Raw genomic sequence first — 50,634 nt, 5'->3', positions numbered from 1 at the left:
AAGAACTGTGGTATTTCTTAGGAACAATGGGGAACCAGATGGCAATTGCAGTTTTACCCACTTAATCGGAGATTCACCTTCAGGTTGTTTCACCTCCAACTTTACGGTTGGACTGTTGCAAGGCTTGCCGGTTATCCGGACTTTGGCAACCTTGGGCTGCTCAACCTGGACTGTCTTGCCTAACTTTTCGCTCCATAGCTGATGACGCTGCCAGTTCATGAACTTGTCGTAATTTACTCCATAATCCGCACAGAACTCACGAAGATCCTTGGTCTCACTGCATAACTGATAGAGGTCATATACCTCCTGGTAGTTTACTTTTTCTTTTGCCATAATCATTGTTGTTTAAGGGTTACGGCGCAAAGGTAGGTTTAGGGAACATGCGTGTCAAGGCGGAAAATAGAATGGTTACACTTATTATCACGCCTTTTTGGAAAAACTGTAGATGAATCTTTCAGAGTTTTCCCTCCATTTTATACTGACTTTGGTAAAAACATTACAGTGGGGAAAAATGTATTCATTAATGCCTGCTGTCATTTTCAAGACCACGGAGGAGTATCTTTAGGCGATGGTTGCCAGATTGGACATAATGTGGTATTTGCAACATTAAATCATGGATTAGCCCCAGAAGACCGCCAGACAACATATCCTGCCCCTATCACACTTGGAAAAAACGTATGGGTTGGATCCAACTCTACCATTCTACAAGGTGTTACCATAGGTGACAATGCGGTAATAGCAGCAGGTGCGGTAGTAACAAAAGATGTTCCCGAAAATACGATTGTGGGAGGTGTACCAGCCCGTATCATCCGAAAAATCTAATTCACCTATAAGCTATTCCCATAATTGCATAAGATTTGTTTCTCCCCAATACCAATGAGTATATCCGGCTATAACATTCTTATATCTGTACAAAGGGGTGTTGACTTCAGAACCATAAGCATCGTACAATTGTGCCACCGAATGCAAAACGTCAGAAGATGTTGTCATGGAAAAATGAAATTCATGCCCACGAAGCAACACACCTTTGTATTTCATTTCCCGATAGCCTAAATTAAGAGAAGGATGCTCTATCGTGCAGTCTATGGGTAAAATACCTGCCATATCATATATCTTACCTTTTTTGACGGTAAGCGTACGTGCCAGATACATCATTCCACCACATTCTGCAAATATTTTTCCTCCACGCTCTGCATAAGTCCGCAACTGCTGCATCATCTCTTTACGATGGTGTAAACGACGAACATATAATTCCGGATAGCCTCCAGGCAGATAAACCAGATCAGCAGCTGGAAGTTTATTATCTCTCAGGGGGCTAAAATATGTTATATGCCCCCATTTCGACAACTGCTTCAAATTTTCATGATACGTAAAACAAAAAGCCTCATCTCTGGCCACTGCAATTCTTATTTTCCGCTGAAAAACCTCATTTATACCTTCTTCCGATACATAAGGTAATGTATAAGGACATGGAAATACAGCCTGACATAAACTAATCAGCTTATCTATATCAACGTATTTTTCTATCAGGATGGATATTTTTTCTGCTACGTCATTCATCGAAGACTTGCTTGTAAGCGTAAGTCCCAAATGACGGGATGGAATATACAACTCATCAGCAAAAGGAATATAACCTAAAGCTTCAATGCCAGCATCTGTACATGCGTCCTTCAAAAAAGCATAATGCGAAGCCGATGAAACCTGATTAAATATAACTCCAGCAATCTTCACTTTTTGTGCAAAATGCTTGAATCCCCATAGCATCGGAGCAACAGAATAAGCTGCTGCCCGTGCATTTATAACCAATACAACAGGCAAATTCAGCAGATTTGCTATCTCGGCTGCACTTCCTTTATCGCGGCTATAACCATCAAACAAGCCCATAACTCCCTCTGTCACGCATACATCTGCATTTTCTGCATATAAATTATAGATGCGCTGCATGTGATGATGATGCATCATCCAAGTATCAAGATTTATCGAAAGTCGTCCAGATGCTATTGCGTGAAACTGTGTATCTATATAATCGGGACCGCATTTAAATGGCTGTACCTGTAAGCCACGTTTTTTCAGCGCACGCAACAGTCCCATCGTAAAAGTCGTTTTTCCACTACCTGAAGTAGCTGCTCCAATTAATAATTGTGGTTTCATCATGCTGCAAATGTAAAGGTTTTCTACATATCAGCGAAATATCATCCTGCATTCTTTTATAGAATATGCATTGTTTTTACTAACTTTACCGACTCAAACTCAAAGATAGAAAATATGAAATTAGGAAAATGGATTGGCGGCATCATGGGCTTTATGGCTATGGGACCGCTAGGTGCACTTGCAGGTTATGCAATCGGTTCACTGTTCGACAAAGCTGCATACGCTCCTGAAAATATGGATGCCGGCAATGAAACATATACCGGACAGAGAAATAGTTTTTTGTTCTCACTGCTTGTCATGGCTTCGTACATCATTCGCGCAGACGGAAAAATCATGCATAGCGAAATGGAATTTGTACGGCGGTTCCTGCGAACAAATTTTGGAGAAGACGCTGTAGCCGAAGGAGAGCAGATATTGCTTAACTTATTCGAACAGCGCAAACGTATGGAAGCAACCAATCCTTATGCTTTTCAGAATACCATCCGCGAATGCGGAGCACAGATTGCTGCCAACATGAGTTATGAAGAACGTTTGCAACTTCTGAGCTTCCTGGCACAAATTGCCCGCAGCGACGGAAATGTATGCGCCGCCGAAATAGATGCTTTAAAAGAAGTTGCACAGTCTATGCAATTGTCAGCCAAAGAGGTAGAGTCTATGCTGAACTTGTCTGGCAATTCTTTAGAGGAAGCTTACAAAGTTCTGGAAGTAGAACCTACGGCTACCGACGACGAGGTCCGTGCCGCCTATCGACGCCTTGCGCTGAAACACCATCCCGACCGTGTAGCAACATTGGGAGAAGACATTCGCAAGGCTGCCGAGGAAAAGTTCCAAAGCATCAACAATGCAAAGGAACGCATCTACAAGGCTAGAGGCATGAAATAATATGTGGAACAAACTCGGAGAGGTTGTCGGTTATTTCTGTTCGGTTTTCACGAATACCGATTCCGGCAGGCTCTCCGCCCACTATCCATGAACCAATGACAGGATATCGTCCGCTATAAGCCACAGGCTTTACATATTCCTGATATACATAAGCTCCCGTATTATAATCACCTTCTGTCTCTTTCAGAAGCGCATGTTCTTCCCATTGACGAATATCAACCACACTTACATTGTGCCCTTCGCGCGAGAAAACTGGTTTCTTACAAAATACTCCTTGCTGCGGACGTGACAAATAACAGGGTAATACATAAGGAGAATCAGGAAACAATTCATACAGTATACTTAAAATAGCCTTGTTCGACATCACCAGCTTCCAAATTGGTTCCAGCCACTCAACCTGAGCCAGACATCCATCCGGGCTTTCATCAATCATCCATTCCCAAGGATAAAGTTTAAAACATTTCTGAATACATTCACCGGAAGGATCATAAAAAAGACCATTTTGCAAATTCATGCTATTAATGTCAAGCACACGTGTAGAATATCCAGCTTCCATAGCAGTACTTGCCAGATATTGTAATGTTCCAGTATCTTCATGGTCATCAAGAGCTCCGACAAAGTGTATATTGCTTCCCGCAGGGAATATATCTTTCCACGATTGAACCAAACCTTCATGAATACCGTTATATTGGTCACATTCAGGAAAACATTCTTCTTTCCACTGCCACTGAATGACTGACGCTTCGAGCAGGGATGTAGGCGTATCTGCATTAAACTCCAAAATACGAGGAACACCTTTCTCGTCAAGCAGAAAATCGAAACGTCCATACAAGCTCAATTCATCCCGGTTCCAGGACTCACAGATGCGTTCACATACCTCAGCAGGTATCTGCAACATACGCTCCATAAAATCCGGCTTTTCTGAAATAATGTATTCAGCAGCCTCACAATACATACGATAGGCTTCTCTTGTCGCCTCTTCAAGTCGCTCTATTTCTGCGGGAGTAAAACGGTAATAAGCTTCCTCACGCCAATAATCACCATGAAAATCGAACCCAATAGCTTCAATTTTCTCCCTATAATCAGAGCGAGGGGTCATATTGAATCTTTCCATCTGCTCCTGATTTATCCGTGAATGCTATATGAGCGGCGGGTAGTACCAAATACATTCCCACTCGATTTCGATTTACTTGTACCCGATGGGCTGACTTTCACTCCCGAAGGAGGATTCACACGAGAGCCATTGGCATCGGTCCATGAACCAGACTTCGGATAATAATAATGAGTGGTACTCAAGCCATTAGTCAGAGAAGGCATAAGTGCCCAACGCATCAGCATCGCATTGTAAATCCAGCTATTTCCCTGACTATCTCGGTATTCTTCTTTATCTTTCGGGTTCTCAGGCAATTCTGTTTTCTGTGTACATGCCGCCAACGTCATCAGACACATGGCTGCTACCAGATAATGTCGTTTATTCATTCAACTTTATTTTTTGTGCAATAAATTCATTAGCTTTACAAAAATACGGAAAATCCAATATATAATGAGTTTATATCCAAAAACTTTGCCAATATAAGAAAAACTTTTTACTTTGCATAGAAATAGAAATACACAACAAAGGAATTATGAAAGGTATAGTTTTAGCAGGAGGTTCAGGTACCCGCCTTTACCCCATCACAAAAGGAGTTTCAAAGCAGCTGCTCCCTATTTTTGATAAGCCTATGATATATTATCCCATTTCGGTACTGATGCTTGCCGGAATCCGGGAAATACTTATTATATCTACTCCACATGATCTTCCGGGATTCCGTCGTCTATTAGGGGATGGAAGCGATTTCGGTGTTCATTTTGAATATGCAGAACAGCCCTCACCCGATGGTCTGGCGCAAGCATTCATTATTGGAGAAAAATTTATCGGTAACGATGCTGCCTGCCTGGTATTGGGTGACAATATCTTTCATGGAAATGGATTCACCGCTATGCTGAAAGAAGCTGTACGAACAGCTGAAGAAGAAGCCAAAGCAACAGTATTTGGTTATTGGGTAAGTGATCCGGAACGTTACGGTGTTGCTGAATTTGATGAGGCTGGAAATTGCCTTTCCATTGAAGAAAAGCCAGAACATCCGAAATCTAATTATGCCGTAACAGGACTTTATTTCTATCCGAACAAAGTAGTAAATGTGGCAAAAAATATAAAACCATCGGCACGTGGTGAGCTGGAAATTACAACAGTAAACCAACGCTTCCTTGCCGACGGAGAACTGAAAGTACAGACGTTAGGCCGCGGGTTTGCATGGCTTGACACAGGTACTCACGATTCACTAGCCGAAGCATCCACCTACATTGAAGTAATAGAGAAACGTCAAGGACTAAAAGTAGCATGTCTGGAAGGCATAGCTTTGCGTCATGGCTGGATCACCGCTGAGAAGATGCGTCAGCTGGCACAACCAATGCTAAAGAACCAATATGGTCAGTACCTGCTGAAAGTAATAGACGAATTGGGACTAAACGATTAAAAAACGATTATACGAAAGATGAACGTTATCAAAACAGCAATCGACGGGGTAGTCATCATTGAGCCCCGTCTGTTTAAGGACGACAGAGGATATTTTTTTGAATCTTTTTCCGAAAGAGATTTCAATGCGCAGGTACGTACCGTACGCTTTGTACAAGACAATGAGAGTAAATCAAGTTATGGTGTTTTACGCGGATTACACTTCCAAAAACCACCTTTTGCACAAAGCAAACTAGTCCGCGTTGTAAAAGGAGCTGTACTTGATGTTGCAGTTGACATCCGAAAAGGTTCTCCAACATTCGGACAGCATGTAGCAGTAGAACTGACAGAAGAAAACCACCGTCAATTTTTTATACCACGTGGTTTTGCACATGGATTCAGCGTGCTGACTGATGAAGTTATTTTCCAGTATAAATGCGATAATTTCTATGCACCTCAAAGTGAAGGAGCTATTGCCTGGGATGATCCTGCTCTTGGCATAGACTGGAAAATTCCTGCCGAGAAAGTAATTCTTTCAGAAAAAGACAAACACCATCCGCTATTGAAAGATGCAGATTGGCTGTTCTCTTACGGCAAAGAACTATACTAAAAACAACCTTAAAAAAAGTGGCATGCTTTCTAATACTATAGAGGAGGCATGCCACTTTAAAATTATCTTCCTTTTTTAATCGTCATCACGATCCATATCAATCAGATTAAATTTCAAGTCAAACTTCAAATCCCAAAAATTCGATAATCTTACTTCATATTCATAGCGGTCTTTTTCTATTTGCAAGATTTTCGCTTCTGGATAATTTGTTTTTACATATTTTACAATCTGTGCCGGAACTGCAGTTTCAGGCACCAAACCATGTTTACACTTCATCTCTTTCCAGTTACCCTGCTTGTCAAATTCCAATTTATCACCGTTAACGAACATGACATCATAAGTAACATCAAATATATCTTTATCCATTTTTGAGAAAGCCACATTACGGTCTGCAAAATGTTTTTTTACAAAACTCTGAGCCGCTTGAGGAAGCTGTTCAAAAGTGACAGGCTTATCATTGTCAGCCACTACAACCTGCATTGTAAACAAACACACCAAGAAAAATACTAACTTTTTCATAATCATAAGTTTTTAAAGAGTTATTATTTGTTTTCGTTTAATTTTCTATTGCAAAACTACCTACCGATTCTGAAAAGAATTGGGAATTTCCAAAATTTACTGTTATTTTTTCTTCAACGCCTGATTTTATCGATACACATTTACCTGAGATATCTAAATATTTGGATATTTCACTTATTTTGACGAACTTGCGAAACATAACACTTAACACAAATTTTATTAACTATGAGAACCAGCATTTATGCTCTTCTGCTTGCAGCCTTATTTACAAGTTGTACAGCTACGGAGAATCAGAAAAAACAAGACAAAACCGAGCCCGTTTCAACAACAGTTCGCCTGTTGGAAGGCGATATGCCAGATCCATCAGTAGTACGCGTAGGTAACACTTATTACATGGTACATTCGTCATTCATCTACACTCCGGGACTAGTGGTATACAGTTCAAAAAATCTCGCAGACTGGACTCCCTGCTCGGCAGCATTACCCGAATATACAGGTGACATTTGGGCTCCTGATATTTGTGTGTACGACAACCGTTTTTATATCTATTTCCCGACCCGCAATGAAAAAGGAGAAAAAACGAATATGGTTACATGGGCAGACAGCCCTGAAGGTCCATGGAGTAAACCTGTAGATCTGAAAGTAGGAGGAATAGATCCTGAGCATGTAGTGGATGAAAAAGGTAACCGATATCTATTACTCAGCGCAGGCGATTTACATCCATTAAGCGCCGACGGACTATCCATTACAGGTAAGCCTGAAATCATCTATAAAGGTTGGGAGATACCTGAAGAATGGGATATAGAAAGCTTCTCATTAGAAGGCCTGAATGTGAAAAAAATCAATGATTGGTATTATCTACTAGCGGCTGAAGGTGGAACTGCCGGACCTCCTACAGGACACATGGTAGTACAGGCACGTTCAAAAAGCGTACACGGTCCTTGGGAAAATGCGCCAGAGAATCCATTATTACGAGCTCAGTCACCACAAGAAACCTGGTGGAGTCAAGGACACGGATCAGTAGTTGATACTCCAGAAGGTAAATTGATGCTTTTTTTCCATGGATATGAGAAAGGATATCTTACGTTAGGAAGACAAACTTTAACACGTGAAGTTGTTATAGGTGATGACGGATGGCTACATCTCACAGACAAACCCGCTCCATTGCCGGAGCCTCAACGTCCGTCATTGCGTACAGCGAAAGATTTTATCTGGCAAGCAGCCGGAGAAAACTTCTCCGCACGCTTCCATATCACTCCAGAACTCATCACACTGAAAGCAAAAGGTAAAAGTCCCAAAGATGCCTCTCCCCTTCTTGCACGTGCAGGTGATCACCGGTATGAAATCGAAGCATGCCTTGAACTGAATAATGCAGAAGCTTCAGCCGGATTAGTCATCTACTACAATAAAGACATGCATTTTGGGTTAGGATTCCGTCCCGGTGAACTTCTTCGTTACCGCCGTGGAGCCGTACATACCAGCCTGCCCAAAACGGAAATAACCGTAAATGATGGAAAATGCCGCTTATGGGTACGCTTACGCAATTATGACAACATTATTTCCGGATGGTACAGCACCGACGGTAAGACATGGCACAAATATCCATGGGGATTTGACATGCAAGGCTACCATCACAATACATTGGGAGAATTCCTCTCTCTCCGTCCTGGCATATATGCAGGAGGTGAAGGTGAAGTGCATGTAACAGATTTTACCTATCGTACTTTATAACTTAATAAAAATAAAGGGAATACACTGGGTACGCAAACAAATAAATCGTAGAGCCATTTGCCGAAAAATCCAATTTCAAGAAGACGTGAATAATATGGAAATAATATAAACCGCACTTGGCAATACAGCTTTTTTGACATATCTTTGTGTTGAGAAATAAAAAAACCTATTCAGTAAAGTTTTATTTATGAGAAAAGTTGCTTTAATAACCGGTATTACCGGACAAGACGGTTCATACCTTGCCGAATTCCTTATAGAAAAAGGATATGAAGTGCACGGTATTTTACGCCGTTCTTCATCGTTCAATACGGGACGTATCGAACACCTTTACTTGGATGAATGGGTGCGCGATATGAAACAGTCACGTTTGGTGAACCTACATTGGGGAGATATGACAGACTCCAGTTCGCTTATCCGAATTATTGGTGATATTCATCCTACAGAAATCTACAATCTAGCAGCACAGAGCCATGTAAAAGTATCATTCGACGTACCAGAGTACACAGCCGAAGCCGATGCCATAGGCACGTTACGCTTATTGGAAGCTGTACGTATTTGCGGTTTGGAAAAAACCTGTCGCATCTATCAGGCTTCTACCTCAGAACTCTTTGGCAAAGTGCAGGAAGTTCCACAAAAGGAAACCACACCGTTCTATCCCCGTTCGCCTTATGGTGTAGCAAAGCAATATGGTTTCTGGATAACAAAGAACTACCGTGAAAGTTATAAAATGTTTGCTGTAAACGGTATCTTGTTCAATCATGAATCAGAACGACGTGGAGAAACTTTTGTTACACGAAAGATCACATTGGCTGCAGCACGCATTAAACAAGGATTTCAGGATAAGTTATATCTAGGTAATCTAGATGCACAACGCGACTGGGGTTATGCTAAGGATTATGTAGAATGCATGTGGCTTATTTTACAGCACAATACCCCTGAAGATTTTGTCATTGCTACAGGAGAAATGCATACCGTACGTGAATTCTGTACACTAGCTTTCCACTATTTAGGTATTGAACTTGAATGGCAAGGTAGTGGAGTAGACGAAAAAGGTATTGACCGTGAAACCGGACGAGTATTAGTTGAAGTAGATCCCAAATACTTCCGCCCATGTGAAGTAGAACAACTTTTAGGAGATCCAACGAAAGCCAAGACTCTTTTGGGATGGAATCCTACCAAAACGCCTTTTGCAGAATTAGTCCGTATCATGGTAGAGCATGATATGAAATTCGTAAAAAAATTGCATTATAAATCAATATAGCAGTGTCATTTCCTGCAAAAGACACTACTTTATTTTTACCGATAAATTCATTAAAAATGAATTTGGGGCGCGGACTTAGTGATTAAGTTCGCGTTCCTACTTTAAAAAAGAGAATCACAATGCTAGACAAATCTTCAAAAATATACGTGGCAGGACACCGAGGTCTGGTTGGATCTGCCATCTGGAATAATCTGATGCAACGCGGTTTTACCAATCTGGTAGGACGTACCCATAAAGAGCTTGATTTGTTGGATCCGATAGCAGTACGAGAGTTCTTTGACAAAGAACAGCCTGATGCCGTAGTATTAGCAGCTGCACATGTAGGAGGAATTATGGCCAACCTGCAATACCGCGCTGATTTCATTTACCGCAATTTACAGATTCAGCAGAATGTAATAGGTGAAAGTTTCCGTCACGGGGTAAAGAAATTATTGTTTTTAGGCAGTACATGCATCTACCCTCGTGAAGCGATGCAGCCAATGAAAGAAGAAGCTCTTCTTACTTCTCCGTTAGAATATACTAATGAGCCATACGCCATCGCCAAAATAGCCGGACTGAAAATGTGTGAAAGTTTCAATTTGCAGTATGGCACGAACTACATTGCTGTTATGCCAACCAACCTGTATGGTCCTAATGATAATTTTCATCTGGAAAACAGTCATGTATTGCCAGCAATGATCCGTAAAATCCATCTTGCTAAATGCTTGAATACGAATAACTGGGAAGCTGTACGAAAAGATATCAACCTGCGTCCGGTAGAAGGTGTAGACGGCAACTGCACAGACCAGGAAATTCTTGATAAACTGGCTAAATTCGGCATTACCCCTCAAGCCGTTACTTTATGGGGAACAGGCAAGCCATTACGCGAATTTTTATGGAGTGAGGAAATGGCAGACGCCAGCGTACATGTATTATTAAATGTCGATTTCAAAGATACCTATGCAGAAGGGGCAAAAGAAGTACGCAACTGCCACATCAACGTAGGTACAGGAAAAGAGCTGTCAATCCGTGAAGTTGCAGAAAAAATCATGAAAGAAATAGACTTTAAGGGCAAGCTGCAATGGGATTCATCAAAACCTGATGGCACAATGCGTAAGCTTACCAACGTTTCTAAACTTCATGCCTTAGGCTGGCATCACAAAGTAGAAATTGACGAAGGAATACATCGCCTTTACGAATGGTATCTGAAAGGTATTTGCATCAATCATCAAACGACATAATCCAATATGAAGAAACTTTTATCGCTTCCACCTAATCTGGTGGAATGTTTTCACGATATAGAGCATGCCAACCATCAAGAATGGTTCTGTACATCCGATCCGGTAGGTTCAAAGTTAGGTTCGGGTGGTGGAACTGCATGGTTATTACAAGCATGCAAAAACAGCGAAAGTGACACTACTCCACTCACAGAATGGCTTGCTCACGAAAAACGTATCCTGCTACACGCCGGCGGCCAAAGTCGGAGATTGCCCTCATATGCTCCTTCCGGTAAAATACTTACCCCAATCCCAGTTTTCCGCTGGGGACGTGGTCAAAAGCTTACACAAAACTTATTGTCACTTCAGCTTCCCCTGTATGAGCAAATCATGCAGAAAGCCCCGGAGAAATTGCATACACTTATTGCCAGCGGAGATGTATATATCCGTGCAGAACAAGCCTTACAAGAAATCCCCGATGCAGACGTTGTATGTTACGGACTGTGGGTAGATCCTGAACTGGCAAAGAATCACGGTGTATTTGTTTCATCACGCAATACTCCCGAAAAGCTGGACTTCATGCTTCAAAAGCCGAGTGTAGATGAATTAGGAGCATTGATGCAAAACTATCTGTTTCTGATGGATATTGGCATCTGGCTGCTAAGTGACCGGGCTGTAGAGTTAATGGTAAAACGTTCACTCAAAGAGGATGGATCAATCGGCTTCTACGATATGTATTCTGACTTCGGACCAGCTCTAGGCAGCCATCCTCGTATCAACGATCCCGAAATAAACAAACTTACAGTAGCAATCCTGCCATTGCCGGGTGGTGAATTTCATCACTATGGAACAAGCCGGGAGATGATTTCGTCTACACTGGCAATACAAAATTGCGTAATCGACCAGAGAGCAATTATGCACAAGAAAGTAAAGCCTCATCCGGCTATCTTCGTGCAAAATGCACTGACCGACTATACACTGACATCCGAAAACTCAGAGGTATGGATAGAAAACAGTTGCATAAGTAAAAACTGGACACTCCATAAGCGCAATATCATAACAGGAGTACCTGTCAATCAATGGCACATCAATATTCCTGAGGGAATCTGTATCGACGTCATACCGATGGGAGAAAGTAATTATGTGGCCCGTCCCTATGGATTTAATGACGCTTTCAAAGGCAGTCTGAAAGATGATTCAACCTTATATCAAGGAATACCGGTTCAGAAATGGTTATCAGACCGTGGTCTGACAGCTGATGAAATAGCATGTAACCATGATCTTCAGGCTGCACGCATATTCCCGATATGTACATCTGTCGACGAACTTGGAATTGTCATGCGTTGGATGACAGACGAGCCGAAGTTGAACGAGGGAAAAGATATCTGGATACACGCACAAAAAGTTTCAGCCGATGAGATTTCAGCTTATGCCAATCTGCGCCGTCTGACAGAGCAGCGTGAAGCTTTCCGTAAAAACAGCTGGACTGCCCTGGCTAAAAATTATGAACGCAGTGTATTCTATCAGCTCAATTTGCAAGAAGCAGCCGAAGAATATGCACATCATCAATTAGAATTACCCGCTCCCCTTCCCTCCTCTGCACCGTTAATGACCCGTATCAGCGATGCAATGTTCCGTGCACGAACATTACAACTGCGTGATTCAGACGGCCATTTGGTAGAAGAAATAGCACGGGAAGAAGAAAAAGCTTTCAGCCTGATGCGTGAAGGGCTTACTTCAACAGTCGACCATAAACAGCACCCTCGTCTTTCGGTGTATCCGGACCAGATTGTATGGGGACGCAGTCCGGTACGTATAGACTTAGCTGGAGGTTGGACAGATACCCCTCCATACAGTTTGATGGAAGGAGGAAACGTGGTAAACATTGCAATAGAGCTAAACGGTCAACCCCCGTTACAAGTCTATGTCAAACCCTGTAATGAGTATAAAATCATCCTTCGTTCCATCGACTTGGGTGCAATGGAAGTTATCACCACTTTCGATGAACTACATACATTCAATAAAGTAGGCTCTCCCTTCTCTATTCCTAAGGCAGCGTTAGTACTGGCAGGTTTCCATCCCGACTTCTCGGCAGAAAGATGTACTTCACTGGAAGAAAAATTACGTTCATTCGGAGCTGGTATAGAAGTAACACTATTGTCTGCTATTCCAGCCGGCTCAGGATTAGGAACAAGCTCTATCCTAGCCTCTACTGTATTAGGAGCAATAAACGATTTTTGTGGCTTAAACTGGGACAAACACGAAATCGGAAGCCGTACACTGATATTAGAACAGTTGCTTACAACCGGAGGCGGATGGCAAGATCAATACGGAGGCGTGCTTCAAGGTGTGAAACTCTTGCAGACACAACCCGGATGGAACCAGGAGCCAATGGTACGCTGGTTGCCAGAACACTTGTTTACACACGATGAATATCAAAAATGTCATCTATTATACTATACAGGTATCACACGTACCGCAAAAGGTATTTTGGCAGAAATCGTACGTGGCATGTTCCTCAATTCTACAGAGCACTTGAATTTACTGGGACAAATGAAACAACATGCCATCGATCTATACGATGCAATCCAGCGAAACAGTTTCGAGGAAATGGGAAGATTAATACGCAAAACATGGCAACAGAATCAGGCACTCGATTCAGGAACCAATCCTAACAGTGTAGCGGCCATTACCCAACAGATAGATGATCTTTGTTTGGGTTATAAACTTCCAGGAGCCGGAGGCGGTGGCTATCTATACATGGTTGCCAAAGACCCTGAAGCCGCCTTGCGTATTCGTAAAATACTTACCCAGAACCCGCCAAACGACCGTGCCCGTTTTGTAGAAATGAGCCTTTCCAATAAAGGTCTGGAGGTAAGCCGTAGTTAATAACTATCAAACAAAAACATATGAAACCAAAAATAGGACTGGTGCAAACGGCCGACGGGGTAAATTACCTCGTCCCGTTTGTACTTATCACTACACTATTCTTTTTATGGGGATTTGCACATAGCATTCTGGATGTGCTGAACAAACATTTTCAAGATGCATTAAGTATTTCAAAAACTCATTCAGCACTTATACAAGCGGTAGTTTATGGGGGTTACTTTCTGATGGCCATGCCAGCAGGAGAAATAATCCGTCGTCATGGCTATCGGGCAGGAGTTGTCACTGGGTTATTGCTTTATGGCATCGGTGCACTCATGTTTATCCCCGGAGAACAGATCATGTCTTTCGAATTTTTCTTACTCTCACTGTTTATTATCGGATGTGGATTAACCTGCCTAGAAACAGCAGCCAACCCATATGTAACGGTGTTAGGCGATAAAGACTCCGCCGAAAGACGAATAAACCTGGCACAATCATTCAATGGACTGGGCTGGATCTGCGGCCCACTGGTAGGAGGCTTGTTCCTCTTTGCCGCAGATGGAGGAAGCGGAAGTGTTGCTATCCCCTATGCCATCATCGGCATATTAGTTCTGCTCGTAGCAATTGTTTTCTCACGCATTCATCTGCCTGAAATTACACTTGCCGAAGAGCCAGTCGAAACTGCAAACAATAAGCAAAGTTCTTTATGGCAGCATCGCAATTTTACCTTCGGACTGATAGCTCTGTTTTTTTATGTTGCAGCTCAAACAGGTATTAACAGTTTCTTCATCAATTATGTGACAGAGCACATCAGTATATCCGCACGTGAGGCAGCCCTCTGGTTGTCATTTGTCGGCATGGGACTTTTTATGGCCGGCAGAATGGGAGGAAGCTGGCTGATGGGATTCATCCGTGCCGAACGTTTATTAACGTATATGGCGGCAGGAGCTATTCTAGCCATGATCTTAGTGATGTTAGGTATGGGAGTCATATCGGTAGGAGCATTTTTTCTTTGCCTCCTATGCGAATCTATTATGTTTCCCACCATTTTCGCACTTGCCATACGAGGTGTAGGTGAACATACTAAACGCGCATCTTCCTATCTTATTATGAGTATTGTAGGAGGAGCCATAGCTCCCATAATTATGGGATACATCGCAGATACAATAAGCACAGCTACAGGCTTTATCGTTCCGTTGCTTTGTTTTATTGTCATCTTGGCCTATGCAATCCATTTGCAAAAGAATAACCGCTAAATAAAAAAGCCTGATGCAAAGTTAAACACCATGCATCAGGCTGACAAATAACTCGAAAGATTATATTCAGAGCGTATAAATCAATTTACATAAACTGTATCAAAATACTTTTCAAATAACGTCCGGGCTTCTTCCAGTTGCTCGGGCGTATTTTGTTTCACACCTTTCAGTTTATACTCCAGCTTCATTGCTTCATATTTATGTACTCCTAAGGTATGATACGGAAGAATTTCCACCCGTTGTATCATGCGATAATCTTTAAAATTCTCTCCTAACGCCTCAATATCTTCCCGAAAGAAGCTATAGCCCTGCACCAGTACATAACGCAGCCAAAATGGTTTTCCATTTTCTTCCAGCCATGCCGCCGTACGAAGTGTTTGCTCATTGCTACGTGAGGTAAGAGTCTTATGACGTTCATTATTGAATTCTTTCACATCAAGCAAAACTAAGTCTGCCAGTGAAAAGAGTTCTTTTACATCTTCATTCCAGATACCCCCGTTAGTATCAACGCAGATATGAATACCTTCCTCCTTTAACATCCGAAACAATGGAATCAGCGCTTTAGCCTGAAAAGTCGGTTCACCTCCACTAAATGTAATTCCCCCTTTCTTTCCGAAAAAAGGTTTCTGACTGACAGCCATCTTCAAAATATCTTCAGGAGAAGTTTCCTTACTCTCTCCCTTTGCATCAATGGTATCAGGGTTGGCACAATACAAACAACGGAAATTACAGCCCTGCAAAAAGACAACAAGGCGAATCCCCGGACCATCGTACGTACCAAGCGATTCATATGAATGTACTCTAATCATCTGTTCAATATTAATTAAAGAAAAAACATTTGCCGCCCAGCTCAGCGAGGAGAACGACAAATGTTTTACATATCAAGTAATGATTACAAAAATCACATACGTTCGTGGAAGCTACGAGAAATAACCTCCAACTGATGCTCGCGGCTCAATTTAATGAAGTTGACAGCATATCCGGAAACACGAATCGTAAGTTGCGGATATTTTTCCGGATGCTCCATAGCATCTTCCAGCATCTCACGGTTCAGCACATTTACGTTCAGGTGATGAGCACCCTTGATAAAATAGCCATCCATCATTGTAACAAGATTCTCTACACGATTCTCCATATCTACACCAAGCGATTTCGGAACAATAGAGAACGTATTACTGATACCGTCCTGTGAGTCACGATAACGCAATTTAGCAACCGAGCTCAAAGAAGCGACAGCACCATTCTTATCACGTCCGTGCATCGGGTTAGCACCTGGAGCAAAAGCAACACCTTTTGCACGTCCATCAGGAGTTGCACCAGTCTTCTTACCATACATCACATTTGAAGTAATAGTAAGAATAGACAATGTTGGTTTTGCATTCTTGTATACCGGAAGCTTCTTCAATTCCTCATCAAAATAATAAATCAAGTCGACAGCCAAATGGTCTACACGGTCATCATCATTACCGAAGCATGGGAATTCGCCATCGATATCAAAGCTTTCAGTCAGGCCGATTTCATTACGTTTAGCGGTAACTTTAGCATATTTGATAGCCGAAAGTGAATCGACAGCAATAGACATACCCGCTACACCATACGCCAGATTGATAACCGGATTTGTATCAACAAATGCCATCTGAGCTTTTTCATAATAATATTTATCATGCATGTAGTGAATGATGTTCATCGCTTCGTTATACACACGAGCCATTTCTTTCAAGACCTTCTTATAGTTAGCCAGCACCTCTTCGTAGTTCAGTACATCTCCCGTCAGCACAGGAATATCCTTCACCATCAGTGTTCCTGTATTTTCACAGCGTCCACCATTAATAGCCAGCAACAAAGCTTTAGCCAGATTACAACGTGCACCGAAGAACTGAATATGACGACCTATATCCTGATAAGACACACAGCATGCGATACCATAGTCATCCGAATTACGTACCTCACGCATCAAATCATCATTTTCATACTGGATAGATGATGTATCAATCGACACACGAGCACAGAAATCCTTGAATCCTTCCGGCAACTGCGGACTCCACAGAACAGTCAAGTTAGGTTCTGGAGAAGGACCCAGGTTATAAAGAGTCTGGAGGAAACGGAATGAAGTCTTTGTGACTTTCGTACGGCCATCATTAAAACGTCCACCAATAGATTCCGTTACCCAAGTCGGGTCACCGGCAAAGATATCCGTATAAGCCTGCATACGAAGATGACGCACCATACGCAACTTAATGACAAACTGGTCAATCAACTCCTGAGCATGCAACTCATCAAGATTTCCGTGAGCCATATCATACTCAATATAAATATCAAGGAATGACGAAACATTACCAAGTGACATTGCAGCACCATCCTGTTCTTTCACAGCAGCCAGGTAAGCCATATATACCCACTGAACAGCTTCCTGTGCAGTAGTAGCCGGACGACTCAAATCGAGTCCGTACTGCTGTCCCATCACTTTTATTTCCTTCAAAGCCTTAATTTGCTCTGCCACTTCTTCACGCAATCTGATTCGCTCATCAGTCATAGGACCTGTAAGATGACGTAAATCGTCCTGTTTTGCCTCAATCAGACGATCAATACCATACAATGCCAAACGACGGTAATCACCGATTATACGTCCACGAGCATAATTATCAGGTAATCCAGTCAAAAATCCCAAAGAGCGGAACGAACGAATCTCTTCAGTATATGCATCAAATACACCATCGTTATGCGTTTTGCGATAATGGGTAAAAATATCTTTTACCTTAGGGTCAACCTCTACTCCGTTTTCGCGGCACGCTTTTTCTACCACCTTAATACCTCCAAAAGGTTTGATGGCACGGCGTAACACTTCATCAGTTTGCAATCCTACAATCACTTCGTTATCCTTGTCAATATATCCAGCTGCAAAAGATGTGATAGTAGAAACTGTAGAAGGATCGAGCGAGCGTACTCCGTTGTTTGCACGTTCTTCAGCCAAAGCTTCCAGACACTTGTTCCATACAGCCTTTGTACGTTCGGTAGGACCAGCCAAAAATGAGGCGTCGCCTTCGTAAGGGGTAATGTTAGTCTTTACGAAATCGGTAACGTTGATTTCATGGTTCCAACGACCTTCTTTAAAATTCATTGCCATAATTGATAATTTAATCTAGTTTTTACTCTATTTGAAAACCGAATGCAAAGATAGTCAATAAAGCCTAATTATACAATACCTAAAATTAGTGATATTATCAATTTGCAACAGTTACAAAAATGAATATAAAAATCCCAACCTTTGAAAAATTAAAATACATCCGACAAATACAGACAAGCAGTCCGACTCAAAGAAAAAAATAAAAATCTTAATCAGTTTAGAATCAGAAAACTATCGAAACAACACCATAGAAGGCATAAAAAAAGTATCGCAAAAGTTTGCACAAATCAAAAAATCCATCTATCTTCGCACCGCGTTTGAGAGAAAACGTAAGCAGAAACAATAAATTTGGAAGTTTGGGTGAGTGGCTGAAACCAGCAGTTTGCTAAACTGCCGTACGGGTAACCGTACCGGGGGTTCGAATCCCCCAGCTTCCGCTTTTAGTTTCTACAGATATGGCGCTTTCGTCTAGTGGCCCAGGACGCGGCCCTCTCACGGCTGAAACACGGGTTCGATTCCCGTATGCGCTACATTTGGAAGTTTGGGTGAGTGGCTGAAACCAGCAGTTTGCTAAACTGCCGTACGGGTAACCGTACCGGGGGTTCGAATCCCCCAGCTTCCGCAACGACCTAAGAAATTAGGAGGAAAGAAATAGACAAGTCCCGTAAAATCAATGTTTTACGGGACTTTTTTTTATTTATCCGACGAACAATCGAAAGACACTAAAATGGGTCAGTAGAAATTTAGTGGGGATACGCATATAGCTTCGCAATGCGGAATAAAAAGAACTTCTTATCAGCTACTCCTCTTAGATTTGCTCTGAACAGTTTAATTTTTGCATTGAACGATTCTGCCATCGCATTTGAAGAACGATGGTTGTAGAAATTCAGTATTTCATCATAGTGCTCATAGAAAGTAGCAGCAATGACATTAAAAGAATGCATCCCTGCTTCTTCTACTTTATTATACCATCGTGCCATAGCCAAACGTGCAGCGTCCTTTATGGTGTTCTTAGAGAAAATCATCCGCAGGGAATGGCACAAACCGTATGCCTTTTTGATGTCAGGGTATTCCTCAAATAGGATTGCTGCCCTTTGCTTCTGTTTTTCCGTCCATTTATCAGCTGACTTGAAAAGCAGATACCGGGAGCGTATAAGTAATTCCCTACGGGTGTCGCCATTGGAATATCGGTATGGGACATAATCTTCGTTCTTCCGCTTAGCTTCTTCCATTTCCTCATTGGCCTGCTGTATGGCATCCCAACGGTGTTTGATGCGTAATTCCTGCACGGCATCACAAGCTAATTTCTGAATGTGAAAACGGTCTATTACACGGCTGGCTTCAGGAAATGCAGTCCGTACAATCTTGCGCATGGAGTCTGAAAGGTCAAGTGTCACTTCTTTAACGGCATAACGGCTTTCCTCGTCAATTCGTTGCAGCACAGCTATTACATCCTCTGATTTAGTTCCTGCCACGACAGCTACCAGGGAGCACTCTCTCGTACAGGCATCACGGTTGGTTACAAAGGTGTAAAGTTCACCGTTGGAGAGTGAGGTCTCGTCAATCGCCAGATACGGTCCCATATTTTCCGGAAACAGCATCCATTCACCGGCATGGGATAACTGTTCCCAATTACGATATCCGCTGAGAACCTCCTTGTACTGTTTTTCAAATGTATGACCATCTATATGATAGAATTCCTCAAGCGTACGGCAGGTCACTGGGGATGTCTCCATACGTTTCTTTTAAAAAAGCCCCAAATTCTTTGGAGTATCTGGTTCCCTTGGCTACAACATCGAGGTCGATGGGAATACTGAAACTTTTACCTGCGCGCAAGTCCGTCCAACGACGACGTCTGATCTTGAGGATTACCTTATGGTCCCGTATGGGAAAGTCTGTCACATTAACAGCTTCCATAAAACCTTTGGATTCAAAATGTTCGTCATTGCTTAACTTGGGATTCATCTTTTCATCCAGACTAATATGAATCTCTTGAGAGGTTTGTTCAACTCCAGAGATAAGAAAGTAATCTAATATCTGAGCCGGCAACACGAGGCTGGCTAGCATGTTCAAATAATCGTTTTTCATAATGCGAAGTAAGCAATACTTTACGAGTATAAAAAATAATCCCCACGAAATTTCTACTGACCCACTAAAATGCCTACTTCTGACAAAGTTCCGTTACTAAATCGTTACTAAAAATCAGCCTGTAAAAATAGTAACGATTACAAGCCTCAAAACGAAATGTGATTATTCCCCAAAACGAATTGTGATTTTTCTTCTTAAAAATACAAAAAGCTAAGAGGTTAATTATCCCCTAGCTTTATATATACTTTTTAAATAGTATTTAAATATTACTTAAATACAATGCTATTCTTTTGGGTATAGCATTACATCTGTATAAGTGGAATTACAATTCATTCTCGCATTAAATTCCGCTTTATTGGCATTCTTAAAAGGATTGCCAATATTAGGATGATTGCTCATCCGCCCTACGCTGTAAAATTAAAGGCTTTCAGCCAAAATTCATATAGGAATATAGCTTTTTCTGCTCCAAGAGATATTACATTTACGCACACAATTTGTAAGCAAAACACATTACTTATACCCTATGCCACTATATAAAACAATAAAAATACTATTTAACACAATAATATTTGCTTACATAATGTTAGTTTATATCTTTGCGATATAATAATAACAACTAAATATTAATGCCTTATGGAAAATATCAAAAATACAAGAACAGAACATGATTTGCTGGGAACAAGAGAACTTCCGGCAGACGCACTATATGGAATACAGACACTGAGAGGTATTGAAAATTTCTCAATAAGTAAGTTCAAATTGCAGGATTATCCTCTTTTCATTCACGGACTGGCATATACAAAACTTGCTGCTGCAAAAGCTAACAACGCTTTAGGTTTAGTTAGCGACGAACAACTGAAAAGCATCGAAGCTGCATGTAAAGATATTCTCGACGGAAAATATCACGACCAGTTCCAGGTGGATATGATTCAAGGTGGAGCCGGAACAAGTACCAATATGAATGCCAACGAAGTAATTGCTAACATAGCATTATTGCATCTTGGAAAGAAAGCTGGAGAATATGAATTCTGCTCACCTCACGACACAATAAACCGCTCGCAGTCAACCAACGATGCTTATCCAACAGCTATCCACATGGGACTTTACGCAAGCCATCTTAAATTCTTACCGCATCTTGAAGCTCTGATTGAAGCTTTGCAGAAAAAAGGTGATGAATTTGCTCACATTATAAAGATGGGACGCACACAGCTGGAAGATGCCGTGCCGATGACACTTGGACAAACTTTCTATGGTTTTGCAAGTATCCTGAGAAATGAAATAAAACATCTTAACGAAGCTGCGGCAGATTTCCTTGTTGTGAATATGGGTTCAACAGCCATTGGTACAGGAATATGTTCCGAACCGGGTTATGCTGAAAAGACTATCGAAGCATTGAAGGAAATAACAGGTTGGGAAGTAAGTCTTGCCGATGATTGGGTAGGCGCGACTTCCGACACTTCATGTATGGTGGGTTATATGTCTGCACTGAAAAGAGTAGCTGTTAAAATTAATAAGATATGTAATGACTTGAGATTACTTGCCAGCGGTCCGCGTTGCGGATTCGGAGAGATAAATCTTCCTGCACGTCAGCCGGGTTCATCAATCATGCCGGGAAAAGTAAATCCGGTAATACCTGAAGTTATGAGCCAGATTGCTTTCAAGGTCATGGGAAATGAACTTTGTGTAACTATGGCAGGCGAAGCATCACAGATGGAACTCAACGCTATGGAGCCGATAATGGCACAATGCTGTTTCGAATCTATTGATTTATTGATAAACGGTTTCGATACTTTGCGTACATTGTGTATCGACGGAATCACCGCAAACGAAGAAGCTTGCCGCAATGAAGTTAAGCGCAGTATCGGTGTTGTAACAGCTCTGAATCCGTATATTGGTTATGATCACTCAACTTATATTGCAAAGAAAGCAATGGAAACAGGACGAAGCGTTTACGACCTTGTTCTTGAAGAAGGAATTCTTACTCAGGAAGATTTGGATACAATCCTTGATCCTAAGAATATGATTAAGCCGGTGAAGCTGGATATAAAGGCTAGAAAATGAACTGAAATTAATCCTGACAAGCACGGAAATATTTTGGCTGAAAGCCTTAAATTATATAGTACAGGCCAATGCCCGTATTTCAGGGCGTATTTGGTATGGGGTATTCAAAACGTAGGGCACTGCCCTACGTTGTAAAATTAAAGGCTTTCAGCCAAAATTCATAATTGAAACATGTAAAGATTCGTCAAAAGAGTGTTTTGAAGGCGGAGATTTTAATAAAGACATAAATGATGATTGGTTTATATTATCAGCACTTAAATCCGGTTATGACATTCAAAACATTGTAGTGATTAGTTCTGATAATAACTTATTATTAAAAGCAAAAGAGAATGGTCTGGTACATAGAAAGATGCCAGAAACATACCTTATTAAAGAAGAACTATCAGAAGAAGAGAAAGAAATCAAAGCATTGAAGCAGGAATTGGAGTAATATAAAAATAGACAGCCTAAACCTGCTATTAGATTTAGTAATAGTGAATCTCGTATTTTTTATTTTATAGTGCCATTTTGCAATCATCCCCAGCATAATTAAAAATCACATCTTAGTCAAGTTCTGCTACAATTTTGCTACAGAAATTTTCTATCTACAAAAACTGTAGCAGAAAATTTGAAAAGAATAAAATCCTCTCGCAAAAGAAAAAATCTCAGACTCTTGTTGTGAAAATTAAATTACATAATTTTTTAGCTACAAAAACTAGACTCTATCTATAAAATAATCCCCCCAAGTTATCAAACAGTACGCTATATATCAAAAAGGCAACCAAGCAACCAATTGAGTATCAAATCTGTCAAATTAATCTATTTTCTCTATCAGCACATTCTGAAGATTTTCGTCAAATAGAACGCAATGTTAATGTCAACTTCGTTTGTAACTATTCATATTACAATCTAATATTCTCCAACAGTTAAATAAGTGTACTTATATTAAGAATTAAAAGCATCCAAACACCTTGATATTTCATCAAAAACATCCTGATAAGTTGACAAAAACGTCCTGTTGTTTTATTTAAAACCCCGGCATATCTTATTTTTAAATAGAAATCAAACTAGAATTTAAGATTTCTCAATCTAATTTCAGCTTCAGACAGCCCATTCAAAAACTATCATTATGCTATAAGAAAAATGTTACCTATATCAAACATACTATTATTCACACCACATTTACAGACAGATATTCGTATATAATTAAAAATACCTTTCATCGAAACTTGCTTACATGTATAAGAATAACAAATCTATAATAAATATGATATCCCCTACTGATTTTACGATTGTAGAGAAGTTTAAATTTCATTTTGACAAAAAGTAAATTTTATATCATGACCATTCAAATGTATACCCCCTATTAAAATCACATCATAAGATTAACATTAAAGCCATTTCCTCATCCGAATATCCATTTTGAATATTTCGGAGCAAACTTGTAACAAGCAGAAACAAATACCCAGCAAATAACAAAAACAATAACGGCTGTAACAGGAATACGTAAAAATACCGGAATCGCTAAGGCATCAGCTATAGCATATCCAAGCCCTACAATAAAATAATGTATCATATAAATTCCCAGGCCGCATTTTGTAATATTCTCAAGCATAAGAATCATTCTTTTCGACTTTACTCTGACTTTACGTATAACAAGAAAAAATGCTAATGTCATTAAAGCGACATTAGGAGAACAGTATAAAAAGAATAATTCCATTTCCTGCTCCGAACATTCCGGATTAGCTGTCATCGTTTTAAAGCCTATATATGTAGCAATATATCCTATAGCGAACACAGGTAAGCTTAAAATAATTGTCTTACACCATTTCCATTCCTTTACATCATTGACAAGATAATTTCCAAGTAGTAAATACCCGTTGAATCCTGCAAAATAATAAAGTGTACCAAATGTATTCCAAGCACTAACACCTAAAAGGTTGGGCGAAAAAAAAGAATAAGCATAAGGTAAGAAAAGAGAAAAAGACCAAAACATCAAAAAAATCTTTTTCTGCCTAACCGTTGCCTGTTCCACCCCAAAAGAGAAGAACGGCATATATAGATAAAGCCCTATCAACATATATAAATACCACATCGGTACTGTATAAACATTGAATTGGAAAGGAATAAGAGCTATATTTTTGATTGCATCACTGAAAGATTGCGACGCGTCAATTGGTGCGTAAGCAAATACATCGGACATCGTACTTTGCGGCAAGCCTAGAACTCCGGTTAGCCATGGAAAAAGATTGTATAAAACAGACCACAAAAGAAATGGAACAGCTATTCTGAGAAGTCTTTTCTTAATAAAAGTCTTCAAAAGACATTTTTACAGGCAACAACAGAATACCCGTAATCATGACAAACAATGGCACGCATGGTCTAAGAAAAGAACCATAAATGCCTCCCCACAAATTAAAATCCGGATTGGAGCGCGCCTCTGGAGAAACATTAAACGGATCAGAACAATGAATACAGATAACCATAAATATGGCACATAGCCTGAGTACATCAAGCCATACTATCCTCGGCTGTTTTGCTGGTAACTTTGGTAGCATATCTTTTATAAAACTTCAATAATTTACCACAAAACTATATTTTTGTATGATACGATACAAAATAAGTACCGCTACAACCGACCATTTCTTTAACTACTTAATATTCTTTCTCAATTTCCATAATGTAACTTGAGATATTCCGAGATACGAGGCTATAAAGCTAAGGTTTACACGCTGAAATATTTCAGGGTTTTTGGCATAAAAATCTCTGTAGCGTTCTTCTGCAGACATATATAAACGATATATAAGCCTCCTTTCCATTTCCACAAATGCCTTTTGATGCAGCAACCGAAGCCAGTTAGATATTTCAATATGCTGAAAACAGAGTTCCTCCAGATCGGAAATTTTAATATAGTAAAGCAATGAGTCTTCCAGAATCTGTACCCTTTCATTTTCATATCCTTCTGTTTTTCCGTAAAAGCTATTAGTTGAAAATATCAGTTCACCTTCTTTACTGAACCATGACGTGACCTCTTTTTCATTAATCATTACATAGGAACGAGCTATTCCTTTTTCAATTATATATACATTTTCATCTGTAATGAGAGGCCTTATTAATATTGTTTTTTAGGGACAGTCATTGGATGAAGATAACCAAGAAACTTAGTTAGAATTTCGTCATCAATGTTGAGTATATTTATTATAGAACTGATTATTTTATCCATAATTATTTTTTATTACAAAAGTAGTAATAAAGAGAATAGCGATATCAGAAACAGCTCCAGTATTAGACATCAAAGAAATATTTTTCTGGAAACAGAAAGATAACAAGAAGAATATTTATAATTATATAATTCTCTATATTTGTAGTTACGTACCAAACATTAAAAAACGATATGAACATAAGGTATACAATCTTATGTATATAGTTGTCGTAAGGACAACAAAAAACTGAAGAAGTAGCCCAAAGTTACGACTAACAATTAGAAGGTAAATTTATTATTCAAACGGCTCCGAAAAAGTTTATCTGGAGTTAGACAAAAACAATAAGTATAGAGAATTATTAAGAACGTATATAACCTTTAACTGATAACATATGAATTTAAAATCATTCTTACTCGCAGCAACAGTTACAGTAACTCTTTTTTCTTGCAGAGATATACGGGAAGGAACTGCCGACTATGCCATTATCCCGCTGCCGCAGCATACCGAAGTAACGCCACAGACTAAGCCGTTTATTTTGGACAAAGGAACCGTCATTGTTACTCCCGAAAATGACAATGAAATGAAGACCATTGCCGGATTCCTGAACGCTTACATCAACGAATGTACAGGTTATACCCTCGCCACATCGACAGAGGCAACAAAAAATTACATCACGCTAAACATAGACAAAAGCATAAAAAATCCTGAAGGTTACCGGCTCGCCGTAAGCAGCGACGGTATCACCATAACCGGAGGATCGCATGCAGGTGTCTTCTATGGGGTACAGACACTTCGTAAGGCTTCCCCTGTAGAGGCAAGCGACAAAATTGCTTTCCAACAGACTAACATCGAAGACTATCCCCGCTTGGCATACCGGGGCATGCATCTCGATGTAGGACGTCACTTTTTCAACGTAGAGCAAGTGAAACAGTATCTCGACCTTATGGCACTACACAATCTGAATGTATTTCACTGGCATCTTACTGAAGATCAAGGCTGGAGAATAGAAATAAAGAAGTATCCCCTACTCACCGAAATAGGCTCCAAAAGAAAGGAATCACTGCGTACAGACGGTGTGAAAGGGACTGACGGAAAACCTTATGGCGGTTTCTATACGCAAAAGGATATTCAGGAAATTGTAAAATATGCAGCCGAAAGATACATAGAAGTTATACCCGAGATAGACCTTCCTGGACATATCAAGTCGGCACTGGCTGCCTATCCGGAACTCGGTTGTACCGGAGGACCCTACGAAACAGCTGTAGAATATGGTGTACACAAGGATGTGTTGTGCGTAGGAAGTGACAAGACTTTGCCGTTTGTGAAAGATGTATTGACAGAAGTCATGCAACTGTTCCCTTCACGCTACATTCACATTGGTGGAGACGAGTGTCCGCGCGACCGTTGGAAGGAATGTCCCAAATGTCAGGCCCTTATCAAGGCTCAAGGATGGAAAGATACCAAGCAGTATGAAGCAGAGGACAAACTGCAAAGCTACTTTATGACCGAAGTGGAAAAATTTGTTGAGGAAAACGGACGGCGCATTATAGGCTGGGATGAGATTCTTGCCGGAGGAGCGACACCCAATGCTACTGTTATGGCATGGAGAAATGCGGAATATGGTGCAGAAGCGGCTAAAAAGGGATACGATGTAATCATGACTCCTTGCGGACAACTTTACTTCAGCGCAATGGATGTACTCAATCTGCCGGGAGATAATGCCATAAGAAAAGTATATGACTTTAATCCTATCCTCAGCGATATGACCGAGACTGATGCTGCACACATTAAAGGTATTCAAGCTTGCCTCTGGAGCGAAGACATAGAAACAATGGAGCAGATAGAGTACCGCCTGCTGCCCCGACTTGCCGCACTCGCAGAAATTACATGGAACGGTTTTGACAAGCAGAACAGAGATTATCATGAATTTGCTTTACGTATGTTCAACATCATCAAGCGATATGACAAATATGGTCTGAGCTACCATAAAGGAGCATTCGAAGTAACATCCGATTACGAGAATGATACATTGAACCGTAAACTCAGCATACGACTGAATACTCTTGGAAACAGAAAGATATATTATACCTTGGATGGTAGCGAACCTACAGAAGCATCACAACTTTATAAGGAACCGTTCACTATAAACAGCAATGCCATACTTAAGGCAAAGGTTATTATGCCGGGAGAAACAGACAACAGTTTAGTGTGTGATACGATCAGTGTAAACAAAGCTACATTCTGCCCTGTAACGCTGGCCGGACAGCCGAGTCCTACCTATACTTACAAAGGAGCTTCCATACTGACCGACGGACTGACTGGAGATACACGTTACAATACCGGCCGCTGGCTGGGCTTCCTCTGCGATCTAAATGCTACAGTAGATTTAGGAAAGGAAACAGAAGTATCGAGTGCAGCATTCCGTACCGATGTAGCAATCGGATCTGCCGTAATGGACATCACAGGTATGGAAGTATGGTGTTCTGCCGACGGAAAGCATTTCACCAAAGTGGCAGAAAGTTCAAAACCTGTGTTAAAGAAAGACGATCCTGACGGTATCTATCGCCATGAACTGACATTCGACACACAACAGGCACGCTATGTCAGGATAGTTGGCAAAATCACTCCTAAACTCCCCTCATGGCACACCTGGCCAGGTGGAGATGCCTTTATTTTTGTGGATGAGATTTATGTAAACTAATGTATTGTCAGCTACTTTTCGTATCTTCGCAAACCAAAGAATAAACAATCGATTATGAGAAAAAAAATGATTAACCTTTCGGCATCTTTGTTGGGAGTTGCAACTGTAGCCTCAACATTGTTTTCTTGCAGTACCCAACAGCAGGAATCTCCTATGAAAGCAAAAGTTGAGGAGTATGCTCATGTAGAATTGAAATCCGACCTTGTAAACAATCTGAATGACAAGGAAAAAGAGTTGGTAAAAATATTCTTTCAGGTAGGAGAAATCACCGACGATCTTTTCTGGCAGCAGACTTTTGGTGACAAGAGCCAGCTCGATACCATCACTGACAGTTATGCAAAAGAGTTTGCCATGATTCACTATGGGGCTTGGGATCGTCTTGACAATAACAAACCGTTTCTGGCCGGCTATGGCGAGAAACCGGCTGTATGTAACTACTATCCGCATGACATTACAGCAGAGGAGTTCGACGCATTCGAAGACGCTAACAAGAATTCATGGTACACCGTTATCCGCAGAAACGAAGATGGTTCATTAAAAAGTGTCTGGTATCATGAAGCCTATGCCGAAGAAATAGGACGTATCTGTGCTTTACTGGAGAAAGCAGTGACATTGGCAGAAGATCCGGGGCTGGAAAACTATCTTGAGAAGCGTATCGAGGCATTCAAGACAGATGACTATCTGGAAAGCGACCTTGCATGGATGGACATGAAAGACAGCAAAATAGATTTTGTGACAGGTCCTATTGAAAGTTACGACGACAAGTTCCAGGAAACCAAAGCCTCATACGAGTCGTTTATCCTGTTGAAAGACGAAGCTAGAAGCAAAGACCTTGCAAAATTTGTAGCCATGCTTCCGGCTCTCCAGAAAGAATTGCCTTGTGCACCAGAATACAAGACATTTGTTCCGGGTACATCGTCCGACCTGAACGTATACGATGCCGTGTATTATGCAGGCGACTGCAACGCCGGCAGTAAGACGATCGCCATCAATCTGCCGAACGATGAAAGAGTACACGCACTGAAAGGTACCCGTCGTCTGCAACTGAGAAACTCCATGAAAGCAAAGTTTGATAAAATCCTTATGCCTATCGGACAACTTATCGTAACACCCGAACAGCAGAAATACCTTAACTTCGACGCATTCTTCTGGAATGTTACTTTCCACGAAGTAGCGCACGGACTGGGTGTTAAGCAGACCATTAACACCAACGAAAGTGTGGATGCCGTGATGGGAACCGAAAAGACTTCATGGGAAGAAGCTAAAGCAGATATCTTAGGTCTGTTCATGGTAACCAAACTTATCGAAATGGGCGAAATCACCAATATTACAGCCGAAGACGCTATCGCTACTTATATTGCAGGCATCTTGCGTTCCGTAAGATTTGGAGCAGCTTCATCGCATGGAAAAGCCAACATGATGTGCTTCAACTATATGGAAAAAGCAGGAGCCTTCTCACGTGACGCCAAAGGTCAGTATGTAATAGATTTCGGAAAAGCAAAAGAAGCCATGAACGGCTGGGCTGCGCTAATCCTCCAAACACAAGGAGACGGAAACGTAGAGTTCGCTACGAAGTACAGAGCCGAAAACGGTGGAATCACTCCTGCACTTCAGGCAGACCTCGACAAAATCAATGGTGCAGGCATACCGCGTGATATTACATTTATTCAGGGAGCAGATATTCTTTTGGGAGAAACAAAATAATTAATAAACAAATTATCGAAAAGGTCTATCAAACCGATAATGACACTCTAAGTTATAGGCCATAACTGATAAACGTGAAAAGAGCCGTATCATTACTGTGGTGCACTTCACTTCATCACAAGTAATAATACGGCTCTTTATCTCTACATAAAAAATCAGAACCAACATTGAATATCAACAAATAATTGTACTTTTGACTAATAAGGGAATTGATTATACAAAACCTACATGACTGATAAATAACACAAGCTATGGAAACCAAAAGACTAATACTGCGTCGATGGAACGAAAATGATACAGAAGCACTTTACAAATATGCTCAAAACCCGAATATCGGTCCTATAGCAGGATGGCCGCCACACACATCTGTGGAAGATAGCAGAAATGTTATCCGCAACATTCTCTCTGCCCCTGAAACATACGCTGTGGTATTGAAAGAAACCCAAGAACCCATAGGAAGTGTGGGTATCATGTTTGGCGACAGTGTACACAGTGCAGACATGCAGGAAGGCGATGCAGAAATAGGTTATTGGATAGGAGTTCCTTATTGGGGAAAAGGTCTGATACCGGAAGCCGTACATCGCCTGTTAGAACATTGTTTTGAAGACTTGGGAATTAAAAGAGTATGGTGCGGATATTACGATGGGAATTTCAAATCGCGCCGGGTAATGGACAAATGCGGGTTTAAATTCCATCATACAGAACAAGGAAAACCATCCCCATTAGGAGATGTACGGACAGAACATTTCACACTCTTGACTATAGACGAGTGGAGAAACAGAAAGACATGTGAATAAAAACGACTTCCAGAATTACTGAATCTTCGTTTTATCAGGCCTAATATAAATAAGATATCCAATATATCCTTGTATACAACTGACACATACGCTGGTAATCCCAATTATCAAGTCATCAGACAGATTAAATAATCTCAATACATAAGAAAACAATACATAAATTACAGCACCAGCTAACACAAAAAGAATGAATTTCAGCATATTACAGATTATTGCTTAATAATAAATCCAACAAATGCATGAATTACAGCGAGCTGTTACAGCACATACTGCGCCAGTACTCGCTGTATCTCTATAATGTTCGAATCCTTACCAAAGTTCTGTTCCAGAGGTTCTTCACATCCCCTTATCCAGATTTTCATTTCGGCATCCATATCAAATGTACCGGCAGTTTCTATCGAAAAACGTTCTATGGAACGATAGGGTACAGACAAATATTCTCTTTTCTTACCCGTCACTCCCTGAACATCCTGAATGATCAGACGCTTATTGGTAAATACCCACTTGTCCCTTATCAGCTTATAAGCCCTTTCAATACGTTCTCCCTCACAAAGCAATGCGCCAAACTCTTTTTGTAAACTGGCAATATCCATTTCGGAAACATTTCCGAAAATAGTATTCATGATTCCCATATTAATTTTTATTTTTTGTTTTCAAATCTTATTCAGTCGAAAGATAAACAGAAAAAAGCAGACAACCAACAGTTTTCATACTTAATGGTTTATGAAGCCTTATTTTTTTTATAACTCTTGTTGACAGTCCCTGATACACTTAATACAGGTAAATAAATAAAAATACCAATCACCGACATTACGAGTCCTCCTATAGTTCCAGCTGCCAAAGGGAACCAGAACGGTGTCTTCTCCCCTATCATAAACGGCAAGAAACCAAGGATAGTAGACATTACAGTAAGAAAAATAGGGATCACTTTTGTATTCCAAGCCTTAGTATAAGCCCTTAGTGGTAACAAACCCGGAAAACTCTTTCGAATAGCATTATATTCGTTAAGGATATAGATACTTGCGTTCACTGTAATACCGCAAAGCAGTACAAAAGACGCAAAACCTCCCTGATCGAAATTTAGTCCGAAAAGATAGAAGGTCAGAAACACTCCGATATATGACACCGGTATCACAAAAATGATAGCAAGCGGCTGAATTAATGAATTGAATAAGATAGCCGAGATAAAGAAAATGATAGCAACCACTATCAGCAACAAGAAATACTGACTGTTGTCGTCTTTATTCCAACTCCAGTAAGCATTCTCACTCTCTACGGTATACCCCATCGGCAGCCGTTTCCTGAGAACCTCGATATCTTTATCCAAAAGCTTCTTGCCTTGTTCCGATGAGCCGATATATTCATATTGCAGACAAATTCTATACTGCTGATTCTCCTTGGCTATTTGTTTGGGAGCCTGCCCCTTGGCAAGCATAGCAAGATCGGAAAGCTTATACTGTTTGCCCTTCACCATAAACGGAACCGACATGAACGCCCATACGTCATAGCCACTACTCTGTTTCGATGAAAGCCGCAGATACTCCAAACTATTGTCATAAATAATACTTCCAGCCAACTGATCACGCATAAATACAGGTCGCAACACAGCAAACAAGTCGTATGCTGTAAGATTCTCTTCTGCCATTTTACGCTTGTCAAACTCCAGATAAAACTCTGTATAATCGTCCTTCCACCACGAAAATTCCGAATTTACGGTCACTTCTTTAATACGGCGATGAGAAAGAAGCTGCTTCTTCATCTCCTCAGCCCAATGACACAACTCATCATAATTGTAACCATACATCTTCACACGAAAACTCCCAGCCGACTCTCTCACATCATTACTGAATCCCTGATCCTGAAGTCCGTATACACTCCAACTTCCTCCACCGATAGTTAGCGAACGGCTTATCACATTCGACTTCAGTACATATGGGAATCCCGTATGACTATACTCCTTTTTAAAGAATACCTGAATACTGGCCCGACGTGCATCATACACTGAAGTCTGAAATTGACGTATCTCCTTAAACCTGCTCAAATAAGTTTCCATCTTCTTGATAAGCTCATTCATCTGTTCCAGCGTACTACCATTCGGCAATGTAGCATTGATATACAGCACTACCTCACTCTCGTCACGATTGAAATAACTGCCGTCGTATACCTTCTCTGCAAAGAGACGGAGAGAGCCTCCCAAAACCTTATCTACAACAGGTTTAATATCTTCTTTATAAATAGTGTTATCGAATATTTTATTATACCATTCAGCCCATTTTCCTTTTGCCTCTACATCTTCTATCTTTTCCGGAAGCATGAATACCGGAAGCCCGAAACCAAGCACTAATAATATGAAAGCTACCACTCTATATCGACTCAGCAGCACTATCATATTACGGTAGAAACGAGTAAAATACACTACAGCACGCTTTACCCACATACGGGCATGACGAGGCTTACCTTTTGCCAGCCCAATTTTTTCGATCATAGGAGGTACGAAAAAAAGAGCTACCAGCAACGAAATGCCAAGATTAATAATCACCACAGCCGCAAAATCCTGAAGATTAAGTCGTATCTTCTCGTCAAGGAAGAAAATAATGACCAGCGCACCGATAGTTGTCAGCGTAGCAGCCAAGACCGACATGAAGGCTTTCAGATTATGCTTTCTCAGTATATGATCGGTCATAACTATGATATTATCTATCACCAGATTCAGTGAAAGAGTAATACCTGCCAGGGAATAGAGTTGAATTTCCAGTCCGAAAGCATAATACAGAATAAGAGCCACGGCAATGTTCACAGCCAGCCCTGTAACGATAAGAAAAAGATAACGCATATTGCGTGTAATAAGAGCTACAAAGAGCAGCAAAATCAGCACAGTTATTCCGGTACGGAAATAAATAGTATCCAACTCTTTGGAGATGAATTCCGTAGCATCATAACTAGTATGAATCTCATATCCAGGCGGCATTGCAGTTTCAGCCTCAGCTATTACCTTCTTCACTTGCTCAGCCAAAGCTAGCTGGTTGGCAGTTTCCAAAGCCGTAATGGAAAGATATACTGAATTAAGTCCGTTGATACGGTAATACGAAGCGGGCTCTTGCTCCGCACGTGTCACTCTGACCAGACGGTCAAGAGGAACCATACTTCCGTCTTTTGCCCTTACAGCAATCTCCGATGGCACGAAACCATCAGTGCTACCCTCAGTGGTACGTACAAGCCTTATCCATTCCGAGTTCCCTTTAGCATTTTCCACTTCACAGATACCCAGAAACTCCCTGCCATACCTTTCTTCTATAGCATTCAGTATATCCTGAACACCTATTCCAAGATTCTCAAGTTGCACATTGTCATACACAATGCGCCACTCCATAGGCGTAGCGCCGCTGAGTTCCACTTTATACACACCGTCCAAAGCCGAAAGCATCGGCTTGATACGTTCCTCACCATATTTCTGAATTACAATCGGAATAGCAGGTGCATTAAGCGTATAAGTCATAAAAGGACGCGATGCATTCTCGTCGCTTCTTTGCGTGGAGATAAGCGGATAACTCACCCCATCGGGAAGCTGCGACCACAACTGCCTTATAAGAGTAGAAACCTCAAAGCGTGCAGCATCAATATCAGCATGACTGTCAAGTTCTATTCGGATATACCCGCTTCCGTTGTCCGAAGTAGAACTTATATTCTTTATTCCGTTTACCCTCGACAGTATACCTTCCAGACGGCTGGTAACCTCCGTTTCCACCACCCTTGCCGAATTACCCGGCATAGAGAACGATACCGAAAGTCCCGGCATATCATGCGACGGCGAAAGTTTCACCGGCAGAAGAGGTACCAGTGCCAGTCCCACCAGCGACAGACAAACGAATGTAACAATCAGCGTAAACGACGACCATACAAGAGGACGTCCTTCTATTTTATCCTTCATACTCATTTCAAAGTCATCTCAGCAGGTTGTCAAAATCAAATCGGTCGGAAAGAGAAATACCCGACTCAAAGTCAAACAACGTAAGTTTACGTATTTTATAGTAATTCAGCCAGTAATTCTGCATAGCCTCTATATAATTCTTCTGAGCCTCCTGCTGGCGGTTCAGTGCCAGCGTCAGACTATTAATGTCAGCCTTCCCAATGATAAAACGCTTACGTGTCTGGTCGTATGCCAGCTCCGCAAGGTCGAGAGCCTCTTCCGCACTAGCTATCATATCCTGTTGCACACTGAAGTCGCTCACCGTCATCATCACATCCTCCTCCAGACTGATTTCCTCCTGACGAGCAGCAATCTTCACAACATTAAGGTTATTCTTGGCCATGTTGTACTTACCCTTGCGCCCCCCCCAGTCAACAAGCGGTATGGATACAGTAAACGACACAAGATCCTGCTGCAGAAGATTACGATAAGCAGCACTGATATTATCGGGCACTTGATTGAAACCCACACTCGCATTGAAACTGGCATTGAAGCGAGACTCTTTCTTCGTGCGGTCTACCTCACGTTCCGCCTCCAGCACATTCTGGCGCTGCTCCAAAAAAGTAGGATTATTCTCGCGAGCAAGAACAATAGCCCGGTCGGCAGGAATATCGACATGCCGAGGACGAGCCGGAAGATTGATCTCTATATACGAATTACGATCCAGATTCAAAAACGTAGCAAGTGCAGACATAGCACGCTTACGAGCAATCTCAGCATTTCTCAGCGTATTGCGCGCATTCACCTTATCCAATTTCAGCGTAAGCAAGTCAGCCTGTGAGATAGACGCAATTTTCTGCCTCTGCTCTCCTATTGCATACAATGTATCAGAAGTCGCCACATTATCTTGTGCCAGTTCATAGTCGGCCTGAGCCATAGCAAGAGCAAAAAAATAATTCACAGCTTCTTCCGACACACTTTCGGCATTATAAAGATACTGTTTCTTCACTTTATCAAACTTCAACGGTTCTATCTTCCTGTCCCATCTGAAAGCATTGAATCCCAAAAGCTCCTGCTGATAGCCAATACGGAAAGGAACAGTAGAGAACTGGGTAAAATTCGTTTCACCGAAGTTTCGCATATAGTCAAGCTGTGTATCCACATAAAACGTACCACCCAGCAAGTCTAAATTCTGCGCAATGCTCAGCCCTGCACTTGCACTCAGCATCTGCTGTTCACGGTACACATCGACATTCTCCTGCGAGTCGTAACGTTGCGTAATATAGCGATAATACTGCGCGGGAGTCATATTCAACGTGAGGCTCGGCAGTCGTGCCGCTTTATAGCTTCTGTATTCCCAGTAGCCCGATAAATACATATTCTGGTAACGGAAAGCCGACAGTGAGCTATCGTTTGCCATCGTAATAGTTTCCTTCAGGTCCAATCTGAGTACACTCTGACCCTGTGCTCCCATCCCGCAACAAGCAAGCAGGAACAATATACTAAATTTTCTGAGTTTCATGTTTTCTATATATAAACCAGTAAATAAGAGGAATTACAAAAAGACTTACGATAAGCCCAACCATCATTGTACCTATCATAGCAATAGAAAGCGGCCGCTGCATCTCCGAACCTAAATCGGAAGTAAAGAGCAGAGGAACCATCGCAAACACAGTAGTCAAGGTAGTCATGATTATAGCCCTGAGTCTTCTGTGACCTGCCGTATGAATTGCATCCAGCAACGGCATCCCCTCCTTACGCAATTCGTTGATGGAGTCCAGCTTCAGGATAGAGTCATTCACCACAATACCACATGAAACAATGATACCAATAGCCGACATCAGATTCATGGTATGCCCCGTAGCCCACAGCAACACAAGCCCGAAGGCTATATCCATTGGAATTTCAGCCAATACGATAAGCGGCTGAAGGAAACTCTCAAACTGGGCACACAAGATAAAGTACATAAGCAGCACCGATATAAGCAGAATAACAGTCAGTTCCCCCATCATTTTCTTATTAGAGAAGAAACTTCCGCCAAACGATACATCCCAACGGCTGTCACTTCCTACAACATTGCGCACCTCCTCCATCACCTTCGGTACATTATCTACATTATAGAAATTTACGGGGATATACTCACCGTTGCGTCCGGCCGTAATCTCCTTGAGATCCTCATCAGGAACAATCCGTACAAACTCACGAAGAGGGACATAATTCCTTTCGGATGAACCGTCAGTCGTTTTCACTTCAACTAAAGTTTCGGCCAATATACGATTCACGCTCATCTCCCTTCCAGCTATGCCGATAGGCAGATATTGCTGGTACGAGCGCAAGGTAGACACCTGATTATCCTTCAGTGCAGTACGAATCATCCTCACCACCTCATCATAATCCACATTGTACAACAGAAGACGGCTACGGTCTACCTCCAAGTTCAGCTGCTTCCGGAACGGCGTATCATCAGGCGTATATCCGGTTTCTCCGGCAATGGCCGCCTCTATAGCTCTCACATCCTCCGCCTCAGGAGTTGAGGTATGATCAGAAGCTCGGAGCTGTGCTACAAGGTCAGGTTCCCCTGTAACAAAAAGCTTTTCGAAAATAGTTACAGGAGGCGAGAATGTAACCGTAGCAGCCGGATACTTCTTACGAACTTCCTGGCCAATAAGTTCTGTCAGCACAGATATACCCGACGGTTCAGCCGTACGGAAATAAAGCTCAGCCTCAGCAGCAGAAAGTTCGTTTTCCGTTCCAAGTAAATAATCCTGCATACCGACATATGCCGTATGTTTCTCTACAAGAGAATCGGTCATGGCCAGTATGGCATTCACCCTGCGGTTGTTCTCGTCCACATGAATATTCTCGTTCCATTCTATGCTCACCACCGTTTCATTCTGGTCAATCTCAGGCATACGCTCCTTGTCAATCAGCATAAACATCAGCACACAGAGCGGAAGCGAAACTATAGCAAATGCCATCGTCATCTTTTTATGTGCAAACACCCATTCTATACCAGCATCATAGAAACGTACAAGCCACTCGTTCTTCAGGAGATTTTTGAAGCTGGCAGTAAACCAGTTGTGCTTCCTTATACCCATACGGTAGAACAATACATACAACACAGGCAACAACATGATACCAGCAAAATAAGAGACCAACAATCCAGATGTGATAGAAAATGCTTCATCCATGAAAATGGCACCGGCTATCCCACTCATGAACACCAACGGTACGAACACCGCAACAGTGGTAAGCGACGAACTAAGCATGGGCGTAATCATTTCCGAAGTTCCCGCCACAGCTGCACGTTTCAGCGAATACCCCTTCTCCCGGTATTGCGATACATTTTCTGTCACAATGATCGCATTATCTATCATCATACCCACTGCCAGTATCATCCCCGAAAGCGAGATTACATTGAGCGATATTTTACAAATATAGAAAAGGGAAAAAGTAATGATTACAGAAGTAATCATGGTAATGCCGATAATCAGTGGCGAACGTACATCCCCGATAAAAAAGAAAGCTACAATAAATATAAACAGAAAACCCAGCGTAAAATTCTGCTGTAAGTTAGAAATCGTATAATCCAATAATTCCGTCTGATTACGTGTAATACTAAATTCAATATCAGGATATATCTTTGTAAAATAATCCGTAGTTTCCTTCAGTTCCTTACGCAAATTATCCATATTTTCTTCTCCCTGCTTGATGATGGCAAGCGTCACCGCCCGCTTCCCTCCTGCCAGCGAGCGTCCCATTTCATTGCGTGTCACCATCTGCACATCACAAATATCCTTCAGCTGCATTACCAGTCCATTGTGGTTAAAGTAAATATTCTCCACATCCTCCGGTGTACGTAATAGCGATGCAATACGAATGTTATATTCATAGTAACCATCGCGTACCAGCATGCTCCCCGGCTCTACATTGTTCGATGAAAGTATACCTTCCAAATCAGATATCCCCATACCTAAACTTTCCATCTTCCCCATATCGGGTACAATGCGCAGCATCTTCTGCGGTACACCGGTCATATCGGCCATTGCCACCTGAGGCAGTTGCTCGATACGGCGTTTCACCACATTCTCAGCCAAGGTACACATTTCGAGAAAAGCATTACCATCAGTTTCCTGATACGGAACCTCATCCTTCAAGGTCATGTTCAAATAGAACACAGGAATATCGGTAGCACTCGCTTTGATAGCCTTTGGACGTACCGCATCCCTCGGCAGACTGTTCATTGCGGCATCAATCTTCTCATTCACCTCAATGAAAGCAAGGTCGGTATCCGTACCGAAATCGAACGACAGCCGGATGATGCCCGAACCGTCGCGTGTCTCGCTCCTCATCTCGCTGAGTCCAGACACCTGCATAAGCTGTCTTCTCACGGGAGCCACCATCGTATTCTCCAGCTCACGTGCAGAAGAGTTCTCACCCGTCACCTGTACAGTTATCTGCGGAATATCTATATCGGGCAGCAGCGATACGGGCAGCGAGAAATAAGTCACCAGCCCCACGATGAAGCAAGCAGTGAAAGCCATGAGTACCGCTATCGGTCTTTTAATCAGAAATCTTACCATAGTACGGACATGTTTTAAGGTATCACTTTAACCGGAGCTTCATGAGCAAGGTTCACGTTTCCGGTCACGATGATCTGTGCCCCTTCCTCCATACCGTCACCTATCACGGTATATTCGGTCATGTTCTCCAGTCCGGTAGTCACATAGTTCCACATCGCCTTGCCGTCCTTCAAGGTAAATATCACTTGCTTGCCTGTACGCAGTACCACGGCCGTCTTAGGCACCACAAACTGATCGGGAATAGAACGTTTCACGCTCACACGCACATTCATGCCGTCAAATAGCTTCACTCCGCCGTTCACCCTGGCCCTTACGCTCACCAGTCCGTTTTCATCCACCAGCGGGTTGATTTCCGACACCGTACCGCTGCATGCCCCGGCTGTCCCGGCAAACGGAGCCACCTCCACCCGGTCTCCTCGCCTGACAAGCGGCAGTTCACTCTCCAGCACCTTGAAAGCCACTTCCATGCCCCCGCTTCCTATCACACGGCAGAAAGGCTTCGAACCGTCAGGACGGTTGAAGCTGCGCGATTCAAGATTCGCCACAACCCCGTCGAAGGGTGCGGTGATCACTGCCTGTTCAAGCTCGTACCTTGCCAGTTCGTATGCGGCACGGCTCTGTCCGTAACCACTCTTCACCTCGGCAAGCTGTACAATATCTTTGGGGATTTCCTTCATACGGTCGGGTGAATACCCCTGACTTATCAGCACATCCTTCATTTCCAGTTCCGACTGGCGCAGGGCTATCTCCGCCTTCTCCAGACTGTTCTTCAGGGTGAAAAGGTCAAGTTCGGCTATCTTCTGGCCTTTCCTTACATGGTCGCCGTTCTTCACATAGATGTGTGCCACCGGCTCCGATGTAACGCGGAACGAAAGGTCGGCATACTGTGAGGCCGTCACCTTGCCGTTGCTCACCAGCTCATGGCTGAACGCAGTCTTCTTCAGCGTCATGACCGTCACCTCGTTCGCCTGTGAGGGCAAAACTGTTTCTACTCCTTCCTTTCCGGAAGCATCATTTTTTCCTCCGCTGCAACTGCCCAACATTCCGGCGGCAAGCAACAGTATCGCATATCTGCCACATCTATTCATAACCAAAAATTTTTAAATTTTATATATCCCTCCAAAAGGTCACTCACAAATCAACATATCCAATTCATTACACTATAACTTATACCTTAATATTGTAGATGGATCTTGCACATTTTTTCTAGAAGCACAATATAGGCAAGAATTACTATGATCTACAGAAATTGAATATACACATATCTGGTGAATTTATAGTCACATAGAAGATGCTAATAATTATCAAAGCTAATTAGCACCCAATAATTATTGACGAACTACTATTTATCAGATTCTAATCTATAAATAGTCATATTATTATCTTCTAAACTAGTAACATATAATAAATTATCTATAACACAAAATGTACTTACCGGAAAAGGTAAATTATATTTTTTTACTTTATTACCATTCCAATCAAAACATAATATTTCATCAAACGTGTAATCATTCAAAGATACTTCTTTTAAACTCAAATGGGAATATCCCAAATAAATAAAATTGTCTGTCATTACTGTCCCGTAAAAGTGGATAAATAGTTCTTTGAAATAACTGAAATATAGCTTATTATACTCTATTTGTAAAGCGCGACGATTTGAAATTGTACCTTTGAAACCAAATCAAATGGCTTCAAATGAATCAAGACAAATATGTTTTCGCTCAATTGGTAGAGTTTTTGAACAACAATAAATTCAGAAGAATCGTGGACAAATACGATGGAAATCGTTACGTCAAACATTTCACTTGCTGGAACCAGCTTCTTGCTATGATGTTCGGACAGCTAAGCAATCGTGAGAGCCTACGCGACCTGATTGTTGCATTGGAAGCACATCAAGCCAAGTGTTATCATTTGGGATTGGGTCGTGAACCCTTGGCCAAAACCACACTTGCATCAGCTAACCAAAATAGGGATTACAGAATCTTTGAAGATTTTGCATTCTTCATGATGAAAGAAGCCAGTGATAAACGAGCTACTCATATTCTGGATATCGAAGGAAAGAAGTACGCTTTTGATTCAACCACCATTCCGTTATGTTTGGCAACATTTCCTTGGGCTAAATTTCGAAGTAAAAAAGGTGGAGTCAAGGCACATGTCCTTTATGACATTGAGGCTCAGGTTCCGGCTTTTTTTACAGTAACCACAGCTTCAAAACATGACTCAACAGCAATGTCTGCAATTCATTATGAACCAAATGCATACTATATTTTTGATAGAGCGTATGATTCGTTTAAGGAACTATATCGGATTCATCTTACTGGCTCTTTCTTTGTCGTAAGAGCCAAGTCGAATCTTAAATTTAAGTTCTGCAAATGGAAACGCAGACTACCAAAGAATATACTATCTGATGCTGAAGTGAAATTATCAGGATATACCTCTGAAAAGAAGTATCCGGAATCATTCAGGATTATCAGGTTCTATGATGAAGAAGATGATCGTGAATTTACCTTCCTGACAAATGCCAAACATATATCTGCACTTGATGTAGCTAATCTCTATAAAAAGAGATGGCTTGTAGAACTGTTCTTCAAATGGTTGAAGCAGCACCTTAAAATCAAAAGGTTCTGGGGCACCACAGAAAACGCAGTCCGTATTCAGATAAGTGTGGCTATTATCACTTATTGTTTGGTAGCTATTATCCAACATGATTTGCACTTAAGCCGTTCGACCTATGAGGTCCTACAGATTTTGAGCATTTCATTAACGGATAAAACACCTTTACAAGAGTTGTTCAATAAGACTAATTTCAATGATGTCAAAGAGCAATTAAATCCCCTTTTCCCGGGGTTGTTTGATTAATATTTAATTCGTCCCGATTTTAACGGGACACTAATGATTGTCTGTATTAAATAGTTCCAAAATTCCACCAATACTTTTACTATCATCTATGCCCAATCTACCATCCTGCATCTGCACTACAGGAACTTGATTAAAATCATTTACATATACACGATGTAATCCATTTGCATCCAATTCATAAATTTCAAAAACATCCGAATGTGATACAGAAACAAGCAGACGTTGCCTATATGTATTACATGAGAGAACTAACTGATATGCTGTTCCACGATAAAGCCCTTCTACTTCATAAGGAAAAGGATAATCGGAATATGTTCCTACAATATTATTATTTTCATCAAGTACACCCAGAACTCCCTGTTTAAAAAGTCCTGTTGCTACTTTTCTATTTCCAATAGGGACTATATGCAATGGTCTAAAGTCTGCTGTATATGGATAAATCTCCGTCTTAACCAAAACTTCTTTTGCTCCACGCAATATAGCCGGAATAGACACGTAGTTTATTGACTTCTTCATAGAAGACTGGAACACGAGTAAAGAGTCTTGAATAAAAAAATCCGAGCCAAAATCAATGAATTCATTTGGTGCATTTTCTTTTTGTCCCCATCTTGTTATCAACTTTCCTGTTTTGCTATCAATAAAAGAGAATCTATAATCATCTGCATGATGGCAGGTTATTAATATATCTTTCCAGTTCTTCATACTCAAAACTGTCCCCATAGGCAATTCGTTGTCTGAAAACAAGCTATCAGAAACAGACAGATTTATTATATTATCAAATTTGTCTATACTATTTTCTTGTTTTCTATTACAAGAAAATATAAGCAGAAGAAGCATTAAATATATGTAACAATATTTCATAAGATTAATTTATTTAGGCAAAAGGTTACGCCTAAAGATAACCTCTTGATTTATAAATGTTGATCAATCTTTATATTAAAATCAAATTTCACCATCTGGCATTTGGACGTTCTTGATCAAGTGCCGGATCTGTAAACACTTCCCTCGTCATTTGCCAATGCTTCTACATTAGCCATAGCTAAATCTGACATTTAACCTTCTGTTGTGAAGCATATACGCTATAACCGGCTACCATCGTAAATGCAACTGCCAATAAAGTTTTGAATATAGTCTTTTTCATAAAGTTATATTTTTATTAATGTTTTCAATTTAATACATTAGAGGAAAATAAACCTCTCTCTATTCTCTCAATTCTTATTTTATAATTAACTTTGCATCGGTAACACCTCCTTCCTTCGATTGGATGGGTTTAACATGGAGTGGAATATGATGTTCATTGTTTGCAGACACGTGATTCATGTTTCCACTCTTTTTATCTTTCATTTTTTGACTGTTCCTCAAAAGTCCAAAGTAAAGTACCTCTCGGGAATATTGCCATATATTATCGTTATAGTACGCCAGAAATCACCAGACTCCTCGGCTTTATACTTCACACTCAGAATTGCACTTTCACCGAGCAGTATCTTATCCTATTCGTAATCTCTTGGAAATAACAACTTAAACATTATAAACTTAGATATTCAACAACGAGTCACCCTGTCTATAGTCTTTTGACATACATCTTCAGAACAGCATTATCGCAAGTACAAGTATTCCAATCGAATCACACTATCCAAAGTGTCATCAACCCGTACCCACGTATGATCATTCTTGTAAAACAAAACATAACCTTTCATTTCATCTCCTTCACCCAAATCATTTCTCAGAAATTTTGAAACGGAAACCTTTCCCGTTCTTTTATCGAACAGCACTCATGTGATGTCCTTACTCATCATATCAGACCGATGGAATGTATGGTAGGAAAACAGGATAAAACGATCCGAACAGGCAAACTGGTGAACAATCGAACGACCGTCCAGTTCTTGAGGCGTCAAATCACGCATTCCTTTCACTGAAAGAGGAATTGCCTGTTTTACATCAAAGGTGTACATCGAACGGAGTGTGTCGGCTGTTACAAGGGACAGCTCATCCCAGTTCCTGTCATAATAATAAGCGGATGAGCCGTTCCAATTATACATCACGGGAAAATAGTGGAACCTGCAAGTTTCTGTCACATGCGAAGAAAGGCTCTTTTTAAAATGTCCCATATTATCCAGCCAGACACCTTCAGGCTGTTCATGACCGGCATAAACAGGGTAAAAACAAACCAGACTCTCTTTTTCCAACTTCACCATGTCCAGAAAGAAAGATTCCATTGGAAAGGAAGATATGTAATTGCCTGAATAATCATACTCCTTTAACTTCATGTCTCCTTTATCAAAGATGCATATATGTTTCCGATAAGGATCCAAACACCACGCACCAATACGCTTTATCTCTTCCGGTCCCTCACCGAACGCATTTAACCGCGCAAATAACTGTCCACTTTTTTCATCAAAGACAAGAATACCTTCCTGCCCGCTATCCTTGACAAAGAGTTTACCGTCATCAAAATACAGACCTGAAACACCGTTGATTGGCAAGCTGTCACTTAGTTCAAGTGTAACAAATGCTGTTGAATCTACGAAACTTGAATAATTTATCACAGGTTCCGTCTTTGATAGGTCAACCTGTATCGGCCCTGATAAGCGCTTTTCCTGACATGCAGCCAGAATGAAAATGCAACCAAGCAGATAAAAACAATTCTTCATATTCTCACAATTAAATACTTATTTACAAAATGAATTCTGACATTCAACTTATAGTATTTTACTTTAAACAATTACTTTTTATCTTCTGTATTTAAATAAAAGAAAAAGACATCGGTTCCACCTTCGGGATTTAATGCCGTGTATAAAATTCTATCATGATATTGGTCATATACAAAACCCAATGAGTAATGGGGAAGAAGATAAGTTTTTAAATACTTCAAATCCCAGTCAAAAACAACAATTCTGGAAGAAGCATTATCAATCTTCTCAAAATCTTTTTCTCTTATATTCTGTTCCAATACATATACAGCTTTATCTGAGGAGGTTATATCTCTACAGCAGATTATATTATCTCCACTCAGATGATCACCATCAACTACTGTCGGGCTAATTTCTTCATCTCCTAATTGGACTGTCTTCATTAAAGTATTATTCGAGTCATAAAGAAATAGCAGATTATAATATCCCATTGCTGAAACAACTCTATTGGACTCAAAGTTTAGAGTTATACGATTCATATTCATAACTGTGAAATCACCCTGAGGCAACTGTAGGATTTTGGGAAATTCAACCCAATTTATCTTATCCTCATTCGAATCATAAATGAAATACAATCCGCTACCAGAATCAATGTTCCCTATAAAACAAGAATCACTCTTTAAATGTAAATCAGGTGAACCTATAAGCATAGTCGGCATTTTCATTGACATTATTGCATTTGGCTCTTTTTGAAGAATCTTTTTTACATTTATGTCCTTAAAGGCTGCTGCATTAACATCGTAAAGGTTTATAATACCATTATTATCATTTGCCTTCTTCAAAAAAAATGGGAACTGGAAATCTTCAGGTCCATGTCCTATGACTCCACAAGCTCCTTTATAGGTAAAATCCGAAGAGTCATACATATAAAGAATACTATCAGTACCTCTATTTATAAAAACAGATAATGTATCATAAACTCCTATTTTATCAACATTCAATAGCTGCTTTGCTTCAATTCGATGAACCACAGGATTTATAATATTATCCTCTATAACTATCTCTTTTTCTCGGTCAGTTCCATTACATGAGCCTAAAACTAAAACTATTAAAAGAAAGAAAATATTTTTCATACGCAATTCAGGTTACTGTTTTAATTCTTTTGTTATCATTCATTCACTACCTATAAACATATTCTCTTACAGCTAATTATTTTCAGCGGATTTTCCAAAAACCTTATTCGTTTCCACCAGATAAAGCAAACTCCACCAACAGATTCTCCTCTCTGTTGGCTATCGCATAAACCATATCATCAGAATTGGATACACATATTTGCGACAATGGCAAATCCGTTTCATATTTGCTCACAGGGTTACCATCCCAATCTATCTGATATATCACGATACACTCTCACTATATAATAGTTACATAACAGCCTTTATTAATTCACTACTTTCCAAAGAATAACTATAAATATATCCACTACATTCATCTACCGCAAACGAGTAAACTGGCTGATTTAAAATATATCGTTTTTCTGGTACTCCACTCCATGAATACACAAAAATTTCATTTCCGTCAGACCAATTCTTTTCCTCTCTTGTACATCCTGAATACAATAAATATATGTGTTTCTCAGTTACATAAGCATTCACAAAAGCCTTTCTAGTCTCCTTTGTCTTACGCATTCCATACGAACCTGGTTGAAATTTTATTTCAAAACAATCAGGACCATGAACTGAATTTTTCAGATTTCCTTCTGAATCATAAATTTCTATTACATCTGTATAGCGATAAGCCAATAATATATCTTTCGTTTTTGGATTGACTTCTATATAACTGTTACATGCATCAATAAATGAAGACATAGGAATATTAGGGTTAACATACGAATATTCACCAGAATATCTTATATCACCGTTCTTAATATTTACAAAAGATATTTTTTTGTTTATGGTAAGATCATTTGAACCAACCATTATAGTATCATTTAACATTGCAATGTCATAATAATACTTTGAAAGTTGATATTGGAGCGGTTTTAATCTGTCATTTGATATTTCTAAAAGAGGAAAGCAAACAATATTTGATTTACTCATATCATATAACCACAAATCATCCCCTAAAATATTAATACTACATGATAACATTTCACCAGGTCCCATTCCTTTATTCATTCGAGTTTCAATTATTTCATTTTTTTCTAAAGAATAAAATGAAATAAAATTATCGCCACTCTTATTAAAATCATTAATAATCAAAAAATTATACCATAATTTCATCTCTGATGGCTCCTCTATAATCTCTTCAGATAAACTAACAAATAATAAAGAGTCAGTTTCTGCAAAATCTGTAAATTCAACCTGTATATCATTGAGCTTTATATCATCACGTGGAGAACATCCAACACAAAACAAAATAAAAAAAATGCTATATTTTTCATATTCATATAATTAAATCAGCATCATTGCAATAATAAATAGTATTGCAATGATGCTATAATTAACAATCAAAACCAAGAGTCGTCTTCATCATAATCTTTCACTGGGGTTGAGCCAACCATACATGTATCTCCTTTATCAGGATCACATGTCACAGAACCTTCATCACTTGCTAATGCTTCTACATTAGCCATTGCTAAATCTGACATTTCAACCTTCTTTTGTGAAGCATATACACTATAGCCTGCTACCAAAGCAAATGCGGATGCAAAAACTAATTTCAAAATATTCTTTTTCATTTTAGTTCGAATTTTTACTTTAATTATCTTATAATTTTAATAATCTCTACGGAGGAGCAAATTATTTCATTTCAGTTGCTACATTTATACCAGGGGTCTATAGGCTGAGAACATATTTATACAGATATTTATGATTCTCTCCTATGCACCATAACATATTATTATTAATATGTATGGAAATAACACTGTGATTTAAAACATATCGTTTGACTGGCATTCCTTCCCAATTGTAAACTAGTATAATGTTGCCGGTATAGGCTGAACTACCTTTATCCAACAAAGACGAACCTGAATATAATAAATAGACGTATGATGAATCATACGACAATGATAAAAAGCCTACCGCTTCTTCTTTCTTGTGAGCTATAACAGGTCCTTCCTCAGGAATGGCAAATTGAGGGAAATGATAATATCTATGCGCCGTAGGTGATAGATTGTAGGATTCATCAATATTGTAAAAATCTATTAGTCCTTTATATGCGGCAACGAATTTATTTTTATCCGGATGCACCCCTATTAAAGTACCAGCGTACAATGCCGCTTTCTGATAAGGCTGCAGTGGCTGAATGTCTTTATTGCTTGGATATTCTTCTTCACAAACATAAGTGCTATCAGCAATGTTGTATATCAGAAAGCGTCCTTGTTCAAACATCCCTGTGCCTATGATTGAAGTAGAGTCAAGCATTGCCAATGAATAAAAACGATTTATAGATCCATTAATCTGTATAATCTCTTTGTACTCATAACTATTCAAGTCCAACTTGAAGATTTTCCCTTTAATTCTATCTGCAAATAGAAATTCACTCATGTTATTGGATACAGGCAAATACTGTATGATTTCGTTAGGTCCGTTACCTATATGAGCAGTATTGATCACCTCGTTGTTTTTTTGATTCCATATAGAAAGACGATCTTTTATGCGAATGTTAGAAAAAATAAAACATGAATCAATATAGGAAACGGAAAAGGGCAGTAACAGTCCCTTTTCTTCCAGATTTATGGAATCTGCCGACATGATTAGTGAACTCATTGGGAAATCCGTATCAATATCAGACAAACCTTTATCTGTACAGTTTGTGAGACATAGAAAGTACAATAAAACAATAAGTTTGTTATTCAGTTTAAGCATCGCATTAAAACTTCTTTATAATTGATTATTACAGCTTTTCCACTAAAGTTCTCATCCTACCGTATTAAAGATGGAACCTATAGGGAGAATGGTACGAGCAATGCACAAGGTGTCATTGATATATTCATACTCGGAAGGGAAGTTTGTCTTGTCCATAACCAGTTTTACACTTAGCGTATAATCCTGATCAGCCAATTGCAGATAGAAAAAATTCTGTATACCATATCGAAATAATTTGTATCTTTACATTGTGCTTTGCCTCCGTTCTTATTTTAAATTATAAAATACCAACACCGGATTTCCTTCTTCATCTGCCTGCTTCAAACAAGCTTTCAACTCTGGAGAAATAATTTTCTCTTCCATATCAAGCAACGAAAGGCTACCAACCAGCAAATCCTCATCCGTACCGACAGGCATAGGAAACAAACCACCCAACCCCAAATCATCCTGCACGGCAGCGGCTTTCACGTTGGCAACCTGCCCCGAAGACTTGTTATAAACCGACAAATACAAGTCTTTCTGAACATAGTACTTCACAGCTAAGGCAGCCCGGTTTTCATATACATACAGAAAACGGATATAATCGCTCGACAAGATCTCACGCATCACATCTCCCGAATCTTCCGATTTTTCAAAGACAGCAATTTCGGGTAAAGTTCTATTTCCCCATTTCATCTCCCGGCACACCTTCAACGAATCATTCATCCATTCATAAATACAGTTCGAAAAATAGGGGCAAAAACGTATCTTTCCTCCATAACTATAAAACGGAGCCGCATTCCCATGCAATATCTTTCCGGAAGCCAGTGCATCATAAGCAGTAGACAACACATTACCCTCCTTATCTGCCTCCACATATTGCTTTCCGCAGAAAAGGTCATTCTTCCGTAAAGGGAAATAATATAGATAATCGCCCTCTGTAGGAACACAGAAAGCTAACGGAGCCAAGTCAGGAAGTTTAATCTCTTCCTCATAATCAAGGCTTTCCAAATCATACTTCAACAATTTCGACATCATACGGTCCAGTATGTACAGCGAGCCGTCAGAGCGGTCGATCCAAAATGAATGCGGACTGAGGAACTCTCCCGGTCCGTTCCCCGTCCCCTCTATCTTATGAATGAACTTTCCGTCCGTTGCCGAAAATACCAACACCGCATTGGTTTTATACGTATCAAGCAGATAAATCCGGTCTTTCCACACCTCCAACTGATCTATACTTCCAAACAAACAGCGATCGGATGTTTCCAAAGGAAGAAAGCGTTCTACTCTTATCAGTTCCGAACTTTTGCAAGTTTGCACATTACCGAAATCTACAACCTCCACTACAGAATGGCTTTCACCTTTTCGGGAGGTACAATCAACTAATGTAATCAATAAAAAAGTTGTAATAAATATAATAAATATTTTATGCATATCTATAATATTCAATAGTTCGTTAAAAATTCGCCAAGCTAAGCGGCTCTGGCAGTAAATAAAATGAGTTCTTTGAAAAGTTTGTCAATAACTTGCGGGTCTGGGTTAATCCCGAACACGCAAATAAATCGTTCAAGCATATAAGCATTGTGTATGAAAGACTTGCAAGAGGATATGGAATAGGCTATTCCGAGCCTCTTACATGCCGCTTTGGCCAAGTTGACAGCTGCGAGCGATGCATTGAAGTGAAAATCCAACTTCCTGAAGTCGGTTGACTGGCAGTTGGTGATTCCTGCATGCTGCTTGCCATCTCTAAAGCAAAATTCCAGTTGGAACCTGGTTCTGTAATAATCCAGCACCTCACGTCCATCCATGGAATCGTCTGTAGAGAAGTAAAGCTGCCACTTGTCTGTCCTCCCGTCCATCGGATACCAGACGGCTAAGGAAACATACCTTTTGAGAGCTTTTGCATATACCCTCAATCCGTATAGCTTTCCTTTGTTCACCTCGTATTCCTTGCACCGGGTCAAATCCAGATTGGCAAAGTCAATCCTGCCGTCAAACCACTTGGGATGACCACGTTTTCCTGTTTTCTGCTCCAATGTCGGATAGTACAGGATTACGTCATTCCGAAAGCGGCTGATGACATGGAAATCGTTCTCACACATAGGTGTTATGAATGTTTCCTTGGAAAAGAATGCGTCTGCAACCCCCGTTCTGGACAGGCTCTGTAGCTTGTCTTTTCTAC

General features: G+C 40.5%; 42 protein-coding genes and 3 tRNA genes. 18 read left to right on the top strand and 27 right to left on the bottom strand.

What is annotated here, in order from left to right:
* A partial coding sequence (locus tag BACCOP_RS12120; RefSeq protein WP_185150253.1) for a hypothetical protein occupies nt 1–333 on the bottom strand: 333 nt, incomplete at its 3' end.
* Nucleotides 334–384: 51 nt separating this feature from the next.
* On the opposite strand from BACCOP_RS12120, the gene BACCOP_RS12115 reads away from it, so the two are divergent.
* Entirely contained in the window at nt 385–822 is a 438-nt protein-coding gene (locus BACCOP_RS12115; RefSeq protein WP_007569471.1) for a DapH/DapD/GlmU-related protein, read from the top strand.
* 12 nt (nt 823–834) lie between these two features.
* Here BACCOP_RS12115 and BACCOP_RS12110 read toward each other — a convergent pair whose 3' ends face one another.
* Nucleotides 835–2,151 (bottom strand): cobyrinate a,c-diamide synthase, encoded by a 1,317-nt coding sequence (locus tag BACCOP_RS12110; RefSeq protein WP_040312052.1) that lies wholly within the window; start codon nt 2,149–2,151, stop codon nt 835–837.
* A 114-nt stretch (nt 2,152–2,265) separates the two neighbouring features.
* On the opposite strand from BACCOP_RS12110, the gene BACCOP_RS12105 reads away from it, so the two are divergent.
* Complete coding sequence (locus tag BACCOP_RS12105; protein ID WP_007569466.1) at nt 2,266–3,033, top strand: DnaJ domain-containing protein; 768 nt, start codon at nt 2,266–2,268, stop codon at nt 3,031–3,033.
* On the opposite strand, the gene BACCOP_RS12100 is transcribed toward BACCOP_RS12105, so the two are convergent.
* A complete protein-coding gene (locus BACCOP_RS12100; protein WP_007569463.1) occupies nt 3,017–4,147 on the bottom strand; it encodes a glutathionylspermidine synthase family protein in 1,131 nt (376 codons plus the stop codon). The two genes, BACCOP_RS12105 and BACCOP_RS12100, sit on opposite strands and share 17 nt — an antisense overlap.
* 11 nt (nt 4,148–4,158) lie before the next feature.
* The gene (locus BACCOP_RS12095) at nt 4,159–4,512 is read right to left on the bottom strand and encodes a hypothetical protein (protein WP_007569461.1); all 354 of its coding nucleotides are present in this window, start codon (nt 4,510–4,512) and stop codon (nt 4,159–4,161) included.
* 146 nt (nt 4,513–4,658) lie between these two features.
* Here BACCOP_RS12095 and rfbA point away from each other — a divergent pair, with 146 nt between their 5' ends.
* Nucleotides 4,659–5,549 carry a glucose-1-phosphate thymidylyltransferase RfbA gene (gene rfbA / locus BACCOP_RS12090; RefSeq protein WP_007569460.1) on the top strand — a complete coding sequence of 297 codons (891 nt, stop codon included), beginning with the start codon at nt 4,659–4,661 and terminating at the stop codon, nt 5,547–5,549.
* Nucleotides 5,550–5,567: 18 nt separating this feature from the next.
* Nucleotides 5,568–6,137, top strand: a complete 570-nt coding sequence (rfbC, locus tag BACCOP_RS12085; RefSeq protein WP_007569459.1) for a dTDP-4-dehydrorhamnose 3,5-epimerase — start codon at nt 5,568–5,570, stop codon at nt 6,135–6,137.
* A gap of 75 nt (nt 6,138–6,212) precedes the next feature.
* Here rfbC and BACCOP_RS12080 read toward each other — a convergent pair whose 3' ends face one another.
* On the bottom strand, nt 6,213–6,656 hold the full coding sequence (locus tag BACCOP_RS12080) for a PepSY-like domain-containing protein (protein WP_022126509.1): 444 nt from the start codon (nt 6,654–6,656) through the stop codon (nt 6,213–6,215).
* Between the two features lie 225 nt (nt 6,657–6,881).
* Here BACCOP_RS12080 and BACCOP_RS12075 point away from each other — a divergent pair, with 225 nt between their 5' ends.
* The 5 genes from BACCOP_RS12075 (at nt 6,882) to BACCOP_RS12055 (ending at nt 14,968) form a co-directional block, all read left to right on the top strand.
* Nucleotides 6,882–8,387, top strand: a complete 1,506-nt coding sequence (locus BACCOP_RS12075; protein ID WP_007569457.1) for a family 43 glycosylhydrolase — start codon at nt 6,882–6,884, stop codon at nt 8,385–8,387.
* Nucleotides 8,388–8,574: 187 nt separating this feature from the next.
* Nucleotides 8,575–9,648, top strand: coding sequence for a GDP-mannose 4,6-dehydratase (gene gmd / locus BACCOP_RS12070; protein WP_007569456.1), 1,074 nt, complete (start codon nt 8,575–8,577; stop codon nt 9,646–9,648).
* A 119-nt stretch (nt 9,649–9,767) separates the two neighbouring features.
* The gene (locus BACCOP_RS12065) at nt 9,768–10,868 is read left to right on the top strand and encodes a GDP-L-fucose synthase family protein (protein ID WP_007569455.1); all 1,101 of its coding nucleotides are present in this window, start codon (nt 9,768–9,770) and stop codon (nt 10,866–10,868) included.
* 6 nt (nt 10,869–10,874) lie between these two features.
* Nucleotides 10,875–13,733, top strand: coding sequence for a bifunctional fucokinase/fucose-1-phosphate guanylyltransferase (locus tag BACCOP_RS12060; RefSeq protein ID WP_007569454.1), 2,859 nt, complete (start codon nt 10,875–10,877; stop codon nt 13,731–13,733).
* Between the two features lie 20 nt (nt 13,734–13,753).
* Entirely contained in the window at nt 13,754–14,968 is a 1,215-nt protein-coding gene (locus tag BACCOP_RS12055) for a sugar MFS transporter (RefSeq protein WP_007569453.1), read from the top strand.
* A gap of 80 nt (nt 14,969–15,048) precedes the next feature.
* Here the strand turns inward: BACCOP_RS12055 and pflA are convergent, their stop codons facing one another.
* Both pflA and pflB read right to left on the bottom strand, forming a co-directional pair.
* Nucleotides 15,049–15,777 carry a pyruvate formate-lyase-activating protein gene (gene pflA, locus BACCOP_RS12050; protein ID WP_007569452.1) on the bottom strand — a complete coding sequence of 243 codons (729 nt, stop codon included), beginning with the start codon at nt 15,775–15,777 and terminating at the stop codon, nt 15,049–15,051.
* 92 nt (nt 15,778–15,869) lie between these two features.
* Nucleotides 15,870–18,092 carry a formate C-acetyltransferase gene (gene pflB, locus BACCOP_RS12045; protein ID WP_007569450.1) on the bottom strand — a complete coding sequence of 741 codons (2,223 nt, stop codon included), beginning with the start codon at nt 18,090–18,092 and terminating at the stop codon, nt 15,870–15,872.
* Nucleotides 18,093–18,442: 350 nt separating this feature from the next.
* Here pflB and BACCOP_RS12040 point away from each other — a divergent pair.
* The 3 genes from BACCOP_RS12040 (at nt 18,443) to BACCOP_RS12030 (ending at nt 18,714) form a co-directional block, all read left to right on the top strand.
* A tRNA-Ser gene (locus BACCOP_RS12040) sits at nt 18,443–18,529 on the top strand.
* A 20-nt stretch (nt 18,530–18,549) separates the two neighbouring features.
* Nucleotides 18,550–18,622: transfer RNA gene (locus tag BACCOP_RS12035), tRNA-Glu, on the top strand.
* 5 nt (nt 18,623–18,627) lie between these two features.
* A tRNA-Ser gene (locus BACCOP_RS12030) sits at nt 18,628–18,714 on the top strand.
* 121 nt (nt 18,715–18,835) lie between these two features.
* Here the strand turns inward: BACCOP_RS12030 and BACCOP_RS12025 are convergent.
* Nucleotides 18,836–19,828 carry an ISAon1 family transposase gene (locus BACCOP_RS12025; RefSeq protein WP_185150252.1) on the bottom strand — a complete coding sequence of 331 codons (993 nt, stop codon included), beginning with the start codon at nt 19,826–19,828 and terminating at the stop codon, nt 18,836–18,838.
* Nucleotides 19,794–20,180 carry an ISAon1 family transposase N-terminal region protein gene (locus BACCOP_RS12020; RefSeq protein ID WP_007569446.1) on the bottom strand — a complete coding sequence of 129 codons (387 nt, stop codon included), beginning with the start codon at nt 20,178–20,180 and terminating at the stop codon, nt 19,794–19,796. The genes BACCOP_RS12025 and BACCOP_RS12020 overlap by 35 nt, the downstream gene beginning before the upstream one ends.
* A gap of 633 nt (nt 20,181–20,813) precedes the next feature.
* Between BACCOP_RS12020 and BACCOP_RS12015 the strand changes: the two genes are divergently transcribed.
* A complete protein-coding gene (locus tag BACCOP_RS12015) occupies nt 20,814–22,241 on the top strand; it encodes an aspartate ammonia-lyase (protein ID WP_007569444.1) in 1,428 nt (475 codons plus the stop codon).
* A 286-nt stretch (nt 22,242–22,527) separates the two neighbouring features.
* Nucleotides 22,528–22,671 (top strand): hypothetical protein, encoded by a 144-nt coding sequence (locus tag BACCOP_RS20800; protein ID WP_007569442.1) that lies wholly within the window; start codon nt 22,528–22,530, stop codon nt 22,669–22,671.
* Between the two features lie 954 nt (nt 22,672–23,625).
* Here the strand turns inward: BACCOP_RS20800 and BACCOP_RS12010 are convergent.
* From BACCOP_RS12010 to BACCOP_RS12005, 3 genes are all read right to left on the bottom strand, one after another.
* Nucleotides 23,626–24,540 carry an acyltransferase gene (locus tag BACCOP_RS12010; protein ID WP_007569440.1) on the bottom strand — a complete coding sequence of 305 codons (915 nt, stop codon included), beginning with the start codon at nt 24,538–24,540 and terminating at the stop codon, nt 23,626–23,628.
* A complete protein-coding gene (locus tag BACCOP_RS21310; protein ID WP_007569438.1) occupies nt 24,524–24,778 on the bottom strand; it encodes an acyltransferase family protein in 255 nt (84 codons plus the stop codon). Before BACCOP_RS21310 ends, BACCOP_RS12010 begins: the two co-directional genes overlap by 17 nt.
* A 93-nt stretch (nt 24,779–24,871) precedes the next feature.
* Nucleotides 24,872–25,267 carry a Crp/Fnr family transcriptional regulator gene (locus BACCOP_RS12005; RefSeq protein ID WP_007569436.1) on the bottom strand — a complete coding sequence of 132 codons (396 nt, stop codon included), beginning with the start codon at nt 25,265–25,267 and terminating at the stop codon, nt 24,872–24,874.
* Nucleotides 25,268–25,814: 547 nt separating this feature from the next.
* On the opposite strand from BACCOP_RS12005, the gene BACCOP_RS12000 reads away from it, so the two are divergent.
* The 3 genes from BACCOP_RS12000 (at nt 25,815) to BACCOP_RS11990 (ending at nt 30,625) form a co-directional block, all read left to right on the top strand.
* Complete coding sequence (locus tag BACCOP_RS12000) at nt 25,815–28,124, top strand: glycoside hydrolase family 20 protein (protein WP_007569431.1); 2,310 nt, start codon at nt 25,815–25,817, stop codon at nt 28,122–28,124.
* A 54-nt stretch (nt 28,125–28,178) separates the two neighbouring features.
* Entirely contained in the window at nt 28,179–29,828 is a 1,650-nt protein-coding gene (locus BACCOP_RS11995; protein WP_007569429.1) for a dipeptidyl-peptidase 3 family protein, read from the top strand.
* Nucleotides 29,829–30,079: 251 nt separating this feature from the next.
* Nucleotides 30,080–30,625 carry a GNAT family N-acetyltransferase gene (locus tag BACCOP_RS11990; protein ID WP_007569428.1) on the top strand — a complete coding sequence of 182 codons (546 nt, stop codon included), beginning with the start codon at nt 30,080–30,082 and terminating at the stop codon, nt 30,623–30,625.
* Nucleotides 30,626–30,882: 257 nt separating this feature from the next.
* Here the strand turns inward: BACCOP_RS11990 and BACCOP_RS11985 are convergent, their stop codons facing one another.
* From BACCOP_RS11985 to BACCOP_RS11965, 5 genes are all read right to left on the bottom strand, one after another.
* The gene (locus BACCOP_RS11985; protein WP_007569426.1) at nt 30,883–31,257 is read right to left on the bottom strand and encodes a PH domain-containing protein; all 375 of its coding nucleotides are present in this window, start codon (nt 31,255–31,257) and stop codon (nt 30,883–30,885) included.
* 89 nt (nt 31,258–31,346) lie between these two features.
* The gene (locus tag BACCOP_RS11980; RefSeq protein ID WP_007569424.1) at nt 31,347–34,553 is read right to left on the bottom strand and encodes an efflux RND transporter permease subunit; all 3,207 of its coding nucleotides are present in this window, start codon (nt 34,551–34,553) and stop codon (nt 31,347–31,349) included.
* 13 nt (nt 34,554–34,566) lie between these two features.
* Entirely contained in the window at nt 34,567–36,054 is a 1,488-nt protein-coding gene (locus tag BACCOP_RS11975) for a TolC family protein (protein WP_007569422.1), read from the bottom strand.
* The gene (locus BACCOP_RS11970; protein WP_007569420.1) at nt 36,035–39,115 is read right to left on the bottom strand and encodes an efflux RND transporter permease subunit; all 3,081 of its coding nucleotides are present in this window, start codon (nt 39,113–39,115) and stop codon (nt 36,035–36,037) included. The genes BACCOP_RS11975 and BACCOP_RS11970 overlap by 20 nt, the downstream gene beginning before the upstream one ends.
* Nucleotides 39,116–39,129: 14 nt before the next feature.
* Nucleotides 39,130–40,203 (bottom strand): efflux RND transporter periplasmic adaptor subunit, encoded by a 1,074-nt coding sequence (locus BACCOP_RS11965; RefSeq protein ID WP_007569419.1) that lies wholly within the window; start codon nt 40,201–40,203, stop codon nt 39,130–39,132.
* A 607-nt stretch (nt 40,204–40,810) separates the two neighbouring features.
* On the opposite strand from BACCOP_RS11965, the gene BACCOP_RS11960 reads away from it, so the two are divergent.
* Entirely contained in the window at nt 40,811–41,974 is a 1,164-nt protein-coding gene (locus BACCOP_RS11960) for an IS4 family transposase (RefSeq protein WP_007564783.1), read from the top strand.
* A 30-nt stretch (nt 41,975–42,004) separates the two neighbouring features.
* On the opposite strand, the gene BACCOP_RS11955 is transcribed toward BACCOP_RS11960, so the two are convergent.
* The 10 genes from BACCOP_RS11955 to BACCOP_RS11920 form a co-directional block, all read right to left on the bottom strand.
* A complete protein-coding gene (locus tag BACCOP_RS11955) occupies nt 42,005–42,835 on the bottom strand; it encodes a hypothetical protein (protein ID WP_148315610.1) in 831 nt (276 codons plus the stop codon).
* Nucleotides 42,836–42,951: 116 nt separating this feature from the next.
* Entirely contained in the window at nt 42,952–43,011 is a 60-nt protein-coding gene (locus BACCOP_RS21145) for an NVEALA domain-containing protein (protein ID WP_235776966.1), read from the bottom strand.
* A gap of 735 nt (nt 43,012–43,746) precedes the next feature.
* The gene (locus BACCOP_RS11950; RefSeq protein WP_007569408.1) at nt 43,747–44,625 is read right to left on the bottom strand and encodes a 6-bladed beta-propeller; all 879 of its coding nucleotides are present in this window, start codon (nt 44,623–44,625) and stop codon (nt 43,747–43,749) included.
* 71 nt (nt 44,626–44,696) lie between these two features.
* Nucleotides 44,697–45,737: a BF3164 family lipoprotein gene (locus tag BACCOP_RS11945; RefSeq protein ID WP_007569406.1), complete on the bottom strand. Its 1,041-nt coding sequence runs from the start codon at nt 45,735–45,737 to the stop codon at nt 44,697–44,699.
* Nucleotides 45,738–45,840: 103 nt separating this feature from the next.
* Entirely contained in the window at nt 45,841–46,005 is a 165-nt protein-coding gene (locus tag BACCOP_RS20470; RefSeq protein WP_157034750.1) for a hypothetical protein, read from the bottom strand.
* Between the two features lie 23 nt (nt 46,006–46,028).
* On the bottom strand, nt 46,029–47,021 hold the full coding sequence (locus BACCOP_RS11940) for a BF3164 family lipoprotein (RefSeq protein WP_007569402.1): 993 nt from the start codon (nt 47,019–47,021) through the stop codon (nt 46,029–46,031).
* A gap of 92 nt (nt 47,022–47,113) precedes the next feature.
* Nucleotides 47,114–47,344 (bottom strand): NVEALA domain-containing protein, encoded by a 231-nt coding sequence (locus tag BACCOP_RS11935; RefSeq protein WP_007569399.1) that lies wholly within the window; start codon nt 47,342–47,344, stop codon nt 47,114–47,116.
* A gap of 97 nt (nt 47,345–47,441) precedes the next feature.
* Entirely contained in the window at nt 47,442–48,473 is a 1,032-nt protein-coding gene (locus BACCOP_RS11930; protein ID WP_007569398.1) for a BF3164 family lipoprotein, read from the bottom strand.
* Between the two features lie 267 nt (nt 48,474–48,740).
* Complete coding sequence (locus BACCOP_RS11925) at nt 48,741–49,886, bottom strand: 6-bladed beta-propeller (RefSeq protein ID WP_007569396.1); 1,146 nt, start codon at nt 49,884–49,886, stop codon at nt 48,741–48,743.
* A gap of 38 nt (nt 49,887–49,924) precedes the next feature.
* Nucleotides 49,925–50,634: transposase (locus BACCOP_RS11920; RefSeq protein ID WP_007569394.1), on the bottom strand; the 710-nt coding region annotated here is incomplete at its 5' end.

The sequence above is a fragment of the Phocaeicola coprocola DSM 17136 genome, from assembly GCF_000154845.1.
GTDB classification, from domain to species: Bacteria; Bacteroidota; Bacteroidia; order Bacteroidales; family Bacteroidaceae; genus Phocaeicola; species Phocaeicola coprocola.
Note: the sequence above shows the minus strand (reverse complement) of the source record. Positions and strands in the feature narration are given on the sequence as shown.

What these genes read in the sequence shown, in the direction of transcription:
- rfbC (WP_007569459.1), top strand. Translation starts at nt 5,568, where the DNA reads ATGAACGTTATCAAAACAGCAATCGACGGGGTAGTCATCATTGAGCCC.
- BACCOP_RS11950 (WP_007569408.1), bottom strand. Translation starts at nt 44,625, where the DNA reads ATGAAGAATTGTTTTTATCTGCTTGGTTGCATTTTCATTCTGGCTGCA.
- pflA (WP_007569452.1), bottom strand. Translation starts at nt 15,777, where the DNA reads ATGATTAGAGTACATTCATATGAATCGCTTGGTACGTACGATGGTCCG.
- gmd (WP_007569456.1), top strand. Translation starts at nt 8,575, where the DNA reads ATGAGAAAAGTTGCTTTAATAACCGGTATTACCGGACAAGACGGTTCA.
- BACCOP_RS11980 (WP_007569424.1), bottom strand. Translation starts at nt 34,553, where the DNA reads ATGAAGGATAAAATAGAAGGACGTCCTCTTGTATGGTCGTCGTTTACG.
- BACCOP_RS12020 (WP_007569446.1), bottom strand. Translation starts at nt 20,180, where the DNA reads ATGAAAAACGATTATTTGAACATGCTAGCCAGCCTCGTGTTGCCGGCT.
- BACCOP_RS11930 (WP_007569398.1), bottom strand. Translation starts at nt 48,473, where the DNA reads ATGCTTAAACTGAATAACAAACTTATTGTTTTATTGTACTTTCTATGT.
- BACCOP_RS21310 (WP_007569438.1), bottom strand. Translation starts at nt 24,778, where the DNA reads ATGCTACCAAAGTTACCAGCAAAACAGCCGAGGATAGTATGGCTTGAT.
- BACCOP_RS12100 (WP_007569463.1), bottom strand. Translation starts at nt 4,147, where the DNA reads ATGGAAAGATTCAATATGACCCCTCGCTCTGATTATAGGGAGAAAATT.
- BACCOP_RS11960 (WP_007564783.1), top strand. Translation starts at nt 40,811, where the DNA reads ATGAATCAAGACAAATATGTTTTCGCTCAATTGGTAGAGTTTTTGAAC.
- BACCOP_RS12060 (WP_007569454.1), top strand. Translation starts at nt 10,875, where the DNA reads ATGAAGAAACTTTTATCGCTTCCACCTAATCTGGTGGAATGTTTTCAC.
- BACCOP_RS12080 (WP_022126509.1), bottom strand. Translation starts at nt 6,656, where the DNA reads ATGAAAAAGTTAGTATTTTTCTTGGTGTGTTTGTTTACAATGCAGGTT.
- BACCOP_RS12005 (WP_007569436.1), bottom strand. Translation starts at nt 25,267, where the DNA reads ATGATTAATGAAAAAGAGGTCACGTCATGGTTCAGTAAAGAAGGTGAA.
- BACCOP_RS12075 (WP_007569457.1), top strand. Translation starts at nt 6,882, where the DNA reads ATGAGAACCAGCATTTATGCTCTTCTGCTTGCAGCCTTATTTACAAGT.
- BACCOP_RS11970 (WP_007569420.1), bottom strand. Translation starts at nt 39,115, where the DNA reads ATGGTAAGATTTCTGATTAAAAGACCGATAGCGGTACTCATGGCTTTC.
- BACCOP_RS11965 (WP_007569419.1), bottom strand. Translation starts at nt 40,203, where the DNA reads ATGAATAGATGTGGCAGATATGCGATACTGTTGCTTGCCGCCGGAATG.
- BACCOP_RS11975 (WP_007569422.1), bottom strand. Translation starts at nt 36,054, where the DNA reads ATGAAACTCAGAAAATTTAGTATATTGTTCCTGCTTGCTTGTTGCGGG.
- BACCOP_RS12025 (WP_185150252.1), bottom strand. Translation starts at nt 19,828, where the DNA reads ATGGAGACATCCCCAGTGACCTGCCGTACGCTTGAGGAATTCTATCAT.
- BACCOP_RS11995 (WP_007569429.1), top strand. Translation starts at nt 28,179, where the DNA reads ATGAGAAAAAAAATGATTAACCTTTCGGCATCTTTGTTGGGAGTTGCA.
- BACCOP_RS11945 (WP_007569406.1), bottom strand. Translation starts at nt 45,737, where the DNA reads ATGAAAAATATTTTCTTTCTTTTAATAGTTTTAGTTTTAGGCTCATGT.
- BACCOP_RS11985 (WP_007569426.1), bottom strand. Translation starts at nt 31,257, where the DNA reads ATGGGAATCATGAATACTATTTTCGGAAATGTTTCCGAAATGGATATT.
- BACCOP_RS12105 (WP_007569466.1), top strand. Translation starts at nt 2,266, where the DNA reads ATGAAATTAGGAAAATGGATTGGCGGCATCATGGGCTTTATGGCTATG.
- BACCOP_RS11990 (WP_007569428.1), top strand. Translation starts at nt 30,080, where the DNA reads ATGGAAACCAAAAGACTAATACTGCGTCGATGGAACGAAAATGATACA.
- BACCOP_RS11935 (WP_007569399.1), bottom strand. Translation starts at nt 47,344, where the DNA reads ATGAAAAAGAATATTTTGAAATTAGTTTTTGCATCCGCATTTGCTTTG.
- pflB (WP_007569450.1), bottom strand. Translation starts at nt 18,092, where the DNA reads ATGGCAATGAATTTTAAAGAAGGTCGTTGGAACCATGAAATCAACGTT.
- rfbA (WP_007569460.1), top strand. Translation starts at nt 4,659, where the DNA reads ATGAAAGGTATAGTTTTAGCAGGAGGTTCAGGTACCCGCCTTTACCCC.
- BACCOP_RS12015 (WP_007569444.1), top strand. Translation starts at nt 20,814, where the DNA reads ATGGAAAATATCAAAAATACAAGAACAGAACATGATTTGCTGGGAACA.
- BACCOP_RS12110 (WP_040312052.1), bottom strand. Translation starts at nt 2,151, where the DNA reads ATGAAACCACAATTATTAATTGGAGCAGCTACTTCAGGTAGTGGAAAA.
- BACCOP_RS12065 (WP_007569455.1), top strand. Translation starts at nt 9,768, where the DNA reads ATGCTAGACAAATCTTCAAAAATATACGTGGCAGGACACCGAGGTCTG.
- BACCOP_RS11955 (WP_148315610.1), bottom strand. Translation starts at nt 42,835, where the DNA reads ATGAAATATTGTTACATATATTTAATGCTTCTTCTGCTTATATTTTCT.
- BACCOP_RS12000 (WP_007569431.1), top strand. Translation starts at nt 25,815, where the DNA reads ATGAATTTAAAATCATTCTTACTCGCAGCAACAGTTACAGTAACTCTT.
- BACCOP_RS12095 (WP_007569461.1), bottom strand. Translation starts at nt 4,512, where the DNA reads ATGAATAAACGACATTATCTGGTAGCAGCCATGTGTCTGATGACGTTG.
- BACCOP_RS11925 (WP_007569396.1), bottom strand. Translation starts at nt 49,886, where the DNA reads ATGCATAAAATATTTATTATATTTATTACAACTTTTTTATTGATTACA.
- BACCOP_RS12055 (WP_007569453.1), top strand. Translation starts at nt 13,754, where the DNA reads ATGAAACCAAAAATAGGACTGGTGCAAACGGCCGACGGGGTAAATTAC.